This is a genomic window from Elongatibacter sediminis, assembly GCF_037892215.1.
In the GTDB taxonomy this organism is placed as follows: Bacteria; Pseudomonadota; Gammaproteobacteria; order Xanthomonadales; family SZUA-36; genus Elongatibacter; species Elongatibacter sediminis.
Genome location: NZ_JAZHOG010000012.1, coordinates 57,672 through 115,342 on the forward strand (window position 1 = coordinate 57,672; position 57,671 = coordinate 115,342).

The following is a 57,671-nucleotide window of genomic DNA, read 5'->3' on the forward strand; positions in this document are numbered from 1 at the left end:
CCGCAATGAGTCGCAGAGCCAGTTCAGCCGCCTGGCGACCCACCTCGTCGTGTTCGTATTCAAACCAGGCCCAGACGCCGTTGCCGGCGCTGTCGAGCTGAAATCCGGACTCATCCACCCGGTGACCCGAGTGGCGCTGCAAGGCGAGCGCCAGCTGGTTGTACGTGGAAACCATGGCCGCAAGCGGCTCGGCAGCCGCGGCAACCGGGGACTTATCCCACTCACCCGCCAGCCACGGCCCGATCCGGGTCAGTTCGCGGATGACGGTCTCTCCGCCATCCGCGAACTTCCGGAGTTCTTCGCGATCGGGCACGAGCTGTTGCTCGAGCAAGGTGCGATCGCTACGCCGGTTCGGTCCGATCAGGAGCAGGGTCTCGGGGATGTGCATGGGCGATATTGTACGCCGGGCAACCCCCGATTTCGGCCCCGGGCGGCCTCGCCCCCGTTACTTGACGTAACCGAGTTTCTCCAGGGTGATGAGAATACGGTGCGCGGCCAGATCCGGAGTCAGTTCGGTCGTGTTGATGACGATTTCGGCGTTTTCAGGCACTTCGTACGGATCATCGATGCCGGTGAAGCCCTTGATCAGACCGGCGCGGGCCTTGGCATACAGACCCTTGCGGTCACGCTGCTCGCAGATTTCGATGGGGGTGGAGACGAAAATTTCGATGAATCCGCCCACCGGGCTGATCGTTTCGCGAACCTGCCGGCGGGTCGCTGCATACGGCGCGATAGGCGCGCAGATCGCGATGCCGCCGTTCTTGGTGATCTCACTGGCAACAAAGCCGATACGCTGAATGTTCAGATCACGATGCTCCTTGGAGAACGTCAACTCGCTGGACAGGTTCTTGCGCACAACATCACCGTCGAGCAGGGTCACCGGACGGGAGCCGTCCTCGAGCAGTTTCACCAACAGGGCATTGGCGATGGTGGACTTGCCCGATCCGGACAGACCGGTGAAAAACACCGTAAAACCCTGCTCGTGGCGCGGAGGATGGGCACGGCGCAGTTCCTCGACGACCTTCGGATAGGAAAACCACTCGGGAATGTCCAGGCCCTCGTGCAGGCGCCGCCTGAACTCCGTTCCGGACAGGTTGAGCACGCTGTCACCCGGATCGACATCATCCTCGGGAACATACTCGGCCCGGTTTTCCAGGTAGACCATGTTGCGAAACGGCACCATGGTGATGTCCAGTTCCTCTTCGTGTTCCCGGAACAGGTCCTGCGCGTCGTAGGGGCCGTAGAAAGGCTCGCCGTTGCTGTCCACGCCCGGTCCGGCGTGGTCCCGGCCCACGATGAAGTGGGTGCAACCGTAGTTCTTGCGGATGATCGCATGCCACATCGCCTCGCGGGGGCCGGCCATGCGCATGGCCAGATTGAGCAGGCTGAGCTGGGTGGTCTGGTCGGGGTACTGCTCGAGTACATGTTCGTAGCAGCGCACCCGCGTGAAATGGTCCACGTCACCGGGCTTGGTCATTCCCACCACCGGGTGGATCAGCAGGTTGGCCTCGGTTTCACGCGCCGCCCGGAAGGTGAGTTCCTGGTGTGCGCGATGCAGCGGGTTGCGGGTCTGGAACGCCACGACCTTGCGCCAGCCCAGCTTGCGGAAGCGGCCGCGCAATTCCGACGGGGTATCGCGTAACAGTTTGAAATCGTAATAGGTCGGCGGCTCGATGCCGTGTACCCGGCCACCGAGATACACCGGCCCGGCCCGGTTCATCAGGTAATCGACACCGGGGTGGCGCAGGTCGGTGGTGCCGAAAACCTTCTCTGCCTCCTGCGATTTATCGGGGCGCCAGAGATCGGTCACCTCCAGGGTTGCCAGCAACACGCCTTCGGGGTCGCGCAGTGCGATCCGGTCGCCCGGGCCAACGCCTTCGGCGAAGGCCTCGGACACATCCAGCGTAATGGGCATGGGCCACAATACGCCGTCAGCCAGACGCATCCGCTCACACACGGATTCGTAATCTTCCTGGCCGAGAAAACCCTCCAATGGAGAAAACGCGCCGTTCATCAGCAGATCGAGATCGCACTGCTGGCGCTGGGTCAGGTCCCAGGACGGATAGTCCGTGGCTTTCGCTTTTTCCTGATCGGCCTGAGCTTCGTTGAGATACAGCTCTTTGAGTCGGCCGCCGTGCGGCTCCTTGAATGCACCCATGTGTACTTATCCTCGGTGTTGTGTCGGTTGCCGCCCGGCGCACAGGCCGTGCTGCAGCAGGTCGGTGCATTGCTGCACCAGGTCGAATACGTTCAATTCGGGATCGCGCACGATCAGTTCGCCCCAGGCATTGCACAAGCCGATAACGGACAGCGCGGCGAAGTGGCAATCCACGGACGGCCGCAGGAGTCCCATCTCCGCCGCTTCCTCGAATATGCCTTCGAGCAACTGGCGATAGCGGCTGCCCTGGCGTTTCAGGTCCGTTCGCTCTTCCTCGGAGAGGTAAAGCCGCTCGGTGTTGTACACCTTGAGCGCTTCATTCTTCTCGCGGTAGCTCGACAGGTGAGAGGTCACCGTCGCCAGCAGGCGGGATTCGAAGGGTTGGTCGCTCGCCGCGATGACCTCCATGCGGCGCACGTAGTCCCGTATGCCCAGCATGCAGACTTCGAACAGGGCCTCGTCCTTGGACTTGAAGTAGTAATAGAGGCTGCCCTGCTTGATCCCCATGCGCCGTGCGATGCCAGCGGTGGAGGCTCCGTGGAATCCGTGCTCGGCAAACTCCGCCGCGGCGGCCTTGATGGCCTCCAGGCGTTGTTGCTCGTAACGTGTAGGATCCCTGGATGTCGGCACGACCGGCTCCCGTGAATGAGAGCCAGGATTCTATAGAATAATAGAAAAATTACAACAGGCGCAGAACAATTATCATAAATCAAATAGTTATGACACAAATAACCTATAGATATATCGAAATCGGAAAAAGCTACTGATCGAGGACGATGTCGACCATGAGTTCGTTGGCCAGGTCCTCGAGTTCTTCACGCAGGCGCTCCACGGATGTGCCGCCCGGCACCCGCATCCTCGCCCGTGCATGAAACAGGACCTCGGCGGACATGGAAGCGCTTTCACAACGGGTTTCCAGTTCCTGGACGTTGATCCCGTGCCGGGTCAGGATGTCGGTGATGTCGTGGACGATACCGGGCCGATCCTGGCCAACCAGGTCCAGGGAGAACTCTTGAACATCGTCGCCCGGTCCGGGCTCGCCGGTCCGCTGGGCGAGGATGTGCACGCCCTCGGCTTCGAGAGCGGCCAATGCTTTGAGAAATTCCCCGGTGCGGTCCTGCGGCACCCGGGCCAGCAGGATGCCCGCGAACTTCCCCGCCAGCGACATCATGCTGCTCTCGGCCCAGTTCCCGCCGTGATCTTCCAGCAACCGGGAAAGCGATTTGACGATGCCAGGCCGATCGTCGGAGACAACGGTCAGAACTACGGATTCGTTCACGATCAACCGCCCCGCGGTGCTCAGATGCGCTCGATCACTATGCGCAGCTTCAAGGTGAATACAGCCACCTGGTTGAGGAAACCAGGAGATTCCCGTACGCCGACCGACATTTCGGTCTGATGGGCGGTGATACGGTCTTCTTCGGTCGGACACGGGCACTTCAAGTCGGTCTCCACCGTGCCGGAATCATTCTGGAACAGATCCACTTCCGTCGCCGTCAGCGACAGACGGACGAGAATCTCGCCGTCCGCGTCGCCCCCCGGAAGTTCGAGTGGCTCGGGCGGCCCTGGCGGATCCTGTACCACGCCTGCCGGAAGATTGTGCTTTTTGACCTTGATACGACCCTCACCCTTCAAACCCTCGTTGAAAACCTTCGCCGAGAGGTCGAATTTCCAGTCGTCACCAATGTCGCCTTCCTGACTTTCAGACAAAACGGAAATCGTAACCTTGAACGCCATGACGGCTCCTCACATATCCTGTTGGGCCCCGCAAACACTTCGTGCCGAAAAGCCCTGACCAGCAGACCCCCTTCCCTATCCCATCAAGTTTAACAGACTTCCGAAGCCGCAACGGGGACTCGGTACGCCGATGGCCACCTGCCCCAACCTTCCATCCACGGCGACCGCTCCGCGGCGAACAGTGCCTGGCGGGAGTCTCGCGGACACGAAGCGTTTCATCCGCCCGCAGCCGTCCGCGCCACGATTACCCGGGGAGGTTAGAATCCCATCAACGAAACGAAATGAAGCATCCATGACCGAAGCCACGTTTCGCATTCTCTACCTGACCGACAAGAGCGACCGGGGCGAATCCGCGACCATTCGCGGTGTCCACGATCGCGGCCATCGGGTTGTCGTTTTCGGGCGCGCCGATTCACCGCACGTGACCGCGATCCGGGATCACGGCGTTGCGGTCACCGGGGTCAGTTGGAAAAGAAAACTCGACCGCTCCCTGCTGCGCCGCATCCGCCAGACCATCCGGGATGAAGACATCGACATCGTGCACGCGATGAACAGCCGCACGACCCTGCACATGGTACTGGCCACCCGGCCATTGGCACGTGCCGGACGTTCCCCGCGGCTGGTCGCCTACCTGGGAGTGACCGGAAACGTTTCCTGGTGGTCACCGCTGTCGTGGCTGCGATTTCTGAACCCCCGAATCGACCGCATTGTCTGCGTGGCCGAGGGTGTACGCCGCTACCTTCTGGGTGTGACCCTGCTGGGACTTCACCTGCCCCCGGAGCGCGTGGTGACCATTCACAAGGGCCACGAATTGTCCTGGTATACGGCCCAACCGGCGGACCGCGGCGCACTCGGCATTCCTCGAGACGCCACCCTGGTTACCGTGGCTTCCCGCCTGCGCCCGAGAAAGGGCTTGCTGGAACTGATCCAGGCGCTGGGCCGGACCGATCCCGCGAAAAACATTCATGTGCTCTTTCTCGGGCACGAGGGAAATTCGGAACTGCATCGGGCCGCCGCGGCACTAACGGACCCCGGTCGCGTCCACTTCGCCGGTTTCCGGCGCGACGCGCCCGCCATCATGGCCGCCAGCGATATCTGCTGCCTGCCCGTACTGCGCGGCGAAGGGCTGTCGCGCGCGGTCATCGAAGGCATGGCGTATGGCGTCACGCCACTGGTCACCGATGTCGGCGGCAATACCGAACTGGTGATCGACGGCGAGAGCGGTCTGGTTGTACCCCCGGGCGACGTACCGGCGCTCGCCGAAGCCATCGAATGGCTGCACGACCATCCGCTGGAACGCCAGCGGATGGGGCGTGCTGCACGCGAGCGCATCGCAGGCCAATTCCGCAACCAGGACACGGTCGAAAAAACCCTGGCCCTGTATCGCGAACTGCTTCAGTAGCTGTAGGCAACCTCGATACCCACGACACGCCCCTTCATCAGCGGAGAGAATGTACCGCCGGTAGGCAGCGGTCCGAGCATCGTGGGCAATTGTGTGTCGCCGCCGTGATTGACCTCGTCCAGCAAATTTCGCCCGTACACCGAATAGATCCAGTGCCCCCCGTCCGCTCGAAAGTCCAGTCCCGCATCCAGAATGTTCTGCGACAGGAAATAACCGAGATTGCTGTCGGTGAAGAATGCGTCATCCCGGTAGGCGTAGTTTGCCCGTGCGGTCAGGTAGCCCCAGTCGCCGACCCGGAAATCGTGATTGATGCCCAGGCTCCAGGTCCATTCCGCGGCGCGCGGCAGTTTAAGGTCTTCGTCGGACTCGTTCACCACACCGTCGCCGTTCAGATCGAAAAATACGTCGCTGTACTCGGGATTGATATAACCCACCGAAACGGTCAGAACGGTACGGTTACCCAGCGAGAAGGCTCCCTCGGCCTCGAAACCCCAGATTTCGGCATTGGCCGTGTTCTTGATGATCTGCACGACCCCGGCTACCGGATCGGCCAGGTTGACTTCCCGCTGCATGTCATCGACTTCGTTATAGAACACCGCCGCATTGAGACGGCCGCGACCGCCGAGTTCCGTCTTCAGGCCGATTTCGAAGCTGTCGACCGTTTCCTCGTCGAACGGCCCCGGCCCGAGATTGACGGTATCGACCGCGGTGTTGCGCAGGTTGTAGCCGCCCGAACGTTGCGACCGTGACCAGTGCCCGTACATGCGCAGGTCATTGCGGATGTTCCAGGTAACGCCCAACTTGCCGGACCAGGCGTTCCACGATGCCTCATCGTTGAAATCGAACAGGCAGCCCGACGGGTTGGTGACGACATTGCAACTGGTGTTGACGTTGAAGATCAGGGAGGCGATTTCAGCGTCCTTGTCTTCCTTCGTGTAGCGCGCGCCCGCCGTCAGCGTCCAGGCCTCGTTGAGGTCGAAGTCGACCGCGCCGAACCAGGCCTTGGACTCCACGTTGTAGTTGCCTCCGCCGTCCTGCACGAGCGCCGGAGCCACACCACCGGTGGCGATACCGAGCAAGTTGCGCCGTTCGTGGTAATTGACTTCGTTGTCGAACCAGTAAATGCCCGTGGTGACCCGTGCATTGCCAAAGGTGCCGGTGTACCGCAATTCGTTGCTGAACTGTTCCTGGTTATTCCAGAACGGCGCGTGGAACAGCCAGACAGGTTGTGCGTCGATGTCACTCTCACCCTCGGACGTGTAATCCTTCCATCCGAAAATATTGGTTACCGTGCCATCACCAAAAGGCACATCCCAGTTCACCTCCAGCGTCACGAGATCATTCTCGAGTTCGTAAAACCCCGGTTCATCAATGGAGAAGTCAAAGCTGTCACGGTCGAAGCTGGCGAACGCACCCGGAATGCCCAGGCCATTGGCGTGGTTCTGCGACGCAGGCCCGTCGCCATTCGAGGTCAGATGTTCCCAGCGCAGATAAACCCGCACATCATCATGGGGCTCCCAGGAAAGGACGGGACGAAAAATCGTGGTTTTGGCCGCGCCGTGATCCTCCCCGGTCAGCAGGTTCTCGAAATAGCCGTCATCATCGGTGTGATAGAAACTGGCCCGCACGCCAACCGTATCGCTCAACGGCCCGCCGACACCGGCCATGACATAGGTGGTCAAGCCGCCATCACCGTTCGGGTTGCCATCCACGGCCACACGGGCATCGAATTCCGCCTCGTCACCGGGCCGGCGCGTGTTGATCAGGATGGCGCCGCCGGTCACGTTGCGTCCGAACAGGGTGCCCTGGGGGCCACGCAATACCTCGATGCTTTGAATATCGGACATGTCGATGACCACACCGGCGTTCTGCCCCATGTACACGCCGTCGACAAACACACCCACCGTGGGATCGATCGACGGGATCGAACTGTTGATGCCAAGCCCGCGAATGGAGAAATTCGCGATGGTTGGGAACGTGCCGATGTCGTCGAGCGCGACATTGGGCATCTTGACGGAGAGATTACCGAGGTCGCGAACCTTCAGGGCATCCAGTTGTTCGGAGTTGTAGGCCGTAATGGCGATCGGGACCGTCTGCGACAGTTCCTCACGCTTGCGCGCGGTTACAACCACCTCTTCCAGCAACGCGGTGGAACCGCGCTCGTTTTCCTGCGCCTGCGCCAGACCCGGCCCGGTCAGCATCAGGGAAAAAGCCGTAATCACCGTGACTTTCAGTGATCGGAAAACAAACGGGCGGTGGGCAGCCGGGTGATTTTTTCTTGCTATTGGCGAAATCATGGTTCTGTACCCCATATAAAAAATGTTGATGGTTCCCGGGGCCAGACGGCGCCCGGGCTGCCGTGATCCTTTTTATTCATACGCCTGCGAACCGGTTTCTTGCCGGTTCGTCCTAATTATCACGGCCAGCCAGGCTCTCATTCTACAAAATTCATCAGAACATTTTTTTGGGCCCGGGGGGTTTAGCCACACCGGGCGCCGCCGCTACACAATCCCGCCGCGCGCGGTTACCATGCTGCGTCTCGATCCGAACGAGATCCGGCCAACCGGGATACCTCACCGTGAACAAACAACCCAATTCCGAAATGTGCTTCATCTGTGGGCGCAGCAACCCGGTCGGGTTGTACATGCGCTTCCAGGACGATGGCGAACACACCGTGGTCAGTCACTACACGGTACCTTCCCACTACCAGGGTTACCCGGGCATTGTTCACGGCGGCATCCAGGCCGCGATGCTGGACGAGGTCGTGGGCCGGGTCGCGATGATTGGCGATCATCACCACTTCATGATGTCGGTGACCCTGGACGTGAAGTATCGTCACCCGGTGCCGGTCGGTGTCCCGCTCAAGATCAGCGGCCACATCGTCCGGCTGCGCGGCCGGCTGGGCAGGGCAAGAGGCATGATCGAACTGCCGGACGGGACCCTCGCCTGCGAGGCGGCCTTGACTCTGGCCGACGTGCCGCGGGAACTGCTCGCACAGACCAACCCGGAACTGCTCAACTGGAATGTGGATTGAGACGAAGAGCCGGACGCGAGCCGGCCCCGTTTCGGACCCGGCCGTTGCAATCGTGACGTCCGTGACAAGAGTCGTTTACCACGGCATCCATATCGGTTAGATTTACCCCATGAACCTGTGCAGAACCGGCTGGAGCACCCTGGCGCGTATCGCGCTCCTGGCGCTGTTGCTCGCCGCACAGGGTGCCGTACTCGCGCATGGCGTCGACCACCTGGACGTATCGGGCGACAACCTGTGTGCAGTCTGCTCGGCCAGCCATGTGCAGGGCGCAGCCACGCTGGACACCGGAACGGTGGCAGCCACGCCAACCGCGTCCGATATCAAGACAGCAAGCCCGCAGTCCGGTCCGGTCTCATCATGGACCGACCGGCCTCACGCACGAGCCCCTCCCTCCACTCTCTGAAACACAACCAATGCAAGACCGCCCCGCTCCGTGCGTGGCGGACGGAATTCCGTTCAGAGAGGATACAAGTACATGTTTTTGCGCAATAATTCGTTTTTGGCGCTGGCAGCCTTGCTGCTGGCAGGGGCGCCCGAACTCGCCCACTCCGCGGCCAATGGCAGCGATGATTCCCTGCCCGAGGGTGAGGACCGCATCCATGGCGAGAGCCATGAACACGAAGTGCTGGAGGAAATTGTCGTCACCGCGACGCCCCTGCGACGCGACATCATTGAAATTTCCCAGTCCGCCACCGTGCTGAGCGGGGCAGCGCTGCAACGCGAACTCGGCAACAACATCGGCGATACGCTGTCCCGGGTGCCGGGCATGAGCAATGCCAGCTTCGGCCAGAATGTCGGCCGTCCCGTGATTCGGGGACTGCAAGGCGCCCGCATCGGTGTGCTGACCAACAACATGGCGTCCAGCGACGCCTCCGCGGTCAGCCAGGATCACGCCGTACCGGCCGAGCCCTTCCTGGCCGACCAGGTGGAAGTGCTGCGCGGCCCCGCGACGCTGTTGTACGGCTCCGGCGCGATTGGCGGTGTGGTCAATATCGTCTCGCACATCATCCCGAACCAACGCCCGGAGGGCGGCCTGGAAGCCCGCGCCATGGTGCAGGGGGACAGCGCCGCGGATCAGCAATTCGGCGCGGGACGCATTGATTTCGGCGTTGGCGATTTCGTGCTGCACGCCGATGCCTTCGTGCGCCGTTCGGACGACTATGAAATTCCGGGCGAAGCCGAACTCTACGAGGAACACCACGACGAGGACCATGGGGACGAAGAAGACCATGGGGACGAGGAAGAGCTTCACGAGGCCGGGACAGGCGTGCTTGAAAACAGCTTTCTGGACAACGAAGGCGGTTCTCTGGGGGCCGCCTGGATGAGCGACCGCTGGCGGGTGGGACTGGCCTGGTCCGGCTACCAGTCCGACTACGGCATTCCCGGCGCCCACAGCCATGAGGGCGAGGAGCACGACGACCACGACCACGACGAGGGTGACCACGACGAGGGTGACCACGACGACCACGAGGGCGAAGAATCCGATGAGCATGCCGAAGATGAAGCCCTGGTGACCATCGGGTTGGAATCGAGCCGGGTGGACGGCGAACTGGAAGGCACCGATCCGTTCAAGGGCGTAGAGCGCCTCAAGTTGAAACTGGCCGTATCCGACTACGAACACACCGAATTCGAAGGTGACGAGGTGGGGACGGTGTTCACCAACGACACGTTCGACGCCCGGCTTGAGCTGCGCCATACGCCATGGGGCCGCTCCGAGGGAGCGTTTGGACTGCAATACACTGACCGCGATTTCGGCGCCGCGGGCGAGGAAGCCTTCGTGCCCGATTCAAACACCCGTACCGGCTCGATTTTCTGGGTCGAGTCGGTCGATTTCGGGAGCTGGATTCTGGATGTCGGCGCCCGCTACGAGGATGTGGATGTCGACGCCAAAGACGCCGGAGTCAGCGTGGACGATCGCTCCCGTTCGTTCACACCGTTCAGCGCCTCGGTCGGGGCCGTCTGGCACGTGAACGAGAGCAGCCATCTGAATTTCAACCTGTCACGCGCGGAACGCGCACCCACCGACCAGGAACTGTTCGGCGAGGGCCCGCACCTCGCCAGCCAGACCTTCGAGATCGGCGACTCCAGCCTGGGTACGGAAACCAACCTGCACATGGAAATCGGCTACCGGATGCATCAGGGGCGGCTGACCGGTTCGATCACGTTCTACACGGATGCGTTCAGCGATTACATCTACCAGCGCGACACCGGTCTGGAGGAAGATGGCCTGCCGGTGCGCCGATGGTCCCAGCAGGACGCCGACTTCTGGGGCGGCGAACTGGAACTTCGCTATGACGCGGGGCGCTGGAGTTCAGGCCACTGGCAGGGCTTCGTGTTCGCCGATGCCGTGCGCGGAGAATTCGACGACGACTCCAACATCCCGCGCATGCCACCGCACCGATTCGGGCTGGGAATCGACTGGGACCGGCAAGCCTGGGCCGCCAACGTCACCTGGATACACGCCGCCAGGCAGGACCAGACAGCCGTTTTCGAAACGGAAACGCCCGGCTACGATCTGCTCAACGCCGAACTCTCCTGGGCGTTCTGGCAGGACGGACGCGCGCAATGGGAAGCCTATTTGAAAGGCCACAATCTGCTCGACGAGGACATCCGTAACAGTACCTCGTCCCTGAAGGATCAGGCACCACAGATCGGGCGTAACTTCGTCTTCGGAATACGCGCGGCTTTTTGAGGCCGTACTTGCCGAAAATCCCGCTGCCTCTGGTACGGCCAAGCCCAAAGTTTTACCCTTTGCGCATGAGCCAGGAGAGCAGCGGGATGAGCATACCCCGAATTTTCGCGGAACGAATCAGTGCAATCGAACCCGATGTCAATAACGGCAATATCAAACTGACCTTTGCCGTCAATGGACGCAAGGGCAGCGAGGACACGGCCCAGATCATCATGCACGTCAACGATCTGCGCCGTGCGTTCGGCGAAGTGTTCGAAGTGGTTCAACGCACCTATTTCGACCCCAAACGGCCGGCCACCGACACATCGGTGGCCGGCAAGCCGCTGGATGACCTGACCGCGGACTGACTCAGCGCAGCGCCAGACCATCACCATGCGCACCTACGCCCACATCGGCCAGCCCAAGTGCGCTTCCACGGCCCTGCAAACCCGGTTTTTCGCGGTCCATCCCGAGTTGTATCACCTGGGCAGCGGATACCGCGGCGATATCGGCAAATACATCGATCGCGACGTGGCCCGGGTCGTTGAATCCGGCCTGCGCCACCAGAAGGATTTCCTGTGGAACGCCGGCGACGCACGCAAGGTCATGGCTCGCCACTCGGCAGCAGCGACGGGCGCAACGGCGATTGGACTGTCGTGCGAGTTTCTGGGCTTCACGCTCGGCAACGAGATCGACGTCACCACGAAGGCGCGCCGCCTGCGCCAGATGCTCGGAGACGACGGACGAATCGTGCTGGTCTTCCGCGAACAGATGAGTCTGTTGCAGTCGCTGTACACGGAACTGGTCAAAGGCGGCTACCCGGGCAGCTACCGCCGGTTTCTTGAATACACCTGGCTGTTTCAGGACCGTAACTGGTGCCTGGACTTCTGCCACGACCGTCTGCTCGCGTGCCACGCGGAAGTATTCGGCCGGGACCGGGTCATCGCGCTGCCATACGAGTTGCTGCAGCGTGAACCCGGGGTGTTTCTCGACCTGCTATGCGAGGGTCTTGGCATCGCCCCGTTCGACGAATGGCCAACGATTCGAAATGCGCGGCCTCCGCTGGAGGAACTCGAATTGCGGCGCCGCTTCAACGAGAAATGGCCGCACGGCTTCGGTAGCCCGTTCTTCAACCCGTTTCATGCCGAACGCCTGCGGGCCTGGTTCGAGGATGAACTGGGTGTGCGGGTGCCGCTGGAACGGGCCCTGGACGATGCCATGATCTCCCGTTATTCGGCGGCAGCGCAGGAACTGGCCTCGCGCCACCCGACCCCGCCCCTGGATCTCGACGCTCCCGACGGCATTACCACCCGGCTGCAGGACCTGTATGCAGCTTCCAACCGGGCGCTGGCCAGCCAGGTGCCGTTCGACCTGGCTTCGCTCGGCTACCCGATGAGCTGATTCAGGCCCCCGGCTGCCGGTCGGCACGAAGCCGCCGGTGGGCCTGTTCCATGGACCGGCTCCAGAATCCTTCGTCCTGCTCGATGATGGAGCGGTACAGACCGTCCAGCACGTCGCGGAAATGGGCGACCACGTCGGGGGTCTTCACATTGCCCTGCTGGATTTCGTAATACAGGTGGGGATTTTCAGACACGACCTGGGCGGCGACCTGAAGCTGGGCATTGAAAGTGCTGCTTGAAATCTGCCGCAGCAGGGGCACCGCCTCACCGCTTTGCGCCAATGCGCTGGCGAACGCCACGTTGACGAGGTGGGACAGCCCCAGAACCCAGGCCATGACCTCGTCGTGCTCTTCCAGGCTGAGATCGACACATTCCGCGGCCGTATGCGCGAACAGGGCCCGCGCCTCGGCGAGCGCTTCGGCATGCCCGACGTCGACGAACAGGATGTGACGGCCGGAAAGACCGATTTCGTTCGGGCCGAACATGGGATGCACCGAGCAGACACGGCACCCGGACTGCCTCATCGCTTCCAGCCCGCTGCGCATGGGACTCTTCAACGAACCAATATCGAATACCAGACCCCGCGGCCGCAACTCGGCCAGACGGTGCAGAATATCGTTGGACGGCCGCAGGGTGACCGCGACCACTACCACATCGTAGTCGTCGAGCGCGGACTCCCAATCGTCGATGCGACCAAACGGTGTTTCGCACTCGGCCGGGTCCGCCACGTCCACCCGGTAACCGACCATGTCCAGGTAGCGTGACATCCATTCGCCCATGCGGCCCAGGCCGCCGATGACCAAAGCCCGGCGTCCCTGGCCGTGGTCGGTCTGCGACAGCTTGTTCGTCTCCTGGTTACCCAGGGAGTGGTGAATCAGGGTTTCCAGAATCTCGCGGGCCATTTCTCCCGAAATGCCCCTGGATTCCGCACGTTCCATACCCCGCTCGATGACTTCCCGCTCACGCTCATAGTGCCGCAACGGCAGTCCCGTCTTGAGTTTGTGATTGCCGATGGTCGTGACCACGGCCTCTCGTTCGGCGATCAGGTCAATGATGCCATCGTCGATTTGATCCAGGCGATCGCGCAGACGCGCCAATTCATCGGGTGTCAGGGTTTTATCACGTTCCATTGCGTGTACTCGCATAGCCGAAGAGCGGCGACAGACCCCGCATTCTATGGGGTCGGAGGCGTCGACTCCACCATGAATTCAGGCCGGAACGAGGGTGTCGGGCGCAGATGGCAGACATGAGCGTTCAAGCCATCACCCCAACCACGACGCCATCCCTGGATTAGTAAATATTCAGAAATAATTATATTCATAAATTAATAATTATTTTCATAAGTGCACTTGGTATCGTGCTTTCCATCATCTGGATTCACCCATGACCGGGAACAGCGCCATGCAATCAAACCACCACACCGAAAACTCCGCTCATGCCGGCATGCTGCTGTGGGCCGTCATTGTCGGACTGTCCTTTCCGGTCGTCGGCCTGATGTCTCCCGGAATGCCGCCACTGCTCCTGACCTCATTGCGCTTCGCGATCGCGGCCGCCGCCCTGTGGCCATTCGCTCGGCGTGCCGCCGGCGGACCTCCCGGGCAGCGAGCCCGGATGCTGTATGCCTTGATGGGACTGTGCCAGGCCGGCTTCTTCGGTTCGATGTTCTGGTCAGCGCACCGGGTCAGCGCGGTTTCGATGTCCACGCTGTACGCGACCGTGCCCCTCATCGCCTACGTTCTGGGTCGCCTGTTCGCGGTCGAGACCCCTGCCGCCCGCATGCTGCGGGTACTGTCCCTTGGCGCCGCCGGGGCCATGGCTTTGGCCTGGGCGCAGCACCCGGGAGGTGTGAACGGCATTCCGCTGGGCTGGGGCGAATGTGTTTTCTTCGCCGGTTGCGTGGCCTCGGCGCTCCACCCTGTACTCACCAAATGGGGTCTGCGACACGGTGTGCTGCAAGGTTCCGCGACCGTGCGCACGTTCTGGAGCCTCGTTGCCGGCAGCATTCTCATCGGCCTCGCGGGCCTGCTGGTGGAGAATCCAATCGGACTGGGCTCACTGACGTGGCTCGATGGTGGATTGCTGATCTGGCTCGGCGTGTTTTCAAGCGGCGTCACGTTCTGGCTGACCCAACGTGCCGCCGCGGCTCTCACACCGGCCGCGGTTACCGCGTACAGCTACCTGGTGCCGTTCGTTTCCTTGCTGATCCTGTTCCTCCAGCACCCCCGGAACCTGGGCTGGCACTGGCTGCCGGGGAGCCTTCTCGTGGTGACCGCCACCTGCCTGCTGGCCGGCCCTGGCGCCGGATCCAAATCCCGGACACCGCGCCACGCGCCTTGTTCCTGAAACTGAACCCGAACCCGAACCCAAACCCAATCCTGAAGGAGACCTGCACCATGAACATTACCGTATTCGGAGCACGCGGCAGCGTTGGAAGCCGGATCACGCACGAAGCGGTCGCACGCGGCCACTCGGTCACTGCGGCGACCCGCCAACCCCCGATTCCCGGGCGGGAATCGCTCACGAACGCCGCCGGCCGCCTGCAGTATCGCGCGGCCGACGCCACCTGCCCGGAGGATGTCATGCAGGTCATTGCCGGCCAGGACGCGATCATTGCCGCCACCCGCCCCCTGTCCGGCCACGAGCCCGAGCTGATCGCTTCCACCCGCACCCTGCTGGACGCGGCCGCGGCAACCGGAACCCGGTTGCTGATCAGCGGCGGTGCCGCCACGCTGAAGGTGCCGGACAGCGGAATCCCCGTTCTCGAAGACACGCGCTATCTCCCGCCCGCGGCCCGACCGATCGCAATGGCCTGCGCGGAACAATTGGCCCTGTGCCAGCTCAACCCGGCTTCAGACTGGACGTACTTCAGTCCCGCCGCCTCCCTTTTTTCCGGTGAACGAACCGGGCGGTTCCGTTTGGGCACCGACGATTTGATCGTCGATGAGCAGGGCGCATCCCGCCTGTCCCTGGAGGACCTCGCAGTCGCGGTGCTCGACGAAGTCGAGCAGATTCGATTTCGCCGCAGCCGTTTCACCGCGGCATACTGACAAACGCCATCGAAAGGAGAAACACCATGAAGCCATTAGCCATCCTCTCCCTTGGTCTCTCACTCACCGTGCTGACACTCGGCTTCACGCCCCCCGTTCAGGCGGAACGCGAGGCGGGTGTCAGCCCCTGGGGCCCCCAGGATGAAATTGGCCGACTCAACCTGATCACCGAGTCATCACGAGCCCGGATTCTGTCGCGCGTCCGCGGCGGACGGATATACGACCTGTCGGTCGACTACTACATCGGCATGCCCAGTTGGCAGGCAGCGGGCGATCCCCACTATCGCATGTGGATGACCCACACTCCGCATGGCACCGTCATCGATGACCCCCTGAATGTCGGCGTGCCCATGAACGAACACGTCAGCTACACCGGCGCGGCGATTTCGCTGTACACCCACATGGGCACCCACATCGACGCGCTGAACCATTTCGGCCTGGATGGCCGGATCTGGAACGGTTTCCGGGCCGACGAACACGTCGGTGACCGTGGCTGGAACGTCGCCGGAGCGGAGAACATTCCACCGCTGATTGCCCGGGGCGTGCTGATCGATGTCGCAGCCGCGAAGAATCAAGACATGTTGCCGGATGGTTACCGCGTGACACGGGACGACCTGATCCAGGCATTGGCCCGCCAGGACACCCGCCTCGAGGAAGGGGACATCGTTTTGATTCGAACCGGCCGCATGCAGGTCTACGAAGACGCGGCGGCATACATGAACAACCCGCCGGGCATGGGCCTGGAAGCCGCCCGATTCCTGATCGAAGAGGCCGGCGCCATGGTGGTCGGTGCGGACAACCTCAGTTTCGAATCGTTTCCATCTGAGCTGAAAACCGACTACGTTCCCGTGCACACCTACCTGCTGGCCCAACAGGGCGCACCGATTCTGGAGCTGGTTTATCTGGAGGCCTTGTCGGCCGACCGGGTATACGAATTCGCCTTCATCGGCGGCCCGTTGAAACTCCGGGGCGCCGATGCGGCCCCGTTGCGGCCGATCGCCGTGCCCGTCGACTGAATTTACGAAACCAGGCCCCGTCACTGTGGCCCCTGGCTCACAATACGGCTACCCTCAGGCAAACGCCGTTGTCGTAGGCCCGAAAGCACAAGGAGATTGAAGATGCGACAACCCAATCCGATCAATATCCGCCGGATCGACCACGTGGTCATCCGGGCGAACGACCTCGACCGCATGCTGGATTTTTACTGCGATGTACTGGGATGCCGCCTGGAACGCGGCCCCGGTGACATCGGCCTGGCCCAATTACGGGCCGGCTGTTCCCTGATCGACATCGTCGCGGCGGACGGGCCCATCGGCCGCAGCGGCGGCGCCGCGCCCGACCACGCCGCGCCGAACATGGACCATGTCTGCCTGCTGGTCGAACCGTGGGACCGCGCGGACATCGAAGCCCACCTGGCCGCCCACGGCGTTGAGAGCGGCGATGTGGAAGCCCGTTACGGAGCGACTGGACAGGGTCCGTCCCTGTACCTGAAGGACCCGGAAGGCAACACCGTCGAACTCAAGGGCCGGACCTGACCCGGCGGGTCCGGGGCCGCACCAGCGGCCCCGGACCGGCATGGTTGTTCAGCCCTCGCAATCCTCGGGCAGCAGATCCGGCTCGAGGCCGCCGCCGCCGCAACTCCAGGTCAGCGCGTAACTGCCGTTTCCAGCCGCTTGCGCTTCGACATAGATGAATTGATCCTCGCCCGCCACCGGGTTCTCGATCACGCCTTCTTTGAGGTAAACGCGAATGGTGAATCTGCCCTTGCTGTCAGCGGGCTTGACGACCATGTCACGCACGTATTCCGGCGGCGCAACGGTCGATGTGATCATCAGCTCCGCTTCGTTCTGGGTCCCTGGCAAGCGGCCATTGAGCATGTAGAACTCGGACAGTTTGCGTTTGGACTCGCCGGCGAGGTTGAACGCCTCGGTCAGCTTGGCCTTGGTCATATAAGACTTGTACTCGGGTACCGCGAAGGTCGCGGCCACGCCAATGATGGCGAATACCAGTACGAACTGCAGTCCTCCAAAACCCCGGTTGCGATTTTTCATGATGCTCCCTCCTCCGTGAAAGATTCCCGTGCCCAATGCACCTTGTAAAACGCAGCACTTATCGTGCCAACCCTGAAAAAGACGCTAATTTCTTCCAAAATCAGAAAACGTCTGAAAAATCAATCAAAAATAACGACAATTGAGGGCATTTACTGACACTATTCGTCCGGTGCAGCACTGCGGGCGCCAACCCGGCGACGTGCGATTGGGCAGATCGCTATACTCGCAGGTACCGAATCGAGGAGAGACAGATGAGCATTTTGAGGTGGGCGGCAGCGTCCCTGTGCGTGGTTTTTTCCCTTCCATCCCAGACGTTCGGCGACGAGCTGGATCCGGGTTTCGAAGCCCTGGTGGACACGTACCTGGCCGAGTTCCGCGGCGTCGGTGACGGCCCGTCCATGACCAACGACGGCAGCGCGGCCTGGTTCGAAAACCGCCTCGAGAAGGCACGGGAACTGCTCGGCGCTCTGCATGCCGTCGATCGCAAGGCACTGTCTTTCGATCAGGACATCGACTACCGCTACCTCGAAGGCATTTTGAAGAGCCGCATCCAGGACGGCGAAAAAGTACAGTACTGGCGCAGAGACCCCACCCTGTACCTGCGCATCGAGCCCATCGTTTCGGCCCGCGGCGGATTGCTGTATCTCGAGGACCGGCCGGTGGAAGAACGGGCAGCAACCATTATCACCATCATGAAAACCCTGCCCGACCGGTACGCGAACGCCCAAACCAATCTGCAGGTGTATGTTCCGTTGTGGCTGAAACCTTCACTCGGTCTGCTGGAAGGCGCCATTGAAACCTTTGAATCCGATGTGGCCCGTTTCGCCGACCGGGTGCCGGCCAGGCGCCAGGAGCTTCTGGCCGAAAACGAAAAGGTACTGTCGGCGCTAAGGGGGTTTCGCGACTTTCTGGAGAACGAATGGCCCAAACGGCCGGAAGGTGACTGGCGCGTGGGCGCCGAACTCTTTGATGCCCGCATGCGCGAGCTGTATCACGTCGACCTCGATGCGGAATCGTTTTACCAGTGGGGCCGCGAGCAATACGCCGAACAACTTCGCGTGCTGGAGCGCGCCGCCGAGCGGGTCGGTGACGGACGCGACTGGCGCCAGATCGAACGGGATCTGCAGGACGATCACCCCAGCGAGGAAACCATGCTGCAGGCCTTCCACGAACAGGTTCGCAGGGACCGTCCGTGGCTTCTCGAGAACGACCTGCTGACCATCCCGTGGGATGAGGAAAACGCGGCCGCGGCCGTCTACACCCCGGCCTACTACAACAAGCTGACCTTCACCGGCTTCGGCGGCGCGCCGCGCGCGGCCGGTTCGACCTTTCCCGGCGCCGTGATGCTGGCGCCCATCGATCCGGACTGGAGCGCCGAGGAGAAGGAGCGCTTCCTGCGCTCGCACAATTATGCTTTCATCACCGCGCTGATGCCGCACGAGGTGTATCCGGGACATGGGCTGATCGCGCTCTACGACAACCACAACCCGCGCAAACTGCGCACTTACGAGAGTTCCTACAGCAACCAGGCCTGGTGCTATTACGTCGAATGGATTCTGACCCCGGACTTCGGCTACTACCCGGAAGACAAGCAGGACGAATACCGGGTGGAGATGGAACGCCTGAAGTTGTGGCGCTACGCGCGCGTGATCTACGACGCCGGCATGCACCTCGGCAAAGTGAGCGTGGACGAGGCAGTGCAAATGATGACGGACGATGTCATGTTCGCCGAACCGTACTCCTTCCTGCAGGTGCAGGGTTCCACCCACGGCTACGCCCGGACCGGCATCGCCACCTGGGGTTACCACCAGTTTATGGCACTGCGCGACGAGTACTTCACACGCATGTACCTGATGGGCAGGAAGGGTTCACTCAAGGACTTTCACGACCGGGTACTGAAAATCGGCACCTTGCCGTATGCCCTGATGCGCGAAGTCCTGTTGCACCAATTGAACGAGGCCTGATTCCAACCCTGGTATCGTGCGGTGAAAGCCGGACGCGCGATGCGCGGTCTTATCAGGACCGGACAGAAACGCCATATCCGGTGCCGGGGTGAATGCCACTCGCGAAGACCTTCGCTCAGGCTCTCAAAACACAGGAGAACACAATGTCAGGCAAATCGGAAACCGCCATCCTGGCGGGTGGTTGCTTCTGGGGCGTACAGGATCTGCTGCGCAGACGTCCCGGCATCATCAGCACCCGGGTCGGCTACAGTGGCGGGGACGTCGAGCACGCCACCTACCGCAACCACGGCACCCATGCCGAAGCCGTTGAAGTGGTGTTCGACCCGGAGCAGATCAGCTACCGGGATATCCTGGAATTCTTTTTTCAGATTCACGACCCGACCACATTGAACCGCCAGGGCAATGACCGGGGCCTGAGTTACCGCTCGGCCATCTTTTACCTGAGCGACGATCAGCGCCAGGTGGCGCTGGACACGATCGCCGACGTGGAAGCTTCCGGATTATGGCCCGGCAAAGTCGTCACTGAAGTAACCGAGGCCGGAGCGTTCTGGGAAGCCGAACCCGAACACCAGGACTACCTCGTCAATCATCCGGGCGGCTATACCTGCCATTTCGTACGGCCGGACTGGAAACTGCCGAGGCGGGCCAAAGCCAGCTGAGCGGTTCGGCAGAAACAAGAAAGCCCGCCGCGTTGCGCGGCGGGCCGGGTTACTGACTGTTACAGATCAGCCGTCAATCTCGTCGGCCGCATCCTCGACTTCATCTGCGGCGTCCTCAACCTGATCCTCGAACTCGGTGTCCTGATCACAGGCACCCAGAAACAGGCCTGAACTCAATACCAGCAGTGCCATCCAGAAATTCTTCATGATTCAGCTTCCTCCTCGTTGATGGGGGCCCGCGCGGGCGCGCGGGCTCCATTCAGGGCTTTTCGTTCATGGACTCGCAGTTTTCAGGACCGAACGTCCAGGTTGTTGATCACCTTGGTGACCCCCGCCACCCGGGCTGCGGCCGACAACGCGGCGTCACGTTCGGTTTCGCTGTCCACGTGACCGCCAAGGCTGACAACGCCACGGTCAACCTCGATATCGACCTTCAACGAATGCGCCACGGGATGGTCCGCCAGTGCCGTCTTGACGCGGGCCTGCAGAACCTTGTCGTCCACATATACCCCGGTGGTCCGGTCGTGTGACTGAATCCGCAGGTTGTTGTCCACGATGGCGACGCCTTCGATGGACATGAGAATCTCCTGCGCCCTGTCGCGCTCCTGTTCGTTGTCGACGAAGCCATTCATCTGCACCCGGTCCTGATCGACTTCCAGATCGATCTTGATGGCATCGGTCACGGGGTCGGCCGCGAGGGCGGCCTTGGCACGCGCGGCGATGCTCATGTCATCGATCACCTGACCGGCCGAACGCTCCTCACCGGCTGCCACAGCCGCCGGAATCGCGGCCAACAGCGAAGCGGAAAAGAAAAGCGCCATGTGACGTTTTTGATACTTCATGTTATTCCTCCATTTTCCCGAAAGGGTTTGATCACTCACCCCCACTCCATGCAAAGGACATGCCAGGCGACGGCAGCCAGTGGCGACTGGATCGCGCAAAGCCTGTTGGAACAGGGTTTTCGGCGGATCGGGATGGTGCGACCGGTGTTCTGGAGGAGGGCTGGCCGCGTGCACCGCTACCGCTGGGGACGGTAGTTTCTCCAAGCCGATGGAAAGATTTGCCGACGGCGCGGGGCCGGGGTCGGGGGCTCAGTCGGCCTTAACCGCCCGCGGGTTGCCGTCCTCGTCGATGGCGACGAAGACGAAATCTCCCTGGGTCACCTTGACGGACTGCTCGGCGTGGTAGCGGCTCCAGGCTTCGACCCGGATTCGCATCGAGGTTCGACCGACCCGAAGCAGGTGTGTATAGCAACTGACAACCGCGCCCACCGGAACGGGATTGAGAAACGACATGCCCTCGATGGCGACCGTGGCGATTCGCCCCCTGGCGGTGCGGCGCGCCGTGACCGCGCCGGCCAGATCCATCTGCGATACCAGCCAGCCACCGAAGATGTCCCCGTTCCAGTTCGCGTCCGCCGGCATGGCAATGGTTTGCAGCGCCAGGCTGCCTTCGGGTGTCGTATCGGATGTGTTCGTGTTCATGGTCCTGGCTTCCCGCGATTGTGGGCCGACTGTATCAGAACCAACGGCGCAGAGAACGCACACGGTGTGAGATCGGCCAAATGGATGATTGCGGGCACCGTATTCGTCTCTTAGGATAGGTGCGGCGAACGCCCCGTAAATTGATGCACGAAAACCCCTGGAGACCGGCGCCTATGGCTTCTACCTCAGACCCCACTCGGCCCACGGTCGCCATTATTGGCGCCGGCATCGCCGGACTGTGCACCGCCCGCGTTCTGGGCAAACTCGGATTCGAACCCACCTTGTATGAAAAGGAAGCCGAACTCGGCGGGGTGTGGGCCGCCTCCCGGCGCTACCCCGGACTCACCACCCAGAATCCCCGGACCACTTACGAGTTTTCCGATTTCCCGATGCCGCGGGATTACCCGGAATGGCCCAGCGGAACGCAGGTCCAGGCTTACCTGGAACAGTACGCACAGCATTTCGGTATTACCGAAAATCTCGAATTGAACGCCGAAGTACGCAGCCTGGAGTACGACACGGAACGCAAACGCTGGAACATCGCGTGGGCGCCTTCCGGCAGTGATCAGGAAGCCGCGGTGCACGAGCGGACTTTCGACTACGTCGTGGTATGCAACGGAATCTTCAGCGTTCCAATGATCCCGCGATTCCCCGGTGACGAACGCTTTGCCGGCCAGATCATCCACACCAGCGAATTCAACGACGTTGAAGCCGCGCGCGATCGTAATGTCGTCATCATCGGATACGGAAAGTCCGCCTGCGATGCGGCCAATGCCACGGTCGGCATCAGCCGCAAGACCACCGTGGTCGCTCGCAGCCTGATCTGGAAGATCCCCAAGAAAATCTACAACATCCTGAATTTCAAATACCTGTTCCTGACCCGGCTGGGCGAAGGACTGTTTCCGTATATCCGGATTCGCGGATTCGAGAAGTTCCTGCACGGACCCGGCAAACCGGTGCGTAATTTTGCGATGAACAGCGTCGAAGCCACGGTTGCGAAACAGTTGCAACTCGAACGCATTGGCCTGCGCCCGAACAAACCTCTGGAGTCCATCGCCCGGAGTACCGTGAGCCTCGTGACCGACGGGTTCTACGAGAAAATCCAGAGCGGCGAGCTCGGTTTTGAAAAAGCGGAAATAAAAAACCTGACCGAAGACGCGATGGAATTGTCCAACGGCAAGACCGTACCCGCCGACCTGATCGTCTGCGGCACGGGCTGGAACCAGACCACGCCATTCTTTTCCGCGGAACAGATGAAGAAGATCACCGACGAGCGTGGAAACTATCGCCTGTACCGGTCGATGGTGCCCGTCGGCGTGCCCCAACTGGCGTTCAATGGCTACAACTCCTCGTTCTTCAGTCAGCTCAATGCCGAGATCGGCGCCTACTGGATCGCGGCTTTGTTCCTGGGCCAGATCGAGCTGCCCGCCGAAGACGAGATGAATCGGCGAATAGATCAACGACTGGCCTGGATGGAAGCCCGCACTGACGGCAAGCACTCCAAGGGCACCAACATCATTCCGTTTTCCATTCACCAGATGGACGAATTGCTGGCCGACCTCGACGCCGGATTCAATCCCGTTTCACGCTTGTCACAGTGGCTGATGCCCGTGACCGGGTCCAACTATCGCGGCGTGACCCGCAAGCTGATGAAGAAGCTGCAGACACTCTCCGGCGGCCGGACACAACCCCCCGCCGCTGAAACCGTTCAAGGAGCATGACGTGACGAACCTCAAGCAGAAAGTCGCCATTATCACCGGCAGCGCAGCCTCGATCGGCGAGTCGATCGCCCGCCATTTTCATGAATGTGGCGCAGCGGTGGTCATCGCCGACTGCAATGCGGAAGGTGGCGCCGCACTGGCCCGGGATCTCGGTGAGCGAGCAGTTTTCGTGGAAACCGACATCACCGACGATTCGGCACTGGATGCGTTGGTCGAAGCCGCGGTCGAACGCTTCGGATCACTGGACATCCTGGTCAACAACGCCTGCTCCTATGGCGACGACGGCCCGCAAACCGACCGCGACACCTGGCTAGGCACGCTCAACACCAACGTGGTTTCGGCCGCCCTGCTGGGCGAAAAAGCCCGGCCGCACCTGAAAAAGGCTGGCGGCTGCATCGTCAATATCGGATCCATTTCCGGTGTTGCCCCGCATATTCATCGATGGGCCTACCCCGTCTCCAAGGCGGCGCTGATTCACCTGACCCGGACCCAGGCGGTGGAATACGCCGACGACGGCATCCGGGTGAACCTGCTGCGCCTGGGGCACATCTGGTCCGCCCCGTTCGCCGGACTGACCGGCGATGATCGCGCGCACGCCGACAAGGTCGTGACACCCTATAACCTCAAGGGCAGGGTCGCCGATGGCAAAGAAGTCGCCCAGGTGGCGGCGTTCGCGGCGAGCGAAGAGGCCTCGTACGTGACCGGCGCGGAAATTCCCGTCGATGGCGGATACACGACCCTCGGCCCCGAGCGGCGCGATCCGCTGATGGCACTGTTGAGCCGCGAAGCCTGAACCGTTGATCCCCGGAGCGGTCTCCACCGCTTCGGGGGTCGCCATCGAAAAGCAACGGCCGAACGAGCCGGCCACGGATCAGCTACCCCGCCATCCCGGTCGGGTCGGCGTCACGGCGGCCCCGTTCGGGCTACCCGGCCAACCCGCGCAGATCCTCCAGCAGCAGATACAGGCACGGCACCACCACCAGTGTGATGGATGTCGCGAATACAATCCCGAAACCCAGCGATATCGCCATTGGAATCAGGTGGATGGCCTGTTCCGATGTCTCCAGGATGATCGGGGTCAGGCCACCGAACGTGGTCAGCGTGGTCAGCAGTATGGGCCGGAATCGCCGTACCCCGGCCTGGTGAATGGCGTCCAGGGCCGACAGTTCGCCGCGTTTGCGATTGGCATAATGGACCATGATGAGCGCGCCGTTCACGACGACGCCGGACACGGCGACCACTCCCATCAGGCTGACCAGCGACAGGTCGTAGCCGAGAAGAATGTGACCGATCACACCGCCGACGATTCCGAAGGGAATGGCCATCATGACAATGAGCGGCTGGACATAGCTGCCGAATGCAATGGCCAGCAAGGCATAGATCACCATCATGGCCATCGCGAAACCACCCCACAGACGGGAGGTCGATTCACGCATCTCCGCCTGGCTGCCCTCGAAGGTCCAGGTCAGCCCCGGGTACTCCTCGCGCAGGCCGGGAAGCGTTTCACCCCGAATGACGCGCAACACCCTGTTGGCCGCGCTTTTGGGTTCCACGTCGGTGCTCACCGTTACCACCCGGCGCCCGTCACGACGGTCGATGGACTTGAATGACTCCCCCGCAGTGAGGCTGACCACATTCATCAACGGCACCTCGGTTCCCTGCGGCGTGCGAACGACGAAATCATCCAGATAGCGCAGATCCTTGCGTTCGGATTCCGGCAGTTTGACCCGTACTTCCACCTCGTTGGTCCCTCGCAGGTAACGCAGGGCGAGTGCACCGTAGAACGCGGCATACACCTGCCGTCCGACGTCCTGGGGGGTCAAACCCAGCGCCCGCCCTTCCGGCAAAAGGGTGAAATTGAACTCGGCCTTGCCCGCCTGGTAGCTGTCGTTGACATCCACGGTATCGCTGAATTCCTCAAGTCTGCGGGAGAATTCGGCGCTGGCCCGCGAGAGGACCTCGATATCGGCATGGCTCAAATCCACGCTGATATCGTCCTGCCAACCGCCGGGACCACGCTCGGCCTCGAAGGTAATCTGGTCGACTCCCTCGATGTCGCCGATTTCGTCACGCCACAGCCGGATGACTTCCGCCGTGCTCATGTCCCGCTCCGATGGAGGTTTCATGACAATTTCCACGTCGATGAAATTCTGTCCGCGCACATTGGTTTTGATGCCTTCGGCGACCCGAAACAGATCGTGACGCTCGAACATGAGGTGGGTGGCCTCGGTCACCGCGTTGGCGACCGCCGCCCCCTGGTCCCGCGTCGTTCCCGCCGGCAGCTGAACGCCCGCTTCGATTTCGTCCGCGGCCAGCTCGGGCATCATGATCATTCCCATGTGGTCGCTCCACGCATAACCCGCTGTGACGATGAGCACGACCAGGGAGGCGGTCAGGGATACGTAACGGTGCCTGAGGCAGAGCCCGAGAAAGGGCTCGTAGCGGGTATTGATCCAGTGGCTGGTGGAGCGGGCGATCGAACGCTGCCAGCCGTGCATCCGGTCACCCAGCTTCGAAGTGGCCCGGTGGTGTACATGGCCCACGTGGGCGGGCAGTATGAACAGCGCCTCGAACAGCGAGAACACGAGTACCGTGATGACCACCGCGGGCAACGGCCACCAGTAGTTGCCGGTCAAACCCGGCAGGAACAACACGGGAGTGAATGCGGCAATGTTCGTCAGGATGCTGAAGGTAACCGGCCAGGCGATATCCTGCGCACCGCGAATGGCGGCAGCTAGACCTTCCATGCCCCGCTCCCGGTATTCATAGACGTTCTCGCCAACCACGATGGCATCGTCCACCACGATGCCCAGGGCGACCAGGAAGCCGAACATCGAAATCATGTTGATGCTCACGTCCAGCATCGGCAGCACCGTGATGGAACCGACGAAAGCGATCGTCATACCCATCATGATCCAGAAGGCCAGCCGATACTCCAGGAACACGCTCAGGATCAGGACGATGATGATCACCGCCAAGACGCCGTTTTCCAGCAGCAGGGTCAGCCGCTCACGGAAGTCGTTGGCGCGATCGCTGTCCACCCGCACCTCGACTCCCGGTGGCAGGCTTTGCCGGAGTTCGCCGAGAACTTCCTCGACCGCCGCCGCCACCTCTAGCGGTGACTGCTCGCCGATGCGAAAGATCTCGATTTCCACGGAAGGCTGGCGATTGAAGCGTGAGTGAAAGCCGACTTCCTCGAACCCGTCCGTGACCGTGGCGATATCACCCAGTGTCACGGGCGTGCCACTGTCGGATGAAATCACCACGACCGATTCGATCTGCTTCGCCCACAGCTTACGTTCATCCACGCGCAGCATGATCTGCCCGCCGCTGGTGTCGATGGATCCGGCGGGAATGTCGCGGCTGGACTGCTCGATGATGTCCGCGACTTCGCCCAGTGTCAGTCCGTAGGCACGGAGCCGCTCGTGGGGAATTTCAACGTGCGTCACATAATCCGGCACGTTGCTGATTTCCACCTGTGTAATCGCGGGCTGGTTCAGAAGTTGTTCGCGTGTGCGTTCAGCGAGCTGGCGCAGTGACCACGTATCGACGCTGCCATACAGACCGATCTGCATCACGTCGCGCTGGCGCGACCGCAGACTCACCTCCGGTTCCTCGGCGCCTTCCGGGAAGGTCCGAATCTGCGCCACTGCCTGATCAATGTCCTGGTACGACTTGATGCGATCGACGCCGCTGACCAGTTCGAACAGCACCTGGCCGGACCCCTCTTGGGCGGTCGAAGTGGTTTCCTTGATGCCCTGGACCCCGCGGGCCGCTTCTTCGATCGGCAGCAAAATCCCCTGTTCCACTTCGGTGGGCGCAGCCCCCGGGTAACTGACCCGGACCTCGACGATGTCCAGTTCGAACTGCGGATCGACCTCTTTCTGCATGCTCAGTGCAGTCCAGACTCCACCACCGAGAAGGATGACCATCAACAGATTGGCCGCAATGGGATTGCACGCCATCCAGGCAATGGCGCCGCTTCTGGTGCCGGTTACCCGCGGGCTGCCGCTCACGGCTGATCCGAATCTGCCGTGCGCAGCCGAACGCCTTCCTCAACGGTTGCCAGAGAGCTCGTCACGACCCGGTCGTCCGCGGTAATCTCCCCGCTGACGTAGGCGTGGTCGGCATCACTGAAGAGGACTTCGACAGGCTGCACCACCAGCCGGCCCTCGCGCATCAGCCAGACGGTATTGCCGACACGCAGTGTATCGCGCGGAATCTGCAGTGCCCCGCGGATCTCCCGGCCCTCGATGCGCACCTCCACGAAGGTCCCCAGCATCAACCGGGGCGCACCCGCATTTTCCGGCCGGAGCGCCAGAGGATCGTCCACCACTGCCAATGCGCGGGCCAGTCGGGTATGACCTTCCAACTGGCCGATCAAACGAAACAGGCTGCCCTGACGCCTACGCTCTTCGGACCCCACCGCCCGATCCCTGACCGTGACCGGGGATCCGCTGCCGGGATCAAGCTGGGGAAACTCGATCCAGTGAAGTTTTTCGGGCGGGATCGTCACTTCCACCCAGTACGAGTCCACGGCCACCAGACGTGCCAGGGGATCGCCCGCCTCCACCTGCGAGCCGACATTGACCGAGCGCGAAATCACCTGTGCTTCGAAAGGCGACCTGATCGCGGTTCGCTCCAGATCGAGCCGGGCCCGATCCACCGCCGCCTGTGCGGATTCGATGCGCGCACGGGCGCTGCGCAAATGCGGCTCCCGCAGAACGAGCGCGCGTTTATTGTCCGGTAATGGTTTGTTCAGCTCCTGGTAGTCGCGCTCGGCCAGCACCTGGCGGCCTTGCTCGATTTCCAGGTCCGCGATGGCCTGCTCGAGATCGGATTCCCGTTGACTCAGGGCGATCCGGTAATCCGCATCGTCGATGCGCAGCAAGACCTCGCCCTGGCCAACCGCGCCACCGGGAACGAGGGAAGAGCCGAGAGCGGCGACCGTACCGTCGACCCGCGGTGCCAGGATGATTTCACGCGCCGGAATAACCGTTCCCATGACGACGATGGTCGGGCGAAAAGTTCCCGAACGGGGTGCTGTTACTTCCACCAGCATCGCCGTTTCGCGGACCGCGGCTTCGCGCCGGGCAACCGGTTCGGTGCTGAATATCAGCATGAGGGCGGCGACGCCCACGAGCACCAGCGCCGAACACAAGATCAGTGTGCGCGGGAAACTTGAGCCCTGTGCCTGCCGCCGTGGAACGATGATGACGCCTCCGGACCGTGACTGGGGTTCGCTTCGACCGAAACGCTAGCATAGGATGCCGGCCAGTAAGGATTCAATCCACTGGGTGCAGGGGATGATCCCGAGCGGGCGGCCAGATGATATAAAGGCGTGTGTTCAGGAATCAGCCCGGGACAGGGTTACCAGCCGATTGAGCCGCGGCGCATCCTCCAGCAGAACCGCAAAACCCGGCAAGCCGGCCGCTTCACCCAGAGCCCGGCACTGCACCACGGACACCGGGTAATCACGCGCTCGAACATGCTCGAACAGAAACTGTTTCTCAGCCGGCTCGAGCTGTGCATAGCGGGCGTCGGCATGGCGAATCCAGCGGTCCAGGTAAGCGTCCCTGGATTCCTCCGGTTCACAGAACACGTCGATCACGGCCAGAAAGCCGTCCGCGGCCAGCAAGGAAGCACAATCGGCGTACACCGCCTGCTTTTCCAGCGGATCAGCCAGGTGGTGCAGGGAAAAACTGGCCACGATGACGTCGAAGGGGCCGTCGAGTTCCGTCAGCACCTTGCGAAGATCACCGCGAATCAAACGCCCGGCCGTCTCATCCTCATCCAGGCGATCGCGCGCGATTGCCAGGGCGACTTCCGACTCGTCGATGCCCACGTATTGGTCCGGCCTGGCCTCGGCCAGCAAGGGACGAATCGGCTTGAGATCGCCACACCCGAGGTCCAGAATGCGCACGGGCCGGTCGAAACGGTTGTCAATTTCGCCGGCCAGGCGCCCGAAAAACGCCCGGTGATCCATGTAATCATGGATCAGGAGCTTCTCGTAAACCCGCCATTCCTCGAAAAGTTGGTCAGCCATCCGGCAAGCCTAACAAAGCTGCCAATCGCCCGCTGACCCTTTTGGCGCTAACCCGCTAAAAACCGGAGAATTCCTGCACCCGAATGGCAGCTTTGGGACACGCGCCCGCCCTCCCCAATTGTGCTATTCTCCCCGCTATTTTATTAAAACCGGGACCTTGTTCATTCCGGTTTTCAATCTCCTTACCCGCACACTGAATTCAGACAGGCTTTCATGTTCTCAGCAAAATTTGCCGCCTCCATACGGTACCCACTGGTCGTACTCTCCGTGCTCGCGATGGGCTTCACCTCATCGGTTTTCGCCATGAGCATTCAACCCGTAGCCGTGCAGGGACCCGAAGGCACCGTCATCGAATTCGAGATCACGCTTCTCCGTGAGGACTGGTCTGAAGCCGATGAAGCCTCGCTCGAACGCTGCTTGAACATTGGCATCGACGCAACGTTCGTCGCGCGCTTCGCGCTGGACCGGGTCGATGGTTCGGCCCAGTTCGGGCTGTCCGCGACGAGCCGCGACATGCACCTGGCATACAAGGGGGTTCCCAAAGGTGACCTGAGCGTGCTGTGGTGCGGTGTCGGCCCCTCCGGAAGCCGTCGCACCGATAATTTTACGACCCTGCACCTGCATGAGGATGACCTGGACGAACTCAATGAAAACGCCACCCTGTATTTTTCCAAGGTGGACCTGGACGGCACGAAAACCCGACTGGAAACGATTCGGGTCAACATCAGCGACTTTGACGGCCCCATCAACGAAAACGAGTGTTCGTCGATGCCGATCACCGCGGAGACGCCGCTGACCGGCACGCTTTCGGAATCGGATTGCGACGACAGCCTCAGGGGCAGCCGGTACCTGACGGATATCTACACCTACGAAGGGTCCCGGGGCGAAACGCTACCCGTCCACGTCGAATGGTCCGGGGTCGATGGTTTCGTGTACCTGGAGGCTCCCGACGGCAGTATCGAAGCCCGCAACGACAATTTCTCCGGTGAGACTGATTCGCACATCGAAGGGCCGTTGCTGCAAACCGGGACTTACCGGATCTGGTTGACCACCAAAGAGGAAGGCGCAACCGGTGGGTACGAAATCTCACTGAAGAGCAGTGAAAAGGATCCCGAAGGCGACTGGAGCATGTCTTCAGTGATTGTGAGCCCGACCGAGCTGGCCAGCAACGATGAATTGTCGATTTTCGCGCTCGGGGAGAAGAACGGCAACTTCACTCTGATCGGCGCGGGACAGGTCGATGTGGTGTACCTCCTGTCCGAGGATGACGATATCTCCGAATCCGATTTCACATTGGGTTCCAGTTCTCATTGCTGCGCATCGGAATTCGAGGGTGTCTGGCAGGGCGTCCTCGACGTCGAACCGGGCACCTACTGGGTCGGCGCCTGCATCACCGAAGAAGATGTCGACGCCAGCAACAACTGTTCGTCCGGCACCCGGATCACCGTGGATGCGAGCGCCGCCTGCAGTAGCAGCGTACTCGCCTGCGGCCAGACGCTCTCCGGCGCCCTGGACGCGGGATCCTGCACGGCAGGCCCGCTGGGCCCGGAATTCGCCACCGAGCGGTTCACCTTCTCCGGAGAAGCCGGCGAGACCGTCTGGCTGAACGGCGACTGGGCCTTCGACGGCTACCTCCTGCTGGAAGACCCTTCCGGAAACATCGTGGGCGAAAACGACAACTACCTCGGGTCAACGGATTCCCGCATCGAGCACACCCTGGATCAGGGTGGCGTCTACTCCGTCTGGGCGACGTCCTACGAGCCCGGCGCCAGCGGAGCCTTCGACCTCACGCTCGAATGCACTCCTCCAGGCGGACCCGATCTGCAGGTGGACACCCCCGACGTTGGCGCGACCATCCTGAGTCCCGGGCAGGCTTTCGAGGTCAGCACCCGGCTCCATAATGCGGGCACCCGGGCTTCGGATTCCACCACGCTGCGCTACCGCCTGTCCCCGGACTCACGCATCCAATCGTCCGATCCCGAAATCGGAACCGAAGGCGCGCCGAACATGCTGTCCGCAACGTCCGCCATTCTGGACCGCTCGCTGATCGCGCCGATCACTCCCGGCACCTACTGGCTGGGCGTTTGCGCTGATGCGGTGGCGGATGAAGCGGCCACATCCAACAACTGCTCCACCGCGCGCCAGATCGTCATCCGGCCGCAACCAGCCTGCGTGAGCCATGCCGTTACCTGCGGATCCGCCGTGTCGGGCAATCTCAGCAATCAGGATTGCGCCCTGAGCCCCCGCGGCCCGGGCTTTCCCGGCGAAGTGCTGGAAGTGCAGGCCGAAGCCGGCGAATCACTGGTCTGGGATGCCCAATGGAGCGGCTTCGACGGCTACCTCGTACTCGAAAACCCCGACGGTACGGTGGTCGCCGCAAACGATGACGCGGAAAGCCCACTGCGGTCGAGGATCGAGTACGCGGTCGCCGAGGGCGGCACGCACCGCCTGTGGGTCGGCGGCCTCGAGCGCGGCGCAGCCGGCGGCTTCGAGGTCGAATTGATCTGTGGTGCGGCATCCGAACCGGACCTCGTGGCTTCGCCCGTTTCCGCGGCGAGCGAAAACGTGGGCGTGAAGGACGGAATCACCCTGTCCGCCCAGATCAGGAATGCCGGCGGCAGCGCTGCTCCGGCCGGTCGGGTTCACTTCGTGGTTTCCCCGGACGCAGCGATTTCCGTCGATGACACGATTGTCGCCAGCGTCGACCTCGGCCCCATCGATGCAGGCGCCAGCCTGGGCACCGAAGTCTCGGCCGTCGCACCCTCGGTGGCGGGACATTACTGGGTCGGAATCTGCGCCGATGCCGCGAACGGGGAAACCCTGGTCGCCAATAATTGTTCGGCTTCGGATCCGGCCGGAACGCGGCTGACCGTGTCGGCCGACTCGTCCTGTACCAGCAGCACCATGAGCTGCGGACAGCACCGGCCCGGCGCACTGGGGCCGGGAAACTGCGACCAGGGACCGGCCGGCGCCGGCCATGCCGCGGATGTTTATTCGTTCACCGGCAGCGCCGGGGATGGCGTTTCCCTGGTTGCCGAGTGGACCGGGGTGGACGGATACCTGTATCTGGAAGCCCCTGATGGTTCCATTGTCGCTGAAAACGACGATTTTCAGGGTCCGTCTCACTCGCGAATCGAGCACGTGCTGCAGCAATCCGGCTCTCACCGGGTCTGGCTCTCGGCCTATACCCCGGACGAGGCCGGCTCGTATGACCTCGACTTCGGTTGCGATGACGTGGCCGGCCCGGACCTGCGGGTTGAGTCGGCGGACCTGGATACGACCAGAGCACGGCCGGGCCAGGTCGTGACGGTCGAGGCCGAAGTTTTGAATCAGGGGAAAGAGACCTCCGGAGAATCCACGTTGCAGTTCATACTCTCCGACAGCCCGGACCTGCCGGCCAGTCACCGGATTCTGGGCCAGGCCGATGTCCTGGCGCTGCAACCCGGGGTCACCAGCGGGGAATCCATGGCATTCGCGACCGACGTCCAGCCAGGCACTTACTGGCTGACGGCCTGCGTGAATCCGGATCCGCTCGAGGTGGAAACCGGCAACAACTGCACACTGGCCGGAGCCCTGACGGTCGAATCCAACGACCGCCCCATCGATATCACGCCGTATCTGAACGACGCCTGGTACAACCCGGAGACGGGCGGACAGGGATTCTTCATCAACGTCCTGCCCGTTGAAGATCAAATGTTCGTCTCCTGGTTCACATTCGACACCGAGCGACCGGCGGACGATGTCCCTTACGAACTGGGGGATCCGGGACATCGCTGGCTGGTCGCTCTCGGCGCATTCGAACGTGGCGTTGCGGAGTTGAATATCTACCTGAACGAAGGAGGCGTCTTCGATCAGTCGCCGCCGGCGCCGACGGAAAGCCTGTACGGTTCGATGACCGTGACCTTCGCCGATTGCAATACCGGTTGGATTGACTTCGATCTTCCCGAAGTGAACCGGCAGGGAACGATACCCATCACCCGGGTCGCAACGGACAACCTGGAAACCTGCCAGGCCCATTACGGCGTTGCGGATTCCTCAGCCGATGAGGCTTCGTCGACCGCAGCGGAAATCCCCGCGGACAGCGGCGGCGACCTGATGGTCGATGCCGCGCTCAACGATGCCTGGTTCAACCCCGCCACCGGCGGACAGGGCTTCTCTTTCAACGTGTTCCCTGAACTCGGCTCCGTGTTCATGTCGTGGTTCACCTACGATACCGAGGCCGCACCGGAAGACACGCCCCACCAACTGGGTGCGCCCGGGCTGCGCTGGTTGACGGCAGTCGGCAAACTCGAGGGCAAGCGGGCGAACCTGACGCTGTACCGCACCTCGGGTGGCGTGTTCAATTCCGCCAGCCCGGCGCCGGTCGAAGACGTCTACGGCACCGTCGAAGTCCGCTTCGACGACTGCAGAACCGGTGAACTCAACTACGACATTCCGTCCCTGGATCGGCAAGGCGTCGTTCCCATCCAGCGTCTGGTGCCGGACAACATACCGGGATGCGAACGAAGCCAGTTGCAGCGCGCGGAGGAATGGCTGACAGCCTCGCCGCCCAACAAATCCGTGCTCGACAATTTCTGTGATGGAACAGCCGCCTGGCAGTTCGACTGGCCGGACGTGCCTGCCGCCACGGGCTACACCGTGGAACTGTGGCGCCATGACGACATCAGACCCCGAAGCTACCGTGTCTCGCAGAGCGATTTCCACTACGAAAAAGCCGCCGCGGTTCCGGATACGCACCGTACCGGCTGGAAGTGGCGCTACCGGGCGGAACACGCGGCAACGGGGCTCGTCGAGCCGTTCTCGCCGTTCTTCACGTTCGATGTCGCGCCCTGCAATCCTTGAGCGGCAACCGTGCGAAAGACGAATGCATGGTCAATCGGAATGAGTCAAGCGAAGCCGGCGCCTGCTTGCTGACAGGCGCCGCGACGCACTGCTTCAGAATGACTTGCGCAGGCTCAGGTAAAAGGTACGGGGCCACGGGCGCACCATGGCTGGTGGAACGAAACCCACTGGAGGCTGACTGCCACCGTTGAAGATGTAAGCCGTGGTTTCGTCTTCGTCAAACAGGTTGTTGACGCCGACGATCGCCGACCAGCTTTCACCTTCCACTCCGAACCGGAGGTTGGCCAGCGAATATGCGCCGATTTCCCGGTACTGGATGCTCGTGGGCCGCAGCCGATTGGCCTGATCGTCTACCCACGACAGGTCGCCGCTGACAAAACCCGTCAAGCCACCATTGCTGCCGAGCGGCCGCTCAAAGCGGCCATTCACGCTGAACGTGTGTTTCGGTACGTATTCGAGTTTGTCGCCGTCCAATCCGTCGGACTGAACCGGCAGATTCTGTGTCAGCTCTGCATCCGTGTAACCGTAGGTGAAGCCCAGTTGGAGTGCGTCGGTCGGATAGGCTTGCAACTCGACTTCGAGGCCACGCACTTCAGCCGCACCACCGTTTCCGCGATAGGTAAAACGCAGCCCACTTGGCGCTTCGGCCTGCTGACGAACCTGGATATCGGTCCAGTCCATGTAGTAGAGCGCCGCGTTGGCGATCAGCCGCCCATCCAGCAATGTGCTCTTGATGCCGAACTCGTAGTTGTCCACGGAATCCGAACCAAACCCGGCCGGTATCGTGACACCGGCGATCGACGCGGCAGTCTGGTCATTGGTGCCACCCGCACGAAAGCCCTGTGAGAACAGAACGTAACCCAGGATCTGGTCGGTAAAGTCATACCCAAGATTGAACTTGAAGATCGTGTCGCTCTCGCTCGAGGTAAGCTCAGGTCCGGGGCCGCTGCCGGGCCGGCCCGGGAAGCCTGTCACCGCCGTCGCGTTCTCGGTGAGGTCGAAATCAAACCAGCGAAATCCGCCGGTGAGGGTCAGTCGATCGCTCGCCTGCCAGGTGAGCTCGCCAAAAACGGCCACCTCGTCGACCTCCGTGGATACCAGCCTGTCCAGCAACGTCAGTGAATTCGGCGTGATTTGGCCGGATTCGGAATCCACCGTGATGACTGCACTTCTGAAATCCCGATCTTCTTCCTGCATGAAGCCGCCGAACAGCACCTGCAGCGGTCCATCCCAGTCGGAGGCGAAACGGATTTCGTTGGAGAACAATTCACGATCCTGAGGCTGGATGATAAATGACTGCCCCGTGCCGTCGGCCGGGAACGTGAACCCCGTGATGATCTCGATCTCGGCTGATGCGTCCCGGTCGAACTCGGTTTCGCGATCGAATATTGAGCTGGTCGCGGTGAACGTGCCAAAACTCGCCTGGTATTCCGCCTTGAGGTTGAACAGGTCGAAACTGTCATCAAAACGTCCATCGGACAGGTCGGTATTGAACCAGTCCGAAACTGGTCCGCCGTTGAGGCTCGGGCTGGCAGGCAGGTCAATCTGCTGTTCCATGTAACCGTTGCGTCCCCGGGTCAGTGAATCCTGGTGCATCGCAAGAAAAGAGATCATCAGATCATCGGTGGCCTGCAGCGCCAAAATGGCGCGAACCGCTTCCGTGTCGTCATTGTTGGCCCCGTCTCTGAAGCGGTTGTCAATGTAGCCCTCTTCATCGACCTTGGTGGCCGCTATGCGAAGCGCCAGGCGGTCGGCCACCAACGGAATATTGACCATGCCGTCCACGGTCCAGCTGAGCCCGCTGGCGTGGTTGGTGGAACTGAACGTTGCCCCCGCATCGGCCGAGAAGCCGGTCAGATCCGGATAGTTGGGTATCCAGCGGATGGTCCCCGACAGCGAACTGGACCCGAACGTCGTACCCTGCGGACCCTTGAGAACTTCGATTCGGTCCATATCGAACAATTTGATGTCCGGCTGTCGACCCCCTTCCGTGTTGAGGTTCTCACCGGTTACGATGATTTCGTCGAAATACAAACCCACCGTACCCGAACCGGTGGAATTGATACCGCGAATAACATACCGCTTGTCACCCGGACCCTGGTCGTTGACGCTCACTCCCGGAATCTGCCGGTAGTAGTCATTGAAGTCCAATGCGCCGGCCTCCGTCAGTCGTTCTCCGGAAATGGCCTGAATCGTGATCGGGATGTCCTGGATCAACTGCCCGCCGCGCTTGGTGGCCGTGACCAGGACTTCTTCGATAAGTGACGCACCCGAATTTTCATTGATCGCCAGCAGACTGCTCGAGAAGCAACCCAGAGTCAGGCAGCAAAGTTGAACTACAGAATTTCGCATGATGTTGTGCCCTTGGTAAGTTGTAAATACCTGGACCCGGTTGACCGGTCATGCGTCAACTGACTGCCAGTATTCATTAGGCTAGCCGGTTGGCCCCTGCACACAATGTCGCCCCGCGGCCCACTTTGTTGTCCTGGCGACAACATCCTTGTGAGTGAGGTCATTTCGATTCCAGAGAGTGGTTTCATTCCTGCCGGATTACGATTGATTCATCAAATGACCTTTAATTCATGATGACACTTCCCCGGAATGCATCATTTGCTCCTGATTGAAATGTTTATTCGAATCCTCGAAAAACCTGATTTCTGAAGCAGGAACATGACGGCGATCCACGCTGTGAACCACCAGGTCTGCATCAATGAATTCACTCCGGACTCGCCCGAACAGGGTCTCAGTGGCACAATTGATCTGGGTTTATTGCCTTGCTGACGCCCGGATGTGGTTTCAAGTCACAAGACACGAACCCTGTTTGAATGCCTTTGTGGCCATGCTTCCCCTGGAGTCGTCGCTCGTGTCGAGAAGAAATCAGCTTCGCTACCTGTATGAGTCGTCCCGCCTGGGAACGATGCGCGCCGCCAGTGAAAAGCTTGAAGTTGAGCCCTCCACGATCAGCCGGCAGATTGCCCGCCTCGAAGATACTTTGGGTATCGAATTGATCGAGCGATCCCGCCGCAAGATTCAGTTGACCGAGGCGGGCAGGTTATCGGTGGACTATTTTCGCGAAATCCGAACAGCCGAAGAGACCTACCTTTCCAACATCGAAGACCTGAAATCGGTGAAGTCAGGGCAGGTGGTCGTCTCGTTGGGAGACGCGATGATCAACGAGAGTTTCCAGGCCATGCTGGATCACTTTCTCGATGAGAACCCCAACCTGAAAGTGACTTTTCGTGTTGGCGGAGCGAGCCAGATCATCAGTTCAGTGCTGGAAGACGAATCGCACTTCGGCGCCATTTTCCACGTAACGACGGAGCCCAGGATTTCCATACGGCTGTCACTGCCCCAGCCCTTGCAGGCCATCGTCAGTCCTGCTCATTCCTTCGCCCAGCGCAAATCGGTGACGCTCGATGACCTCTCGCAAGAACCGCTGGCCCTGCCCCCAGAGTCATTCCAGCTTCGCCGGATTGTTCAACAGGCGGAACGGGAGCAGGAAGTATTCCTGGATTGCGCGCTCGAATCCGAGTCATTCGCGTTACTGGCTTGGTTTGCACGCAGTGGGCACGGCGTGACCATACTCAATGACGCACTACTGGAAAACGAGCTTCGAAGCGGAAAGTTGATAGCCGTCCCCATCGAATCATCGGTACTGGGAAGTTCCCGGATCAGCCTGATTTCACGAGCAGGCCGCAAGTTGCCACTGGTGGCACAAAGACTTCTCATTCACATGGAACGCTATTTCAAGCAGTCGTTCGACCTCGACTGAACTCACGTTTCAGCATCATCTCAGGATACCCGGCGCGCATTCCGTCGATCTCTGGCCGGGAACCTGAATGCGATCAGACATCGGGTTCGCCCGCCAGCCGAGCCCGCGAAAGGCGGCTTGCCTCATCCCGTGCGAGATGGCTGAGCGCGCGATAGATGAGCACCAGAGGAATAATCAACGTGAACACCGATGCCGTCATGGACATTCGCAGCGACTCGGCTTGTGTGTACCCCTGTCCGGCCAGTACGTCGGAGAGCAGGCCGATCATAAACGGGCCGATGGCGAGGCCGAGAAACACATTGAGCAGGAAGTAGAATGCCGCCGTTACCGCACGCATCCGCGGCAGAACCAGGTCCATGATCGTGCTGGTTGCGGGCCCTACCCACATCGCCGTCAGGCCGGCAACCATGAAATTCATCACCAGCGCCAACTTCACATGGGTGGTGGTGAACAAGGTCAACGCTGCGGGTACCGTGAGCAGGATCGTGATGAGGCCCAGGTACAGGCGCCCGTTCGGTGTGCGTGCCTTCCACCGGTCCGCGAGTATTCCCCCTACGTTGATGCTGATCCCGCCCGCGATGACAACAGAAAGCCCGACGATCGTGCCGACTTCCCCTACGTCCATGCCATGCACACGAATGAAGAAGGATGGAATCCAGACAGCCAGCCCGTAGGTCACGAAGTTGATGGAACAGAAACCGAAGATCGTGTACATGAATCCCCGGCAGCGGAACATCATGGCATATGCTGGCGCGTCTCTGATCGAGAGATTCTGCACCCAGGAAAACGTGGCATACAGACCAAAACCGAAAACAATCCACTGACCCGGACTGTCCGTAGCATGACTCAGTGCGACAATCATTCCCACAATGAACAGGGCAACACCGGCATTCCAGGCCAGCATGTGCCAGCCAGCGTGCCTGCGGATGAGATTCACGATGGAAAACGGAGGCACGATGGCCATCAGTTCTTTCAGCGTTTCGCGAACCGGCTGGGGGTGATCCTCGGTGAGAATATTCTCGGTCTGACCGCGAACCGGTTCTTTCAGGGTCGAAACCAACAAGCCCAGCAACAGACCCGGGGCACCGACGATCAGAAATGCGGCCTGCCAGGCGCTCAGTCCAAACGGTGCGAGCGTGACATCGGGATAGGCCTGCTTCCACGTATCCAGAATCCAGCCACCAGCCAGAATCCCAAGCCCCATACCCACATAAGCACCACTAGAATAGATAGCCAGGACCGTGGCGCGGCTACGTTGCGCAAAGTAATCCGACAGCATTGAAAAGGCGGCCGGCGACGCACTCGCTTCTCCAATGCCAATACCACAACGGTAAACGGCCAGTTGCAGAAAGCTGGCAGCCGTTCCTGACAGCATGGTCAGACCACTCCACACAAACAATCCGATCGCGATCAGCCGCTTGCGGACCCAGATGTCCGCCAGGCGGCCAAGCGGCAGACCGAAAAGCGCATAAAAAACAGCAAATGCCGTTCCGGCGATGAAGCCGAGCTGGCGGTCCGATACCCCCAACTGGGCTTTCAGGTCTTCGGCGAGGATTGAAATGATCAGCCGGTCGACGAAATTGCACACGTAAACCAGAAAAAGCACCACAAGAACATACCTGGCGTAGCGGCCGCCGACCCGGGAATTTTCGCCTGATGAACGTTCCGCTTTCATCGCATACCGGCCCAGGCCTCAGTACAGTGAATTCTTGTAATCGTCCTGCACCAACCGCTCCACTTCGTCCGCGGCCATATCCGGCCGGCGTTGCTGTTGAATGATTTCGCCGTAGGGCGGAAAAATATCCCGGTCAACCTGCGTGTCAGGGTCCCACAGTTTTGACCGGATCAACGCCTTGGCACAGTGAAAGAACACGTACTCGATATCGACCTTGATAGCCAGTTTCGGGAGCTGGCCGCGAACACGCATTTCTGCCAGTAGTTTCTCATCGCGAACAACACTGGCCTTCCCTCCGAAACGCAGCGATTCGGAAATGCCGGGCACAAAAGCGATGATTCCAACCGTGCGATTGGAGAGGATGTTGTGCATCGAGTCTGCGAGGCGGTTACCCGGACGTTCCGGAATGGCGATGGTTTTGTCATCAATGATCTTGACGAAGCCCGGCGGGTCACCGCGCGGCGAGACATCACAAAACCCCCGGTCGCTGATGGTGCCCAGGCAGAGAAATGGAGAAAGCTCGAGGAATTGTCGACTGAATTTATCCAGCGACGGGAACACCTTGTCCCGCGCGATGGGAAATACTTTTCCGACCACCTCACGCAATGTTTCGCTGTCAGTTACGAGTTTCGATTCAGAAGCCATTTTTGATTGGTTCGGTTTTCATCAACAAGGGTGAATCCCGATTCTAGTGATGCCGCGGGGAAACAGGCATGGCAAGGCCGATTCGAGTTTGTTGCCCTGGGGACACTCCGGCAACGGAGCCCTGTGGTATCGGCGGGGTTCCTGCACGCGCCGCGTGCCCCTGCGTTCTTCGGCAGCCAGCCATCATGCTCGTGGGCCAGGTCAGTTCAGGCCCGGATCCGGATGCGGGGGTGCGGTCGCTGAAGGATGTGGTGAATGTTGAGCCGCACCTGGCGGTTCTTGCTCACGCGCTCCGGGTTCAACGATCCGCAGATTGCGTCAGGGGCACCGGGCTTTCGACATATCCGGCAGGTCGGCTGCTGTCCTGAAGGCTGAGCTCAAAGGCTTTTGCCTGCTCCAGAAGTTCAGCAGCCTTGTCCGGGTGCTGTGAAAGAAGGTTTTTGCTTTCGGACGGGTCGGCTTCCAGGTCGTAAAGCTCGGTTCCCTCCCCCTCCCGGAGGTGCAGCTTCCATTTTCGACCGCTAACGGCCTGCAAATCGTTCTGGAAATAGTAGAAGAAGTAGCGGTGCGGGCTGTGCTGCGCCTCTGCCAGAACGGGCCACACATTCTTGCCGTCAAGAACACGATCCTGCGGTACCTCACCACCTGCCAGGTAGGCGAAGGTGGGCAACAGGTCCATTGCCGTGAGGAGTTCATCATTGGTGGTTCCGGAGGGCAGTGTGCCCGGCCAGCGAACCACGGAGGGTTCACGCATTCCACCTTCGTAGGTGCTGCCTTTGCGTCCTCGAAAAGGTGCCGCGCTTCCCACAACCGGGCCGTTGTCCGAAGTGAATACGACCAGGGTCCGCTCGTCCAGACCCAGCTCCTTCAGCGTGCCCAGTATCCGCCCCACGGACCAGTCGATTTCACGGATGGCCTGGGGGTACAGTTCACGGCGGGTCAGGTAATCCACCGTGGTTGCGGTGTTTTCCCGCGCCAGCTTGTCTTTCGTCGTCCTGCCGACATCCTGCATGAAGGGTGGCGACACGTGTATCGGCTCGTGCGGAAGCGGATGCGCCAGGTAGAGGAAGAAGGGTTCTGACGCATGGCGTTCGATAAATTGAATCGCTTCTTCAGTCATGCGCCGCGTCAGCAGGTCGGCATCCGGGTCCGTGGCGATAACCGTTTCATTTCGCATCAGAGGTAACGGGGGGAAATGGTATCCGGCAGCGCTGGCCTTGCCATTTTGGGGATGAATATCGTGGCTGTACGGGATGCCGAAGAACTCATCGAAACCCTGCCGGCCCGGCAAAAACCCGGGCTGATCGCCCAGGTGCCACTTGCCGAACAGTCCGGTTCGGTAGCCCGCATCCCGCAACACTTCTGCCAGTGTGATTTCGTCGGGGTGAAGGCCTTTGCTGTCTGCGGCCAGCAACACCATGAAGTCCGACCCGTAAGCCATGTCGTTGCGAATGGGATAACTGGCGGTCATGAGCGCCGCGCGGGAAGGAGAGCACAAGGGCGCAGCCACATAAAAGCGGGTGAGCATCATGCCCTCCTCCGCCATGCGGTCGATATTCGGGGTATCGACATGGGTGCCGCCAAACGCGCTGACGTCTGCATACCCCTGGTCATCGGTAAAGATCACGATGAAGTTGGGCCGGGAGCCCGGAGCGACTTGCGCCGGGCCGGCGTGGCAAGCGGTCACCAGCCCGAATAGCAGTAGCACCAGGACCGCAGAGGACCCGGCAATTCGGGCAGCAACCGAAAAGCATCGCCTCGTGCTCCGAGTGGTGCTCACTTTGCAAATACCCCAACCCGTCTGCGCCATTCGAGGAGTTCCTGGAAGGTACTGATCAGTTAAGTGTGAAGGTGTTTTCTTCACCCTCGGAAAAAACCGTTTCACCGGCAAACTGTTTGCTTCCCTGCGCGCGTGCCGTAAACCGGTTCAGCTTCAGCTTGCCGTACAGGACTCTCAGCGTCACCTGGTCGCCCCGGATCCGGTATGTACCCCAGGCGTAACCGTTGGACCAGAACCAGCAACCTTCCTCGCCGTTCACCGTCATCACGCCTTGCGGCGCGGAAAAGTGGAAGCCGGTCCACGCCAAGCCGCTCGCCCAGCTGGCCATCGCGCGGGCGTAATGATGTCCGCACTCCGGCTCATTGAACGGATTGCGCTTGTTTCCGTCATACCGCGAACGGATGTCGGTCAGTATTTCAAGGGCCGCCTCACGTTGCCCGGCGTAGATCATTCCGGCAGCGGCGGTGTATTCGAATCCGGTCATGGTCTCCGCAAAATAGGGAAACGGAAATTCCGGGCGCGGGTTGCGCGGGAACGACGCCATCAGGAGCGCTTTCTCATCGCCCAGGGCAAAGGATCGCATGGGATTGAAGTGATTCCTGAACCCGGTCTGCTGGTTGTACCTGGCGATGCTCGTGAAGGTGGTTGCGATGTGCTGCGGATCCAGCAGGTCTCCCAGTCCGCAGATGTGCGCCATGGTCTGGCCAACCAGTTGGTCAACCAGGCAGCCATCCAGCAGTTGGTGACTGTCGTCAATGGCCTTGTCATTGAACAGGCGCTGTTCAGCCGGTATGCGCTCAGGGGCTACGGGAGGCTGAAAACGCTGCTCGTAGTACTCGCCATTGAACAAATGTTCGTCCATCCAGCGGCTTCCGTGCTGGAACAGGGTCCTGCATTTCTTCGCAAATTCGGCATCGCCGGCCTGTTCTGACATGGCGGCGGCGGCCAGGAGTGCGGCCAGGTACCATCCCTGCATCTGGGGGTTGGGCCCGTAGTACTCCACGTCCATGGTGTTGTGCTGGCACCCTTCCATCACGCCATCGCAATCGCTGTCCCAGCCGTTTTCGATCCAGCAATACTCCAGGCTTTTCCTGACCTTCGGCCACAGTTCCAGCATGCGCAGCGTATCGCCGGACAGTTGCCACTCGCGGTACGCCTTGACGATGCAGCCCATCTGTCCATCGGCGGCAACGCGTGCGAAATCGCGGCCGCGTTGTGCAAACGGTTGGTGCGCCCGAAAAGCCATGTCGCCCCGTGGACCGGTGGCGATTTCGAATTCAACCGAGCGCATGGTCTGCGCGAGCTCCCCGAACATAAAGGGCAGGCAATGTTCGTAGTTCCACACGTGAGTGCAGGAGCCCTCGCAATAAGCCTGGTGGTCACCGCAACCCTCGAATCCGCAGAAAGTGCCATCGGGCAAACGGTGGCAGGTCTCCGTGAACAGGGTGGACAGATTGAACAGCATCGCCTCCTTGACGGCGATGGGCAGGTCGCTGCCGCAGAATGCCCGGACGAATTCCACGGTTTTGTGCTCGAGTTGCGGCAACCGCGGAATGATCTGCCTGGCCGCATCCCAGGCATCGGTGAATCGCTCGCTGTACCAGCTGCCTACCCGGATGTCATGTTTGCCGGGCGTCCAGTCCATCCGGTTGGGGAAGTGCCAGCACAGGAAAAACCGGACCGAGCGGCTTTCGCCGGGCGGAATGCGGTGATGGACGGCAAGAGAGCCTGTTGGGACGTCACCGGAGGAGTGTTCCCGGTCGTCGAGCCGTCCGTCCGATTCCAGGTCGTTGTAGAAGTCCAGCAGCGCGGAGTGGTAATGCTGGTCGAGCCAACTGCGGCGGTAGCTGACATCTGCTTCACTATCGGTGCATAGAGACAGGGTGCCCCAGCTGTTTAATTTGTCGTCGACACCCTCAGAGTAAAAATACAGGCCCTTGGCCGCCGCATCTTCGCGAAACTCGATGCGGTTCTTGTTCGGGCCGCTGAATGCATATCGCCCGTTTCCCAGCACCTGGCGGCTTTGCGGATCCATGCCGATAAAATTGGGCAAGTTGGCAATGGCGGCCACATCCACGGCCTCAGCGCTGGAATTATGCAGGTGATAACGCAACTGAATGACAGGCAGGGAGCTGTCATCGGCGTTTCCGGGGATCACCGGACTGAATGCCTCGAGCCGAACCGTCAGCGGCGAATTGTCGTCTTGAAGGTGAACCTGGGCCAGCGGGTAGGCGGCATCGAAGCGGCAGTTTTGAAAGCGGGGTATGCCATGATTCGGCTTCGTCGTACCCACGCAGCCCGGGTAGTCGCGTGTTTCAACAGGGCCTTCGGCCAAGCGCAATTGCGCAGGCCCTTGTGCCGGTTTCATATGCAACATCACGCCCGGGCCAGCATCGACAGAGCACGGTGTAAAACCCTTGGAAGGCCGGTTGAACAGCTCCCAGTCAATCAGCTCTCCATGCCCTCCCAGCGAAACCGACCCGGCACCGATTCCGCCCAACGGCATGGCGATGGCCGCCTGGAACGGGGGCGAGTACGATCTCAGGGCAGGCCAGCTCGAGGAAGGCATGACTTATTGTCCGGGTTGCTGGAGCAGGAAATCAGTGGATTCATTATTTTGGATTCATATATAAAATATATGTTCATTGGTGATCTTATTGGCCCACACCCATGCCGTCAAGCAAGGTTTGGGGTCAGAGCAAGGATTGGGGTCAGAGTAAAGGGACAGAAGGATTGGGGTCAGAGTAAAGGGACAGAGTAAAAGGGACTTACTCTGTCCCTTTACTCTGACCCCGGGCATTCCCGGGCATTCCTCTGACTCCGGGCATTCCCAATCATTCTCTGACGCATGTCAATGCTAGCGAATTTGTCTGCGCTGCCCGATTGCGGGGCATGTTTCGCGTCACCATAATGAAAGAGTGTCAAGTTGAACCATAACGGCGGCCGGGGTGATACGCACCAACAGCTCTTACAGTCCACGCCTGATCCTTCGCAGGTTGGTGCGCGCACGCAACAGACGTGCCTTTATCACCTGGGCATTGATGCTCGGGTTCCTGTTTCAGCCTCTGCTCACCTATCTCGCAACGCCGATGGTCGGATACGACGCGGAAGGCCATGCCGTTGTCGAGAAGTGTACGCTGATGGGATCGAAGCGGATCGCCAACCAATCTCCGCTTCCAACCAGCACTCCGGAACCCACCCCGAAAGCCCCGGACGATTCCGAAGAGTGCCCTGTACTGACCCTCTACAAAATCGCAGGCACTGCACAAATCACGCATCCTCCGACCGTTCTTACATTGCCTCCCGGCAATGCGAAGCTGGTTGTCGATGTTGAAGTTCTGCACTGTCGCGCGGTGCAATTTTCCGCCTACGCGACGCGCGCGCCGCCCCTGTACTCCTGAAGAAATAAAAACGGTACCGACCCGAACTCGCGCAACGACGCTACCAGCTCACGGCTGACGTAGCCGCCGGCACAAACGGCGTTATCACGGCTTTCGGGTACACGAAATCGATAACACATCGGAAGTCAGGAATCATGAACATTGCCCAACCAAGCGGCACTCACCGGCCAGCACCGCGTGACTGTTTGCTCGTACTGCTACTTCTGCCCGCAATCAGCGGAATGGCGGCGGAAGTTACCGAACTCGACCCTATCTCGGTGGAAGGCGAACCGGTCGAGGAAACCCTGCCCGACGCCACGAGCGTCGAGAAGGAAACGCTGCAGCGATTGCGGCCGGCTACCAGTGACGCGGCCAGCCTGTTGCGCGGCATTCCCGGTATTACCCTGAACGGGGCCGGCGGACTATCGAGTTTGCCGGCCATACATGGCCTTGCAAATGACCGGCTGCATATCGAGGTCGATGGCATGAGTCTGGTGGCTGCCTGTCCCAATCACATGAATCCACCGCTGTCCTATGTTGACCCAGGCCATGTAGACAGCTTGCGGGTGTTTGCCGGAATAACGCCGGTGAGCGTGGGCGGTGACAGCATCGGCGGCACCATCATCGCCGAGACGGTAGAGCCCGAATTCGCAGAACCGGGTATGCCCGAAAAGGTGTTCGGTGATGTCGCTTCCTTTTACCGCAGCAATAACCGGGCATTCGGCACGAGTGCGGCGGCGGCCCTGGCCACGGAACGGTTCAGCATTCGATACAGCGGAGCATGGAGTGAGGCGGACAACTACACGGCCGCCGAAGATTTCAAGACGGCCGTGGCGACTGGTCGGCCCGGACACACGTTGCCGGCCGATGAGGTCGGATCCACTGCCTACACGACCGCCAACCACCTGCTGAATGTGGCCTGGAAAACCGGGGACGGCGTGCTGAAGATGAGTCTGGCTTCCCAGAACATGTCCGAACAGTTGTTTCCGAACCAACGTATGGACCTGCTCAAAAACGAGCAGCACCGCGTAGCGATCGACTGGCAAACCGGATACGGCTGGGGCCGACTGGAAGCCCGTGCTTATCATGAAGCGGTGGACCACGAGATGGACTTCGGTCCGGACAAGCGGTTGTGGTACGGCGCTTTGTCCCAGCCGCCCGCCGCAGCAGAGCCGGGCACGCCCTGCTCGCCCCCTGGCTTCATGACCTGCGCCGAAGGAATGCCGATGATGAGCGAAGGCACAACCTACGGAGCCAAACTACTCGGTGAATTTATGCGGGCAGGAGGCGACTTGCTGCGCCTCGGTGCCGAATACCACAGGCACCGACTCGATGACTACTGGCCCGCCTCGGGAGGCGGCATGTGGCCCGGCACATTTCTCAATGTTAATGACGGCGAACGCGACCGCAAGGCGCTGTTCGCTGAATGGGAATCACGAGCACAATCCCGTTGGCTGATCCTGCTCGGCATCCGGTACGAACATGTCACGACCGACACGGGGGAAGTCACCGGCTATGCCACCGCGAATCCGGCACCAGGCAACCAGATTCCCGAAGCGCTGGCGTTCAACTCCCGCAACCGCCAGCGCTCGGACGACAATGTCGATATCACTGCACTCGCACGGTACACGTTCACCGATGAATTCGATGTGGAATTCGGCGTTGCCCGCAAGGTACGGTCGCCGAATCTGTACGAGCGCTACACCTGGTCGAGTTGGGCCATGGCAGCGTCCATGAACAATACGGCCGGTGACGGCAACGGGTATGTCGGCGATATCGACCTCAAGGCCGAAACCGCTCTAACGTTCCTGGTTTCATTTCGGTGGCAGGCAGCCGACCGTTCCTGGGCACTTACAGCGACACCCTATTACACACGGGTCGAAAACTACATCGACGCCATTGCGCTGCCCGGCTGGACACCAGGCCAATTCAACACGCTGCGGTATGCCAACCAATCCGTGAGAATTTTCGGCGTAGACCTTTCCGCCAACGCGCTGCTGGCGTCCAATGAATGGGGAGAGTGGCGACTCGGGGGCGTGGCTGGCTACACGGACGGCGAGAATCGCGACTCCGCAGACGACCTCTGGAACATCATGCCACTCAACGCCCGCATCACGCTCAACCACCGCCTCGGCGACTGGGACAACGAGATCGAGTGGGTGATCGTGAATGCAAAGACCCATGTATCGACGGTGCGCAATGAAGTGGAAACGCCCGGCTACGGCTTGCTCAACCTGCGTGCCAGTCACAGCTGGAAGCGCTTGCGGGTGGATGTCGGCGTAGAAAACCTGTTGGACAAGTTCTACTACCTTCCAACCGGAGGCACGTATACCGGTCAGGGGTCTACGATGAGTCTGAGCGGTATTCCGTGGGGAACCGCCGTGCCCGGCATGGGCCGATCCTGGTACGCGGGCTTCAGCATGTCGTTCGAATAGCAAAGCAGCGCGCAGGGTTGGGGTCAGAGTAAAGGGACAGAGTAAATCCCTTTACTCTGTCCCTTTACTCTGACCCCAGGTTTACCGGGATTACATCACGCACGCTTGAGACCGCAAAGCGGGGGCTTCCCGATGACGGCGGGATCCGATAATTTCGGTTCACTGCCCGCTTCCCAGCGTCCGATCGAATAGCTCACACGACGTTCAACTCTCGGGCCCGCAGTTCCGGGGTCACTCAGCGGTTCGGGGATGGTAACGAACTCGACTTCCATTTGATCCGGCAGATAACGGGCGATCAAGTAGCCGTACGCATCGGTGTCCGCGTAGCTCAAATGGGGATTGATCTGAGGCTTGGCGGCGGCCATCGCGGCCTCGGCCTCTCCGGTTTCGTGAAGGGCACGCGCCGCTTCCGCGCCGAAGAGCAACCAGGCATTGAGCGTGGGCAGCATCACATCCTTCTCGCCATTGCGATCCTTTATGGAGAGGAACAGCGGCTTCAATGCGGGGTCATGCTGTATTTCGAGGGCGTGGACTTTGGCCCGGCAACCCGCACTCGTGCTCGCACATGCGAACTCAGGGATAACCGGCCTGGGTTTCTCGGCGTCGAAGTCGTCATAGATCATGCCGGCGAAATGGGCATGTCTGTCGCCAGTCAGGGAGACGACGTTCGTCAGTTTCTCTTCCAGCAGGAATTCCATGAGCTCGGTGCGTTCGACCGGGTAGCCATCCCAACTATCGGTCCACAGCAACCCGGCCTCGGGCTCACCCTCGCGAAACGACACATCCAGTCCGAAACGGAGCATCGGCGTACTGTTGCACAGGACTTTCCAGGCCACATCACTGTTCTTCAGCGAAGTTTTCAGCCATTCCTTCTGCCTGGTACCCAGCATCGAACCCAGCGGAGCGTCCTTGCGGGGATTGTCGATCGTCTTACCCTGGTATTGAATGGTCTCGGGTGGTTTTCCGTCGTTGGCGAATCGCCCGGCGTTGAGTGTGCTTATGGTTTCCGGATGCATTGGCCACAACGGATACGGGGCCAGTGATCCCGTCAGCAGGCTGGCGTCGACGCCGCGTTGGCCGCGAAAGCTCCGCTCATCGGGTAGAAAAATCTCCACCAGGTTACCCCAACGCAGGCTGCGGGTGATGCCGATGGAGTGAATCGCTGCGAGATTGTTGGGCTCGCGGACCAGAAAGTGATCATCGAGATCGGTAATGGCGCCTTCCTCGACCTCGGCCGGCTCGAAATCCCGGGCGAGGTGATAGCCGGCGGACCCCGGCGCAGCCCGTGTCAGCGCAGCGGGGATGTACTCGAACCAGGCCTGGTTGGCGTCCATCCGGCGTTGATGAATGGACTCTTCGAGCACAAACCCCTGCCAGCAATCATTGATCAGTTCATGGTCATCCCAGGTGTGAATGAAGGGAAACGATGCACGCGCCTCCTGCAGGTCCCGGTCCAGCAGATAGGTGCGATACAGGTGGCGGAAGTCGTCCACGGTCTCCGCTTTGCGCACATTGCCGTCGGGGCCTCCCGAGGGCAAGGGATCAACGATCCGCTGTGAACCGTCAGGATTTCTAACATCGACCAGGGTTCCGTCCGCCTTGTACAGGTCTACTTCGGGGAATTCATAAATGAAGTCTCCCAGATGCAAGATGACATCGATCTTGCGATCCTGTGGCGCCGAATCGTTATCAATCATCAGCCGTCGATAGGCGCTGAAAAAACCGTCGCTGTAATGCTGGCAGGAAAATACCGCGACATTCAGGGGTCGCATTGCGTCCGGTGCCGGCGCGGTGCGGGTACGCCCGATTCTGCTCAGTGTGCCGTCCGGCGCAATGAATCTGTAGTAATACCAACGATCCGGCTCCAGACCATCGACGAACACTCTGACCGTGTAGTCGTATTCCGCGCTTGCCGATAACTCGGAATCGAGCAAGGACTCCCTAAATTCCCTGTCCCGCGAAAACTGAACCTTGAGCGAGACGTCACGTTCGCCTCTATCGAGGGGAATGACCCGGGTCCAGACAACGATTGCATCAGCTTGTGGATCGGCTGAAGCAACGCCTTGCGGAAAAAGGTAGTTGCCCTGGGAAGGGTCGCCACCTGCCAGCACGGCTCTCGCGTGAGGCCATGCCGTCAGTACGAAGCAACCGCCCACGGCGGAAAACCAACTCAGAAACTCTCTCCGTGACTGTTGCATGCTGCCTTCCTTTACCTCTGATCGGCTCGTCCCGTATCACCCTGTAAACCAGGCCCCATCGCCATCCTGGTCCCATCACTTCCATCCATTCTAGTTTTCCGTCTGTCGTCTTAATATCAGCTGCACGGCAGATCGTGTCCCCCGGACGACAAGAAACCGCTCCAGTCCTGACCGAGCGAACCTTGATAATGGATGCCGGGGGACGAGGCTCCGGGGTTAAGGCGACGGCAGGAACCCTGTTTATCCCCAGAATTCCGCTGGACAGGATGCTACGACACAGTCCTGATAGTGCAGTCCGTTGATATGGTCGTGCCTGAGCAGGAGTGGACCATCAATATCGACGTAATCACACAACTGCGCGATAACGAACGCAGGTGCCATGCTGAGCGAGGTGCCCGCCATGTTGCCGACCATCAGTCGGCATCCCGAAGATTCTGCCTGTCTGGCGAGTGCGAGGGCTTCGGTCAATCCGCCGGTCTTGTCGAGCTTGATGTTGATCATGTCGTAACGGCGTGCCGCGATGTCGAACTCACCGAGGTGAAGGCACGATTCGTCCGCGCAGAGCGGCACTGCCGCGTCAAACCCTTCAAGGGAGGCATCCCCGCCCCGCGGCAGGGGTTGCTCGATCATGCCGATTCCCAGTTCCCGGCATGCGGGGAGTATTTCCTGCAGCAATTCAAAGGTCCAACTCTGGTTGGCATCGACGACGAGATCGGCGTCAGGTCGTGCCGCTCGGATCGCGGTCAGCTTTTCCAGCGGCCGGTCGGCGTCCAGCTTTACCTTGATCTGTGACGCGCGAACGGCCGCTGATGCCTTCTCGGCCATAGCCTCTGGCGTGGTTTCCATGCCGATGGTGAAAACCGTGCAAACCGGTTTGGGGTGTATCCCGGTCAGCTGCCAGATCGACTGACCGCTGCGCTTGCATTCGAGGTCCCACAACGCACAGTCCAAGGCATTGCGTGCTCCACCGGGCGGCAATGCTTCCTGCAAACGGGCCCGATCGAGGCCTTGCTCGATTTCCGGCGCCAACGCTTCCAACTGCGCGCTCATCGATTCTGCAGTTTCGCCCAGATAGAACGCACCTTGTGCTTCGCCACGGCCGGTGCCCTGGCCATCCGACAGTGATACGACAAGACTTCGTGAGTGCGTGAATTCCGATCCGGCGATACGAAAGGGCTGGCGCATTTCCCATTCTTCAATATGGGTGCTGAATTTCATGGGTCCTCCGAAACAGGCTGATGGTATCGGCCCCGAACGCCGCCGGCGAAGCAACAAAGTGCCGGGAGGTCCTGTGAGCCGACACGGGATCGCTCACCCGACTATAGGATTTCGTGGTATCGGCAGAAATCCGTTGTACGACAGTTTTCAGCCGTCATGCGCCAGGCGGGAAACAAATCGGCTCCGTCCGGACCCGCACGGAGCCGGTGCGTCGTATTTCAGATCAATATTGTCGTTATGCGGGTGGAATGACAGATACCGATGACGTTCAATTACCGGAGCGTAAGGAGGCCGGTTCGTTGGGGTAGTCAGCGCTGTCCGCAATTCGGCCTGCACTCGTTTCTGAAACTCCGAGGCGCCGCACTGGATTCTCTGCGGCAGCGGGCCAATCGACCCGACCAGCCGCGACCATCGGACGGGGCAGTACGGTCCCGTGCCAGCCCACATGCACCGGGTGATGTTGAGAGATTCACGTGTGTCGCGTCCGAGGGTAACCCGTAAGATTTATCACAACAGAAGATAACCATGTCCAATTCACGCCTGCTCCAACTCGATCGCGAACACCTTATCCACCCCGTCGTAAACTTTCGGGCCCACGAAAAGAAAGGGGTCACCGTACTCAAGTCCGGAAAGGGCGCCTGGTTGACCGACATCGATGGCAATCGCCTGCTCGATGCCTTTTCCGGCCTCTGGTGTGTGAATATCGGTTACGGCCAAACGAGCGTGGTGGAGGCGGCCACGCGACAGATGAGTGAGCTGCCCTATGCGACCGGGTACTTCAGTTTCGGCTCCGAAGTGGCGATCCAGTTGGCTGCAAAACTCATCGAACTGACGCCACGATCTCTTGAGCACGTCTATTTTTCGCTCGGGGGATCAGATGCGATCGACGCTGCAATTCGTTATATCACCTATTACTTCAATGCGATCGGTCAGCCGCAGCGCAAGCACTTCATAGCATTGGAGCGTGGCTACCACGGCTCGAGCAGTAACGGCTCGGGACTGACCGGGTTGCCGGCATTCCACGACAACTTCGATGTGCCCCGCGTGAATCAGCACCACATTCCGTGCCCGTACCCCTACCGCAGCCCCGTCAGTGACGATCCGCAGGCCATCATCGATCAGTCGGTGTCCAGCCTGCACGAGAAAGTGAATGAACTGGGCAAAGATCAGGTTGCAGCATTCTTCTGCGAGCCCATCATGGGTTCGGGGGGAGTCATCGTGCCCCCGAAAGGTTGGTTGAAGGCCATGCAAAATGCCTGCAATGATCTGGGCATCCTGTTCCTGGTGGACGAAGTGATCACTGGTTTCGGCCGGACCGGGCCGTTGTTCGCCTGTGACGCCGAAGGCGTCGAACCCGATTTGATGACCGTCGCAAAGGGACTGACGTCCGGCTACAGCCCCATGGGCGCGCTGTTCATGTCCGATGAGATCTATTCGGGCATTGCCGATGGCCCCAATGCATCAGCGGTGGTCGGCCACGGCCAGACCTACTCCGCTCATCCGGTCAGCGCCGCGGTGGCGCTGGAGGTCTTGCGTTTGTACATTGAGGGTGGATTGTTGGCCAATGGGCAGGCCGTCGCACCCATTTTCGCCCAGCGTCTCGAGGCGCTCAGTGCGCACCCGTTGGTTGGAGAATGCCGGGTCAGAGGAATGCTTGCCGGCGTGGAACTGGTGGCGAACAAGGAAACCAAAGCGCGGTTCGACATGGCTCTGAATCTGCCCGAGCGGCTCGGTCGCATCGCATACGACAACCAGATCGTGTTTCGGGCATTCGCTGATTCGATACTCGGATTCGCACCGGCATTGTGCTTCGAGGAGAGCGAGTTCGAATTTCTGTTCGACAGACTGACCCTGTCACTGGACAGCCTCCTCAAAGAGCCCGACATTCGTGCCGCCGTCGCCTAGAGGGCCGGATTTGAACACAGGCAGTTAGCCGGACTTAACAATGATGAATTCACTGGAACTGACGCGGCCGGAGCTGCTGAGACATCAGAATTTCATTCGCGGAACCTGGAGCGAGAGCGCGGGCGGTGCGACCCTCGAAGTCATAAACCCCGCATCGAACCGATCGATCGCAAGCGTCCCGGACAGTGATGCCCGCGACGCCCGGGCAGCCGTCGAGGCGGCAACTGCGGCGTTCAAAACCTGGCGCCAGGAAACGGCGATGCAGCGTCGACAGCTGCTGAAGGAGTGGCACCGGCTGCTTCTGGAAAACGGTGAAGACCTGGCGCGCCTGATGTCATTGGAGCAGGGTAAGCCGCTGGCGGAGGCCCGCGGGGAAGTGGCTTATGGTGCTTCGTACGTCGAGTGGTTCGCGGAAGAAGCCGTGCGCGTGAATGGTGACATCCTGCCTTCGACCCAGGAAGGTCGCCGGCAGATGGTGATTCGAGAACCGGTGGGCGTGGTCGCTGTGATTACACCCTGGAATTTTCCGCTGGCGATGATTGCGCGCAAGATCGCGCCGGCTCTGGCCGTTGGCTGTACCGTCGTGGCCAAGCCTTCGGAGGACACTCCGTTGACGGCATTGGCACTGGCCCGGCTCGCGGAGGAAGCAGGCTTTCCGCCCGGAACCGTCAATGTACTGTCTGCCTCCCGAAGTAACGGGGCGTTGGTCGGTGATGCCTGGCTGGCGGACGGCCGCGTGCGGAAAATCACCTTCACCGGCTCCACGCCGGTCGGCAAACACCTCGCCAGGGAGTCCGCCGAAACCCTGAAGCGGCTGTCGCTCGAACTCGGCGGGAACGCGCCTTTCATCGTGTTCGAGGATGCCGATCTCGACCTGGCGGTTGCCGGCCTGATGGCGAGCAAGTTCCGCAATGGTGGCCAGACCTGCGTTTGTCCCAATCGCGTTTTCGTGCAGCAGACGGTGCTCGATGAATTCGTGACGAAGCTGCAGGCCGCCATGGAAAGCCTCGTGGTGGGGCCCGCCACTCACCCGGACGCCACCATCGGACCCATGATAAACAGTCGCGCGGTGGAGAAGATTCAGAGACACGTGGACGACGCGCTCGAACGGGGTGCCCGCCTGGTATGCGGCGGCGAGCGCGTGCAGAATGCCGTTGCGGCGGGGCCGCACTTCTATCTTCCGACCATTCTCACCAATGTAGGCGCGGACGCCGTGATGTGTCACGAGGAAACCTTCGGTCCGGTTATTCCCGTTATCGCATTCGAGAACGAGCCGGAGGTGGTGACCCTGGCCAACGATACACCCTACGGCCTGGCCGCCTATTTCTATACATCCGACATGCGGCGGGCATTCCGGTTGCCGGGCCTGCTGGAGGCGGGTGTCATCGGCATCAACGAAGGCGCTGTTGCGAGTGAGCTGGCCCCGTTCGGGGGCGTGAAGGAGTCGGGGTACGGGCGCGAAGGTTCGGTCTACGGCACCGACGATTATGTACAAATCAAGTACTTATGCCAGGGTCAACTCGGGGGCGAAACATGAACCGGCGTGGACCGCATGCCCCCTCGGGTTACTTTTACCGCCGTGAGTTTCTGAGCGCTCTGGCGGGGGCCAGCCTGGCCATCCCGGCTTGCGCCGAATCTTCGGCCGCCGCTGCTACCGACGACTACTTCGTAACCCGCATGGAGCAAGAACACATACCCGGTCTGGCGGTGGCCGTTCTAAGACAGGGCGAGGTCGTCTGGTCCAATGCCTACGGCTGGGCCAACCTGGCGAAGCGCGTGCCCATGAGCCTGGACACCATCCAGAACATCGGTTCCATCTCCAAGACGTTTGCCGCCACCGCGGCCATGCAATTGCTGGAGGCCGGTCAGTTCCAACTCGACGACCCGGTAAATCGTTATCTCGGTTTTGCTGTCACGCACCCGGTTAACCCTGACGCGTCGATCACGGTTCGTCAATTGCTGACGCACAGCAGCGGAATCGATGACGGGCCCGCGTATGCACGGGCTTACGCCTGCGGAGATCCCGCGCTGTCGCTCGAGGAGTGGTTGCGCGCCTACCTGATACCCGGGGGTGCGTTCCATGACGCGGACCGAAATTTTCATGGCTGGGCGCCTGGCGCGTCCTTCGCCTATTGCAACGTCGGTTATGGCCTGCTTGGCCACCTGGTCGAGCGAATTGCCGATATGCCGTTCGCCGATTACTGCCGGGACAAGGTGTTTCTTCCGCTGGGCATGAACGAAACATCGTGGCATCTGCGGGACATCGACCCCGCGAGGCATGCGGTTCCATACAGTTGGGTCAGCACTGGTGAGGTGCGGGGTCCTTCCTGGGCCGGGTTGCCGAGCGCCGTTGTCGGCCGGCCCGCGGCAGCGGCCGAGGTTGACAACGACTTTGCCGCCAACTGTCTGTACAACCACCCGAACTTTCCGGATGGCTTTCTGCGCACCAGTGTGAATCAACTGGTCCGCTACGCTCAGGCCTACCTCGGTGAAGGCCGGCTGGGATCCGTTCAATTGTTGCAGAGTGACACCATACGGCGCATGTTTCAGGTCGAGACAGGAAATGACCATCGGGCGATGGGGCTGTGCTGGAATGCGTTTCGACACCCAGGCCGTCCGCTGCTGTGGGGCCATGGCGGTGGAGACCCCGGAATCAATTCCAATCTACGGCTTCGCTTCGAGGATGGCGTTGCCGCCATCGTGCTGATGAACACCAACGTTGGACGGAACGCGCAAGTGCCGGTACCGGCACCGCTCGAGTTCGCTGAATACCTTGTGGATCACAGCCACGCATTCTGAACCGCGCTCACTCCTCAAGAGCGGACCAGGCCAGAAAACAAAGCCCCAGCAGGATCCAGGCCAGTACGAACATCCACTCAACGGGCGCCAGTGCGGAGGGTGAGCCGGGAAGGTAGACCGCGCCGAGCGCAATGCAGCAAACCACCCCCACCCAGCCCAATGGCACGCCATGCGAAAGCCGGTAGGGCCGGGACATATCCGGTTCCGAGTATCGAAGCTTGAGAAAGGAGATGGAAACCAGCAGGTAGGCGATCACCGCTCCGAAGCTCCCGGCATTGACGATCCACACCAGGGCATTGCGTCCGAACAGCGGGGCGATGAAGCCAAGAATCCCAATCAGGATGATGGCTGAATAAGGCGTACGAAAACGCCCGTGCAGCCGCGACAGGAAGCTCGGGAGCATCCGGCTTTCAGCCATTGCGAAAATCGCCCGGCTGCCACCGATGATGAACGCATTCCAACTCGTCAGGATGCCAGCGATACCACCCAGAACGATGATGGTCGCGCCGGGCTTTCCCCAGGCGAGCGCGCTGGCGTCCGCCGTCGCGAGCTTCGAGTCACGCAACAACGCTGAGTCGGCGAGCAGTGCAACCCCGGCGATAATGAGACAGTACCAGACGATGGCCAGGCACACGGAAAAAACGGTAAGCGAACCGATCTGGCGGAAGGGAAGATCGACTTCCTCGGCAACCTGGGGAATGACGTCGAACCCAACGAAGAAGAACGGCACCATGGTGACGACACTGAGTGTGCCTGCCGCACCCGCCACGAACAGCGGGTCGAGCCGGTCGAACGAACCCTCGATACCCGCGCCACTGATCAAGACGGCGCCGCTCACCAGGATGAATGCCGTCACCACAGTCTGGACGACGGCCGAAAACTTGACGCCGATGATATTGATAACGGTGAGGATCAGTCCGGCGACACTGCCGATCAAGGCCCAGCTCAGGTACACGTCATAACCGGCGACTGTCCACAGGTGGACGTGTTTCAGATCGAGAGGAAAGTAATCCAGCACCGAGGCCAAAGCGACCGCCTCGAAGCAGCAAATGGACACGTATACGAACACGATGGACCACGTGCAGACGAACGAGCCCGCTCGACCCAGTGCCCGCAGGCTATAGACATGCTCACCTCCGACCCGGGGCATCGCGGATGCCAGTTCGGCATACAGCAGGGCGACCAGCAGCATGACGAGGCCGGCGATCACGAAGGCGAGCATGGCGCCCATGCTGCCTGCTTTCAGAATCCAGGAGCTGGAAAGGATTACCCAACCCCAGCCGACCATTGCGCCGAACGCCAGGGCCAGAACATCCTTGCGCTTCAGAACACGAACCAGACCGCTATTGGTGATCATTCGTTTTCCTGTGTGCTGAGTTCCATGGCGACGAAATCGGTTACGAGCGTGGGAACGTCAAGCGCCCGGGCGCTCGACGGACGGTGGGGGCAATTTCGTCAAATGAGCGCATCACACGGGTGTCTATGATTCCGCATGGTTTTCGATCGCGAGCGCTGGGCGAGCAACCGGTTCAGAAGTATTCAGGATCTCGTCGACGATCGGGCGAACGCCAAACCGAACCGGATCCACGGCCGGCAATCCCAACTTCCCGGAAGTTTCTGCCAGGTAATCCGCTGCAGCGTCCTCTTC

The 57,671-nt window shown here is 60.7% G+C and carries 44 protein-coding genes (2 of these 44 cut by a window edge); 21 read left to right on the forward strand and 23 right to left on the reverse strand.

The window, feature by feature from the left end:
* The 5 genes from V3330_RS16455 to V3330_RS16475 all read right to left on the reverse strand — a co-directional run.
* Nucleotides 1–388 carry the 5' portion of a Mur ligase family protein gene (locus tag V3330_RS16455; RefSeq protein ID WP_354696543.1) on the reverse strand. The gene continues 2,114 nt to the left of window position 1, outside the view, so only the first 388 of its 2,502 coding nucleotides appear in the window; it begins with the start codon at nt 386–388; its stop codon lies beyond the left edge, outside the window.
* Nucleotides 389–445: 57 nt separating this feature from the next.
* Nucleotides 446–2,158, reverse strand: a complete 1,713-nt coding sequence (locus V3330_RS16460; protein WP_354696544.1) for a bifunctional sulfate adenylyltransferase/adenylylsulfate kinase — start codon at nt 2,156–2,158, stop codon at nt 446–448.
* A gap of 6 nt (nt 2,159–2,164) precedes the next feature.
* Entirely contained in the window at nt 2,165–2,788 is a 624-nt protein-coding gene (locus tag V3330_RS16465) for a TetR/AcrR family transcriptional regulator (protein ID WP_354696545.1), read from the reverse strand.
* 130 nt (nt 2,789–2,918) lie between these two features.
* Nucleotides 2,919–3,437 (reverse strand): glycine cleavage system transcriptional repressor, encoded by a 519-nt coding sequence (locus tag V3330_RS16470; protein ID WP_354696546.1) that lies wholly within the window; start codon nt 3,435–3,437, stop codon nt 2,919–2,921.
* Nucleotides 3,438–3,457: 20 nt separating this feature from the next.
* Nucleotides 3,458–3,895: a hypothetical protein gene (locus tag V3330_RS16475; RefSeq protein WP_354696547.1), complete on the reverse strand. Its 438-nt coding sequence runs from the start codon at nt 3,893–3,895 to the stop codon at nt 3,458–3,460.
* Between the two features lie 292 nt (nt 3,896–4,187).
* Between V3330_RS16475 and V3330_RS16480 the strand changes: the two genes are divergently transcribed.
* Entirely contained in the window at nt 4,188–5,297 is a 1,110-nt protein-coding gene (locus V3330_RS16480) for a glycosyltransferase (RefSeq protein WP_354696548.1), read from the forward strand.
* On the opposite strand, the gene V3330_RS16485 is transcribed toward V3330_RS16480, so the two are convergent.
* The gene (locus V3330_RS16485) at nt 5,291–7,519 is read right to left on the reverse strand and encodes a TonB-dependent receptor (RefSeq protein WP_354696549.1); all 2,229 of its coding nucleotides are present in this window, start codon (nt 7,517–7,519) and stop codon (nt 5,291–5,293) included. The genes V3330_RS16480 and V3330_RS16485 overlap by 7 nt on opposite strands.
* Before the next feature lie 356 nt (nt 7,520–7,875).
* On the opposite strand from V3330_RS16485, the gene V3330_RS16490 reads away from it, so the two are divergent.
* The 5 genes from V3330_RS16490 (at nt 7,876) to V3330_RS16510 (ending at nt 12,403) form a co-directional block, all read left to right on the forward strand.
* Complete coding sequence (locus V3330_RS16490) at nt 7,876–8,331, forward strand: PaaI family thioesterase (RefSeq protein WP_354696550.1); 456 nt, start codon at nt 7,876–7,878, stop codon at nt 8,329–8,331.
* A 109-nt stretch (nt 8,332–8,440) separates the two neighbouring features.
* Nucleotides 8,441–8,734, forward strand: coding sequence for a hypothetical protein (locus V3330_RS16495; protein ID WP_354696551.1), 294 nt, complete (start codon nt 8,441–8,443; stop codon nt 8,732–8,734).
* Nucleotides 8,735–8,806: 72 nt separating this feature from the next.
* On the forward strand, nt 8,807–11,023 hold the full coding sequence (locus V3330_RS16500) for a TonB-dependent receptor (protein ID WP_354696552.1): 2,217 nt from the start codon (nt 8,807–8,809) through the stop codon (nt 11,021–11,023).
* A gap of 86 nt (nt 11,024–11,109) precedes the next feature.
* The gene (locus V3330_RS16505) at nt 11,110–11,370 is read left to right on the forward strand and encodes a hypothetical protein (protein WP_354696553.1); all 261 of its coding nucleotides are present in this window, start codon (nt 11,110–11,112) and stop codon (nt 11,368–11,370) included.
* Nucleotides 11,371–11,395: 25 nt separating this feature from the next.
* The gene (locus V3330_RS16510) at nt 11,396–12,403 is read left to right on the forward strand and encodes a hypothetical protein (protein WP_354696554.1); all 1,008 of its coding nucleotides are present in this window, start codon (nt 11,396–11,398) and stop codon (nt 12,401–12,403) included.
* A gap of 1 nt (nt 12,404) precedes the next feature.
* Here the strand turns inward: V3330_RS16510 and V3330_RS16515 are convergent, their stop codons facing one another.
* Nucleotides 12,405–13,532, reverse strand: coding sequence for a prephenate dehydrogenase/arogenate dehydrogenase family protein (locus V3330_RS16515; protein ID WP_354696555.1), 1,128 nt, complete (start codon nt 13,530–13,532; stop codon nt 12,405–12,407).
* Between the two features lie 271 nt (nt 13,533–13,803).
* Here V3330_RS16515 and V3330_RS16520 point away from each other — a divergent pair, with 271 nt between their 5' ends.
* From V3330_RS16520 to V3330_RS16535, 4 genes are all read left to right on the forward strand, one after another.
* Entirely contained in the window at nt 13,804–14,745 is a 942-nt protein-coding gene (locus V3330_RS16520; protein WP_354696556.1) for a DMT family transporter, read from the forward strand.
* A gap of 50 nt (nt 14,746–14,795) precedes the next feature.
* Complete coding sequence (locus V3330_RS16525; RefSeq protein ID WP_354696557.1) at nt 14,796–15,449, forward strand: NAD(P)-dependent oxidoreductase; 654 nt, start codon at nt 14,796–14,798, stop codon at nt 15,447–15,449.
* 26 nt (nt 15,450–15,475) lie between these two features.
* Nucleotides 15,476–16,465 (forward strand): cyclase family protein, encoded by a 990-nt coding sequence (locus V3330_RS16530; protein ID WP_354696558.1) that lies wholly within the window; start codon nt 15,476–15,478, stop codon nt 16,463–16,465.
* 102 nt (nt 16,466–16,567) lie between these two features.
* Nucleotides 16,568–16,984: a VOC family protein gene (locus V3330_RS16535; protein ID WP_354696559.1), complete on the forward strand. Its 417-nt coding sequence runs from the start codon at nt 16,568–16,570 to the stop codon at nt 16,982–16,984.
* A gap of 48 nt (nt 16,985–17,032) precedes the next feature.
* Here the strand turns inward: V3330_RS16535 and V3330_RS16540 are convergent, their stop codons facing one another.
* Entirely contained in the window at nt 17,033–17,500 is a 468-nt protein-coding gene (locus V3330_RS16540) for a pilin (protein WP_354696560.1), read from the reverse strand.
* 251 nt (nt 17,501–17,751) lie between these two features.
* Here V3330_RS16540 and V3330_RS16545 point away from each other — a divergent pair, with 251 nt between their 5' ends.
* A complete protein-coding gene (locus tag V3330_RS16545; RefSeq protein WP_354696561.1) occupies nt 17,752–19,464 on the forward strand; it encodes a DUF885 family protein in 1,713 nt (570 codons plus the stop codon).
* A 143-nt stretch (nt 19,465–19,607) separates the two neighbouring features.
* On the forward strand, nt 19,608–20,123 hold the full coding sequence (gene msrA, locus V3330_RS16550; RefSeq protein WP_354696562.1) for a peptide-methionine (S)-S-oxide reductase MsrA: 516 nt from the start codon (nt 19,608–19,610) through the stop codon (nt 20,121–20,123).
* A 66-nt stretch (nt 20,124–20,189) separates the two neighbouring features.
* Here msrA and V3330_RS16555 read toward each other — a convergent pair whose 3' ends face one another.
* The 3 genes from V3330_RS16555 to V3330_RS16565 form a co-directional block, all read right to left on the reverse strand.
* A complete protein-coding gene (locus tag V3330_RS16555) occupies nt 20,190–20,330 on the reverse strand; it encodes a hypothetical protein (protein WP_354696563.1) in 141 nt (46 codons plus the stop codon).
* 83 nt (nt 20,331–20,413) lie between these two features.
* Complete coding sequence (locus V3330_RS16560) at nt 20,414–20,965, reverse strand: BON domain-containing protein (protein WP_354696564.1); 552 nt, start codon at nt 20,963–20,965, stop codon at nt 20,414–20,416.
* A 249-nt stretch (nt 20,966–21,214) separates the two neighbouring features.
* Nucleotides 21,215–21,607: an acyl-CoA thioesterase gene (locus tag V3330_RS16565; RefSeq protein ID WP_354696565.1), complete on the reverse strand. Its 393-nt coding sequence runs from the start codon at nt 21,605–21,607 to the stop codon at nt 21,215–21,217.
* A gap of 173 nt (nt 21,608–21,780) precedes the next feature.
* Between V3330_RS16565 and V3330_RS16570 the strand changes: the two genes are divergently transcribed.
* Both V3330_RS16570 and V3330_RS16575 read left to right on the forward strand, forming a co-directional pair.
* On the forward strand, nt 21,781–23,328 hold the full coding sequence (locus V3330_RS16570; protein ID WP_354696566.1) for a flavin-containing monooxygenase: 1,548 nt from the start codon (nt 21,781–21,783) through the stop codon (nt 23,326–23,328).
* Nucleotide 23,329: 1 nt separating this feature from the next.
* Complete coding sequence (locus tag V3330_RS16575) at nt 23,330–24,121, forward strand: SDR family oxidoreductase (RefSeq protein ID WP_354696567.1); 792 nt, start codon at nt 23,330–23,332, stop codon at nt 24,119–24,121.
* A gap of 130 nt (nt 24,122–24,251) precedes the next feature.
* Here V3330_RS16575 and V3330_RS16580 read toward each other — a convergent pair whose 3' ends face one another.
* The 3 genes from V3330_RS16580 to V3330_RS16590 all read right to left on the reverse strand — a co-directional run bounded on the left by V3330_RS16580 (nt 24,252) and on the right by V3330_RS16590 (nt 29,374).
* Complete coding sequence (locus V3330_RS16580; RefSeq protein WP_354696568.1) at nt 24,252–27,344, reverse strand: efflux RND transporter permease subunit; 3,093 nt, start codon at nt 27,342–27,344, stop codon at nt 24,252–24,254.
* Nucleotides 27,341–28,489, reverse strand: a complete 1,149-nt coding sequence (locus tag V3330_RS16585; RefSeq protein WP_354696569.1) for an efflux RND transporter periplasmic adaptor subunit — start codon at nt 28,487–28,489, stop codon at nt 27,341–27,343. Before V3330_RS16585 ends, V3330_RS16580 begins: the two co-directional genes overlap by 4 nt.
* Before the next feature lie 186 nt (nt 28,490–28,675).
* Nucleotides 28,676–29,374, reverse strand: a complete 699-nt coding sequence (locus tag V3330_RS16590; RefSeq protein WP_354696570.1) for a class I SAM-dependent methyltransferase — start codon at nt 29,372–29,374, stop codon at nt 28,676–28,678.
* A gap of 303 nt (nt 29,375–29,677) precedes the next feature.
* Here V3330_RS16590 and V3330_RS16595 point away from each other — a divergent pair, with 303 nt between their 5' ends.
* Nucleotides 29,678–34,216: a CARDB domain-containing protein gene (locus tag V3330_RS16595; RefSeq protein ID WP_354696571.1), complete on the forward strand. Its 4,539-nt coding sequence runs from the start codon at nt 29,678–29,680 to the stop codon at nt 34,214–34,216.
* Nucleotides 34,217–34,309: 93 nt separating this feature from the next.
* Here the strand turns inward: V3330_RS16595 and V3330_RS16600 are convergent, their stop codons facing one another.
* Nucleotides 34,310–36,568 carry a TonB-dependent receptor gene (locus V3330_RS16600; protein ID WP_354696572.1) on the reverse strand — a complete coding sequence of 753 codons (2,259 nt, stop codon included), beginning with the start codon at nt 36,566–36,568 and terminating at the stop codon, nt 34,310–34,312.
* Nucleotides 36,569–36,926: 358 nt separating this feature from the next.
* Between V3330_RS16600 and V3330_RS16605 the strand changes: the two genes are divergently transcribed.
* On the forward strand, nt 36,927–37,988 hold the full coding sequence (locus V3330_RS16605; protein ID WP_354696573.1) for a LysR family transcriptional regulator: 1,062 nt from the start codon (nt 36,927–36,929) through the stop codon (nt 37,986–37,988).
* Between the two features lie 73 nt (nt 37,989–38,061).
* Here V3330_RS16605 and V3330_RS16610 read toward each other — a convergent pair whose 3' ends face one another.
* From V3330_RS16610 to V3330_RS16625, 4 genes are all read right to left on the reverse strand, one after another.
* On the reverse strand, nt 38,062–39,663 hold the full coding sequence (locus V3330_RS16610; protein ID WP_354696574.1) for a spinster family MFS transporter: 1,602 nt from the start codon (nt 39,661–39,663) through the stop codon (nt 38,062–38,064).
* Nucleotides 39,664–39,681: 18 nt separating this feature from the next.
* On the reverse strand, nt 39,682–40,308 hold the full coding sequence (locus V3330_RS16615; RefSeq protein ID WP_354696575.1) for an MSMEG_1061 family FMN-dependent PPOX-type flavoprotein: 627 nt from the start codon (nt 40,306–40,308) through the stop codon (nt 39,682–39,684).
* Nucleotides 40,309–40,606: 298 nt separating this feature from the next.
* Entirely contained in the window at nt 40,607–42,172 is a 1,566-nt protein-coding gene (locus tag V3330_RS16620) for a sulfatase family protein (protein WP_354696576.1), read from the reverse strand.
* The gene (locus V3330_RS16625) at nt 42,144–44,657 is read right to left on the reverse strand and encodes a GH116 family glycosyl-hydrolase (RefSeq protein ID WP_354696577.1); all 2,514 of its coding nucleotides are present in this window, start codon (nt 44,655–44,657) and stop codon (nt 42,144–42,146) included. The genes V3330_RS16620 and V3330_RS16625 overlap by 29 nt, the downstream gene beginning before the upstream one ends.
* 379 nt (nt 44,658–45,036) lie before the next feature.
* Between V3330_RS16625 and V3330_RS16630 the strand changes: the two genes are divergently transcribed.
* The gene (locus V3330_RS16630) at nt 45,037–45,489 is read left to right on the forward strand and encodes a hypothetical protein (protein WP_354696578.1); all 453 of its coding nucleotides are present in this window, start codon (nt 45,037–45,039) and stop codon (nt 45,487–45,489) included.
* 221 nt (nt 45,490–45,710) lie between these two features.
* The gene (locus V3330_RS16635) at nt 45,711–47,903 is read left to right on the forward strand and encodes a TonB-dependent receptor (protein ID WP_354696579.1); all 2,193 of its coding nucleotides are present in this window, start codon (nt 45,711–45,713) and stop codon (nt 47,901–47,903) included.
* A gap of 95 nt (nt 47,904–47,998) precedes the next feature.
* On the opposite strand, the gene V3330_RS16640 is transcribed toward V3330_RS16635, so the two are convergent.
* Entirely contained in the window at nt 47,999–50,101 is a 2,103-nt protein-coding gene (locus V3330_RS16640) for an alkaline phosphatase D family protein (protein ID WP_354696580.1), read from the reverse strand.
* Between the two features lie 240 nt (nt 50,102–50,341).
* On the reverse strand, nt 50,342–51,319 hold the full coding sequence (gene dgcA, locus V3330_RS16645; protein WP_354696581.1) for an N-acetyl-D-Glu racemase DgcA: 978 nt from the start codon (nt 51,317–51,319) through the stop codon (nt 50,342–50,344).
* A 525-nt stretch (nt 51,320–51,844) separates the two neighbouring features.
* On the opposite strand from dgcA, the gene V3330_RS16650 reads away from it, so the two are divergent.
* Genes V3330_RS16650 through V3330_RS16660 form a run of 3 tightly spaced genes read left to right on the forward strand, consistent with a single transcriptional unit; the run spans nt 51,845 to nt 56,023 of the window.
* Complete coding sequence (locus tag V3330_RS16650) at nt 51,845–53,224, forward strand: aminotransferase class III-fold pyridoxal phosphate-dependent enzyme (RefSeq protein ID WP_354696582.1); 1,380 nt, start codon at nt 51,845–51,847, stop codon at nt 53,222–53,224.
* Between the two features lie 40 nt (nt 53,225–53,264).
* Nucleotides 53,265–54,761 carry an NAD-dependent succinate-semialdehyde dehydrogenase gene (locus V3330_RS16655; protein WP_354696583.1) on the forward strand — a complete coding sequence of 499 codons (1,497 nt, stop codon included), beginning with the start codon at nt 53,265–53,267 and terminating at the stop codon, nt 54,759–54,761.
* The gene (locus tag V3330_RS16660) at nt 54,758–56,023 is read left to right on the forward strand and encodes a serine hydrolase domain-containing protein (RefSeq protein WP_354696584.1); all 1,266 of its coding nucleotides are present in this window, start codon (nt 54,758–54,760) and stop codon (nt 56,021–56,023) included. Before V3330_RS16655 ends, V3330_RS16660 begins: the two co-directional genes overlap by 4 nt.
* A gap of 7 nt (nt 56,024–56,030) precedes the next feature.
* Here V3330_RS16660 and V3330_RS16665 read toward each other — a convergent pair whose 3' ends face one another.
* Entirely contained in the window at nt 56,031–57,380 is a 1,350-nt protein-coding gene (locus V3330_RS16665; protein ID WP_354696585.1) for an APC family permease, read from the reverse strand.
* A gap of 123 nt (nt 57,381–57,503) precedes the next feature.
* Nucleotides 57,504–57,671, reverse strand: partial view of an N-acetyltransferase DgcN family protein gene (locus V3330_RS16670; protein WP_354696586.1) — the final stretch only. The gene runs 867 nt beyond the window's last position; the window shows 168 of its 1,035 coding nt (coding positions 868–1,035); the start codon falls outside the window, past its right edge; the stop codon is at nt 57,504–57,506.

Coding starts and splice junctions, on each gene's coding strand:
- V3330_RS16460 (WP_354696544.1), bottom strand. CDS start 2,158: ATGGGTGCATTCAAGGAGCCGCACGGCGGCCGACTCAAAGAGCTGTAT.
- V3330_RS16525 (WP_354696557.1), top strand. CDS start 14,796: ATGAACATTACCGTATTCGGAGCACGCGGCAGCGTTGGAAGCCGGATC.
- V3330_RS16535 (WP_354696559.1), top strand. CDS start 16,568: ATGCGACAACCCAATCCGATCAATATCCGCCGGATCGACCACGTGGTC.
- V3330_RS16520 (WP_354696556.1), top strand. CDS start 13,804: ATGCAATCAAACCACCACACCGAAAACTCCGCTCATGCCGGCATGCTG.
- V3330_RS16570 (WP_354696566.1), top strand. CDS start 21,781: ATGGCTTCTACCTCAGACCCCACTCGGCCCACGGTCGCCATTATTGGC.
- V3330_RS16560 (WP_354696564.1), bottom strand. CDS start 20,965: ATGAAGTATCAAAAACGTCACATGGCGCTTTTCTTTTCCGCTTCGCTG.
- V3330_RS16615 (WP_354696575.1), bottom strand. CDS start 40,308: ATGGCTTCTGAATCGAAACTCGTAACTGACAGCGAAACATTGCGTGAG.
- V3330_RS16590 (WP_354696570.1), bottom strand. CDS start 29,374: ATGGCTGACCAACTTTTCGAGGAATGGCGGGTTTACGAGAAGCTCCTG.
- V3330_RS16610 (WP_354696574.1), bottom strand. CDS start 39,663: ATGAAAGCGGAACGTTCATCAGGCGAAAATTCCCGGGTCGGCGGCCGC.
- V3330_RS16545 (WP_354696561.1), top strand. CDS start 17,752: ATGAGCATTTTGAGGTGGGCGGCAGCGTCCCTGTGCGTGGTTTTTTCC.
- V3330_RS16495 (WP_354696551.1), top strand. CDS start 8,441: ATGAACCTGTGCAGAACCGGCTGGAGCACCCTGGCGCGTATCGCGCTC.
- V3330_RS16595 (WP_354696571.1), top strand. CDS start 29,678: ATGAGCATTCAACCCGTAGCCGTGCAGGGACCCGAAGGCACCGTCATC.
- V3330_RS16515 (WP_354696555.1), bottom strand. CDS start 13,532: ATGGAACGTGATAAAACCCTGACACCCGATGAATTGGCGCGTCTGCGC.
- V3330_RS16475 (WP_354696547.1), bottom strand. CDS start 3,895: ATGGCGTTCAAGGTTACGATTTCCGTTTTGTCTGAAAGTCAGGAAGGC.
- V3330_RS16480 (WP_354696548.1), top strand. CDS start 4,188: ATGACCGAAGCCACGTTTCGCATTCTCTACCTGACCGACAAGAGCGAC.
- V3330_RS16540 (WP_354696560.1), bottom strand. CDS start 17,500: ATGAAAAATCGCAACCGGGGTTTTGGAGGACTGCAGTTCGTACTGGTA.
- V3330_RS16635 (WP_354696579.1), top strand. CDS start 45,711: ATGGCGGCGGAAGTTACCGAACTCGACCCTATCTCGGTGGAAGGCGAA.
- V3330_RS16530 (WP_354696558.1), top strand. CDS start 15,476: ATGAAGCCATTAGCCATCCTCTCCCTTGGTCTCTCACTCACCGTGCTG.
- dgcA (WP_354696581.1), bottom strand. CDS start 51,319: ATGAAATTCAGCACCCATATTGAAGAATGGGAAATGCGCCAGCCCTTT.
- V3330_RS16505 (WP_354696553.1), top strand. CDS start 11,110: ATGAGCATACCCCGAATTTTCGCGGAACGAATCAGTGCAATCGAACCC.
- V3330_RS16625 (WP_354696577.1), bottom strand. CDS start 44,657: ATGCCTTCCTCGAGCTGGCCTGCCCTGAGATCGTACTCGCCCCCGTTC.
- V3330_RS16640 (WP_354696580.1), bottom strand. CDS start 50,101: ATGCAACAGTCACGGAGAGAGTTTCTGAGTTGGTTTTCCGCCGTGGGC.
- V3330_RS16655 (WP_354696583.1), top strand. CDS start 53,265: ATGATGAATTCACTGGAACTGACGCGGCCGGAGCTGCTGAGACATCAG.
- V3330_RS16500 (WP_354696552.1), top strand. CDS start 8,807: ATGTTTTTGCGCAATAATTCGTTTTTGGCGCTGGCAGCCTTGCTGCTG.
- V3330_RS16510 (WP_354696554.1), top strand. CDS start 11,396: ATGCGCACCTACGCCCACATCGGCCAGCCCAAGTGCGCTTCCACGGCC.
- V3330_RS16605 (WP_354696573.1), top strand. CDS start 36,927: ATGAATTCACTCCGGACTCGCCCGAACAGGGTCTCAGTGGCACAATTG.
- V3330_RS16565 (WP_354696565.1), bottom strand. CDS start 21,607: ATGAACACGAACACATCCGATACGACACCCGAAGGCAGCCTGGCGCTG.
- V3330_RS16555 (WP_354696563.1), bottom strand. CDS start 20,330: ATGAAGAATTTCTGGATGGCACTGCTGGTATTGAGTTCAGGCCTGTTT.
- V3330_RS16665 (WP_354696585.1), bottom strand. CDS start 57,380: ATGATCACCAATAGCGGTCTGGTTCGTGTTCTGAAGCGCAAGGATGTT.
- msrA (WP_354696562.1), top strand. CDS start 19,608: ATGTCAGGCAAATCGGAAACCGCCATCCTGGCGGGTGGTTGCTTCTGG.
- V3330_RS16600 (WP_354696572.1), bottom strand. CDS start 36,568: ATGCGAAATTCTGTAGTTCAACTTTGCTGCCTGACTCTGGGTTGCTTC.
- V3330_RS16660 (WP_354696584.1), top strand. CDS start 54,758: ATGAACCGGCGTGGACCGCATGCCCCCTCGGGTTACTTTTACCGCCGT.
- V3330_RS16650 (WP_354696582.1), top strand. CDS start 51,845: ATGTCCAATTCACGCCTGCTCCAACTCGATCGCGAACACCTTATCCAC.